This window comes from Nonomuraea aurantiaca (assembly GCF_020215705.1).
GTDB classification, from domain to species: domain Bacteria; phylum Actinomycetota; class Actinomycetes; order Streptosporangiales; family Streptosporangiaceae; genus Nonomuraea; species Nonomuraea aurantiaca.
This window is the reverse complement of sequence record NZ_JAIWNB010000029.1, coordinates 56646-112527: the sequence shown is the minus strand read 5'-3', so window position 1 is coordinate 112527 and position 55882 is coordinate 56646. Positions and strand designations below refer to the sequence as shown.

Below are 55882 nucleotides of genomic sequence, written 5' to 3'. Positions count from 1 at the left end.
CTGCTCCATGGCGCGTGCAGCGCCGACCGGTGCCTGGTGGCGGGCCAGCCCACGGCGTCTCCCACGGCGAGCCCGACGAAGGCTCCCGCGATCCTGTCCCCCGACATGCGTCCTACAGTCCTTCCGCCAGTTCGTCGGCGACGTCCAGCACGTGCCTGCCGGCCACGACGGGCAGGCATTTGCCCGTCACGGGGCCTATCCTGCTCGCCCAGCGTTCCGGTACGCCGTCCCGCCCCTGCCCGGCACCCGCGATGGCGCCGGCTATGGCGCCGATGGTGTCGGCGTCGCGGCCGAGACTCACCCCGAACGTGACGGTCGCCTCGACGTCGCCGCCGCCCGCCAGGTACGCGGCGAGGGCGAGCGCCACGGCCTCGGGCGCCACGTCGGTCCAGGGGTAGTGCTCGACCACCACGGCTTGGTGAAGCGCTTCGACGACCGGCAGCTCGACATCGCTCGAAGCGTCCGAGTCCCGCGCGAAGGCCGAGTCCCTCGCAACGTCAGCGTCGCTCGCGACGATCACGTCGCGGGCCCGGACGATGTCGCGGGCCGTCCACGAGTCCGCGGGGATCACCGACAGCGCGGCGGCCACCACTTCATGCGGCGCGGCCCCGGTCATCGCGGCGGCCACCGCCCCGGCGACCGCCCGGCCGCCCAGCACGCCCTCGCCCGACTGGCTGACCCGCCCGTCCTCCTCGACGAGCCGGGCGGCCTCCGCCGGGTCGCCGGGGCAGAACACGCCGTACGGCGCCGCCCGCATGGCCAGCCCGTCGGACCAGCCGTGCTGATGGACGAGTCCGGTCAGCGGCGGCTCCAGCCCGCGCCTGAGCGCCTCGATGGTGCCGAGCTCGGAGAACCCGGCGCCGCGCATCGGGCCGGTCACCCGGGGGATGATCTCCGTACGGTAGGCGTGGGCCACGTCGGCCGAGGTCAGCGCGTGCCCGTGCCGGACCAGCAGCGAGGCGGCGAAGATGGCGTACTCGGTGTCGTCCGTGCCCCCACCCTCGATCTCGGTGAGCCGGCCCCACCGCCGGCGGATCTCCGGCGGCGTGAGGTTCTCCGCGGGCGCCCCGAGGGCGTCGCCGGCCGCCAGGCCGAGCAGACACCCCCGGGCCCTGTCCCGATAAGTCACCGCTGGTACCGCTCCAGCACCTTGTTGCCGTCCGCCACCAGCTTCGCCGCCGCGTCGTCGATCGAGATCTTGTTGGCGAAGTACTGCTGCAGGATCGGCGTCGCGACCTTGCTCTTCCACTCGTCGAACCCGTTGACCTTGAGGAACGGCGCCACGACGAGGTTCTTGGCGGAGGCGGTGGCCACGTCCCAGCCGTTCTCCTTGGTGGTCATCGCCGGGTCGGCGGCGGCCTTGGCGGAGGTGGGCAGCAGCCAGTCGCCCTTGGCGAGCTTGGCCTGGTTGGTGCCGTTGAGGAAGAAGGAGATGAACTTCAGCGACTCCTCCGGGTGCTTGCTGTCGGCGGCGACGGACAGGGTCTGCGAGACCGCGCCCTGGTCGCTGGAGGTGCCCTTCAGCGGCGGGAGGGTGACCCAGTCGAAGCCCTTGGGGGCCTGCTCGACGACCTGCTGGCGCAGGTAGACGCCGACCGGCAGCATGGCGTACTTGCCGGCGAAGAAGCCGGGCAGCGGGTCGGCGGTGCCCATGCCGAGCGCCGAGGTGTCGGCGGACTTGTCCTTGTAGAGCTGGTCGTGGATGCGCTGGAGGACCTGCTTCTCCTCCGGGCCCACCTTGACGGTCGTCTTGCCGTCGGTGGTCTGGAAGAAGGTGCCGCCGAAGTTGAGCGCCAGGTTCAGCGTCTTGTTGACCGGCGACTTCATGGGCCAGGCCACGCCGAAGGAGCCGCTCTTGGTGAGCTTCTTGCTGACCTCGGCGAACTCGTCCCACGTCCACGGGTTGTCGGAGGTGGGGACGCGCACGCCGGCCGCGTCGAGCAGCTTCTTGTTGGCGATGATGACCTGCGACTCCTGGAGGAACGGCACGCCGTACACGCCCTGGTTGCCCTTGCCGTCGTCGAAGGTGACGGTGTCCCAGGCGGGCTGCGGGATGTCGCTCTTGAGGTCGGCGGGCACCTTGTCCTTGATGTCGAGCAGGTAGCCCTTGGAGGCGAAGCCCGACAGGGCCGGGGAGTCGTCGTGGATGACGTCCGGCGGGTCGCCGCCCTCGAAGGAGGTGACGAGCTGGTCGTTGACGTTGTCCCAGCTGCCCTGGACGTAGGTGACCTGGATGGTCGGGTTGGCCTTGTTCCACTCGTCGACGAGCTGCTTGTTGGCCGCGACCGACTCCTTCTGCCAGGCGAGGCTGAGGAAGTTGAGCTTGACGGGCTCCCCGGGCTTGGCGGACTCGCCGGAGCCGGCGTCGCCACCGCCCCCACCGCACCCGGCGGCCAGCGCGACGATCGCCGCCGCCGCCAACGCGGATTTGATACGCATAAGAGCCTCCTAGCCCTTCACAGCGCCGGCCATCAGGCCGGACCTCAGCCGTCGCTGGATGATTGCGAAAAAGATCAGGCTCGGGATCGTCGCCATGAGCGACGCCGCGGCCAGCGGGCCGAGCCTCGACACTCCCTCAGGGCCGGTGAACCTCACCAGCGTCAGCGGCAGCGTCATCACATCGGGGTCCTTGAGGACCACGAGCGCGAACAGGAATTCGTTCCACGAGGAGATGAACGAGAAGAGCAGCGTCGCCACCACGCCCGGCGCGAGCAGCGGCGCGACGATGCTGATGATCGAGCGCAGGCGGGTCGCGCCGTCCATGGCCGCGGCCTCCTCCAGCTCGCGCGGCACGGAGCGCACGTACCCCTGGAGCATCCACAGCGCGAACGGCAGCGTGAACGTCACGTGCACGACCACCAGCCCGAACAGCGTGTTGACCAGGTCGAGCTGCTTGAGCACCATGAACAGCGGAATGATGATCAGGATGAACGGGAACACCTGGCTGACCAGCACCCACCCGAGCGCCACCCGCTTGAGCACGCCCTTGTAGCGGGCCAGCGCGTAGGAGGCGGGCAGCGAGACGGCGACCGTCAGAACGGAGCTGGACAGGGCCACGATCAGGCTGCGCAGCCCGGCTCCCACCAGGTCCTGCTCACCGAAGGCGTCGCTGAAGTTGGCCAGCGTCGGCCGGTCAGGGATCCACGTCGGGTGCAGGTTGGCCATCTCCTGCGGCGTCTTGAGCGCCGTGGACAGCAGCCACACCAGCGGGAACGCCAGAAAGACCATGTAGGCCAGGAGCGCCGCGTACTGCGGGATCTTCTTCATGACGCCTCCCGCATCTGCCGCCAGAGATAGAAGCCGAGCAGGCCCAGCACGACGATCACGATGGTGACGCCCATGGTCGCCGCGTAGCCGAAGAAGCCGTAGCGGAACGCCTCCTCGTAGGCGAACAGCATCGGCAGCCTGGTCCGCCCGCCGGGACCGCCCTGCGTCAGCACGTAGACGAGGGTGAACTGGTTGACGTTCCACACGAAGTCGAGCGAGGTGATGGTGACGATCACGGGCCGCAGCTGCGGCAGCGTGATGCTCCAGAACTTCCGCCAAGTGGCCGCCCCGTCGACCTCGCCCGCCTCGTAGAGCTCTTTGGGGATGCCCTGCAGACCGGCCAGCAGGACGATCGTGGTCTGCGGCATGCCGCTCCAGACGCCCATGACGATGATGGCCGGCAGGGCCCAGGAGAAGTCGGCGAGCCAGTTGATGTCGGTGCCGAACGTGGTGTTCACAATGCCGGCGTCGGGGTGGTAGACCAGCCGCCACATCAGGCCGATGACCACGGGCGGCATCGCCCACGGCACCACGGCCAGCACCCGGGCCAGCCCCCTGAGCCACAGCTTCTGGTTGAGCAGCAGCGCCAGTCCCAGGGAGGCCAGGAACTGCAGCACGGTCACCGACACCGCCCAGATCAGGCCGATCCTGATCGACGCCCAGAACTCCTCGTCGGCCAGCAGCGTGCCGAAGTTCTCCAGGCCCACGAAGCTGGTGACGTGGTTGCGGCCCGACTCGGCGTCGGTGAACGCCAGGCCGATGCCGTAGAGCAGCGGGCCCACGCTGAACAGCAGGACCGGCACCAGCGCGGGCAGCATGAGCACCCACATCTCGCGGTTCTGCCGCGAGACGCCGCTGGGTCGCCTGCGCCGCGTCTGCGGGGGCCTGGTCGCGGTCGCCGTCATGAAGACCTTCCTCCCTCGGACCCCTCGCCCGCCGTGGACGCGCGGACCACCAGGCGGGGCAGGACGGTGACCAGGCGGGGCTCGCGATCGCCGTGTTGCAGCCGGTCGAGCAGCAGCTCGGCGGCGGCCTTGCCGCGTTCGGCGGAGCCCAGCGAGACGCTGGTGAGCGACGGCCAGGAGGCGGCGGCCAGGTCGGTGTCGTCCATGCCGACCACCGCCACGTCCTGCGGCACCCGCTTGCCCGCCGCGCGCAGCACGTCGAGCGCGCCCAGCGCGATCAGGTCGTTGGCGCACATCAGCGCGTCGATGTCGGGCACCCGCCGCAGCAGCGTCTCCACCGCGCGGCGTCCCTCCGCGCGGTAGAAGTCGCCGATCTCCACCAGCTTCTCCTCGTACGGCAGGCCGACCGCCGCCAGCGCCTCCCGGTACGCGGCGCCGCGGGCGGCTCCCGGCACGGTGTCGAGCGGGCCGTTGACCATGCCGATCCGGCGGCGGCCGAGCATGTGCAGGTGGTCGATGGCGAGCCTGACACCGGTGCGCGAGTCCGCGCGTACGTTGTCGACCGGTGTCCCGTCGGGCACCGAGCCGATGATCACGACCGGCGCCCTGGCGGTGGCGAGCATCCGCAGGTGCGTCTCGGTGACGCGCAGCGGGCTCATGATCAGCCCGTCGACGTAGCGCTCGCCGAGGCTGTGCAGCACGTCGATCTCGTCGGCGGCGACGGCGTCGGTCGAGTGCAGGACCAGCCGGTAGCCCGCCGCCTTGAGCACGGGCTGGATCTCCCGCAGCATGGCCAGGTAGGCCGGGTTGCCGATGTCGGCCATGGCGAAGGCGACCTGGTGCGTGCGGCGCGACTTGAGCGACCTGGCCACGGCGTTGCGCACGTAACCGAGCTCGTCGGCGGCGGCCATCACCTTGCGCACGGTCTCCTGCCTGGTCGGCAGGCCGTTCAGCACCCGCGAGACCGAGGCGATGGAGACGCCCGCGCGCTCGGCGATCGTGGTGATCGTGGGTCCGTCGGCCAAGGCTGTCCCTCCAGGCGCGTCAACGGTTCCGTAAAGTCACTGTAAACGTTTACGGTGTGTGGGACATGAAACATGCACGTTACGTACGGGGTCAAGTCACGATCACATAACGCGAGGTCAACGCACGCCGCCCGGCTCCGGGCGGAGCCAGGCGGCGCTCGTAGCGGGGCGAGGCCGGGACGGGGCGGGAACGGGGACGGGACCCGGGTCGGGGAAGCTCGTACCGGATCAGGTCAGCGCGAGTCCGCCGGGACGGGTACGGGGACGCGGCTCAAGGCGCGGATGGCCGGAGCGCCCGCGAGGGCGACCGCGGCGGCCAGCAGCGCCGGGACGATCAGCGCGAACCGCAACGTCCAGGACTCCGCGAGATAGCCGAGCAGCGCGGGCCCCACCAGCAGCCCGCTGTAGCCGAACGCCGTCACCAGCGCCAGCGCGCGGCCGACCCGGCTGCCCGCCGCGCCCACCGCGCTGAAGATCACCGGTACCACGGTGGCCAGCCCGACGCCCACGAGCGCCCAGCCGGACCACGCGCACACCACCTGGAGCGCGTCGGCGGTGAGCGGAGCGACGAGGACCAGCACGTAGCCGCAGGTGGCGAGCACGCCGGCGAGCTGGATCGTGCGCACCGAGCCGAGGCGCGCCCGGATCGGGTCGCCCAGCAGCCGCACCGTCGTCATGGCCACCGCGAAGATCGTGTAGGCGATCGGCGCGGCGGCCGGGTCGGTGTGCAGCACCCAGCGGGCGTGCAGGGCGGCCCAGTCGATGGCGGCGCCCTCGCTCAGGTGCCCGGCGAACGCGGCCAGGCCCAGCAGGGCCACCAGCCCCCAGCGCAGCGGGCTGCTCCCGGTCGCGCTCTCGTCCCGGGTGACGTGCCGGGGCGGGTCCGGCAGCAGCATCCGCGCCGCCGGAACGTACAGGAACGGCACCACGATCGCCGCCGCGACCAGCAGTGCCTGCGGGTCCACGCCCACCTTCAGCGCCCCGGCGGTCAGCGCGCCGCCGGCGGCGCCGCCCAGGCTCCACGTCCCGTGGAAGGCCGAGATGATCGGCCGGCCGTAGACGCGTTCGACCTCGACCGAGTGGGAGTTCATGGCCACCTCGGCCACCCCCAGGCCGATCCCGAACAACACGGCCAGGATGGCCAGCGCCAGGTAGGAGGAGGCCAGGGCGGGTCCGAGCAGGACGACCGCCGACAGCGGGCCGCCGACCCAGCAGACGACCCTGCTCGACCACCGGTCCACCAGCGGCCCCGCCACCAGCATCGACACCAGCGCGCCGCCCGAGACCAGCAGCAGGACGCTGCCGAGCCGAGCCGGGCCGAGATCCAGGCGGTCGTTGAGCGACGGCAACCCCGCCGCCCACAGGCCCATCACTAACCCGCTGAGGAAGAAGAAGGAGAAGACTGCGATACGGGCGCGCCTGGCGTCAATTTTGTTCACGGCTAGAGCATAATAACCCGGATGAGGCTTCGACAATGGTGACGAATGGGGCAACGACGAGTGCCGGGCTGCGGGCGTACAACCGGGTGCGGCTGCTGCGGGCCGTGCACGACTGCGGCGCGACGCGCACCCGATCCCGTCTGACCCAGGACTTGGCGCTGGCCCGAGGCACGGCATCGGTGCTGGTCAGCGGCCTGGCGGACGACCGGCTGCTGCACGAGGAGCCGGCCGCGGCGCACGGCAGGGGACGGCCCACGCAGGTGCCCGGCCCGCATCCCGAGGGGCCGCTGGCGCTGGCTGTGGACCTCCGGGAGGACTCGTGGGAGGTCGCGGCCTGCGAGCTGGGCGGGCGCGTCTCCGTCCTGGACGTACGGCGCCACGACGGCACGCCGGAGGGAGCCCTGAGGCCGCTCGGTGAGGTGCTGCGCGGGCAGCTCGGACGGCTCGGGTCCCGGGTGATCGGGGTGGGCCTGGCGGTGGCGGGGCCGGTGCGCGACGGCGGCCTGGTGGACGTGGCCCACCTGCGCTGGCGCTCGGTGGACGTGCCCGCCCTGCTCGGCCTCGGCGCCGCGGTGCCGGGCGGCGGGCCGCGGGTGGGCAACGACACGGCCTTCGCGGCCTTGGCCGAGGCGCGCCGGGGACGCTTGCGCGGGATCGGGGTGGGGCTGCACGTCCACGTGGACTTCGACCTCGGCGGCGTGCTCGTGGTGGACGGGCGCCCGCTGGAAGGGGCCGGCGGGATGGGCGCGGAGTTCGGCCACATGCCGCTCACGGGCGGCGACGCGCCCTGCATGTGCGGCGCGCACGGCTGCTGGGGAATGGAGGTGGGGGCGAACGCGCTCCTGCGCCACATGGGCCTGGCGTACGGCGGCGGCCAGGGCCGCGACGACGCCCGCCGCATCCTCGCCACCGCCGAAGCAGGCGCAGAAGCAGGCAGCGGAGCGAGAGGCGGGACGGGCAGCGGGACCGGCGGCGGCACAGGCGACGCGACGGGCGGCGGCCAGGTTCCGAGCCCGCATGACCACACGGGCGGCGGGGCGGCGCTGCGCGCGGTCAGGACGAACGCGCAGGCGCTGGGCCGGGGACTGGCGGCACTGGTGAACGCGCACGATCCGGCGGTCGTGACCCTGTCCGGCCTGGGCGTCGACCTGTACGACCGCGCCCTGCCCACCCTCATGGACTCGTTCGGCCGCGGTCTGATGACGATCCGCCACGAACGGCCGCCCGTGATCGCCCCCTCGGCCCTGGGCTGGCAGGGTCCGCTGGTCGGCGCCATGGAGTCGGTGTTCGACATGTTCCTCACCGTCTCCGGCGTCGAATCCTGGCGCGGCGGCACGTGACGAAGACCTGCGGATCGAGCTCGGCCCCGTGAAGCGCGGGGCAGCCTTGATCCAGCATCCTGCTCCTTCCCCCGAAGAGCACCCCCATGTCGTCATGGTACGCACGCATACCCCCTGACCTGCAACAACCCCACCTCACCGAAGCGTTGCCGGACCGATCGAGGTGCTCGCGACACGCCCGAATGCCGAATGTGACGGATACCACGCGCAAGGGCGGAAACCGCCCACCCGAGCCGTGATCTCGCGGATCCGGCGTCCCGGAAGGCGCGAGATCGCCCGCCGCCCGGCGGCCCGGCCAGGCGGGCGGTGCCCGGCCGGCGACCTCCATGACCTGGTCGGAGGCCGTTTCGCGGGCCTCAGAGGCGGTGTCGCCGGGTAGGCGGGCTACGGTGAGGAGAACCTCGTGGGCGGCGGCATGGGCGTCAGCGGAGGCACGCTCGCGCGGGAGGCGGCGGGCGCCAAGACGGCCGTTTCGGCGTGGCGCACCCGCTGAGCGGGCGCTTTTCGCAACACGAACCGCTGGTATCCGCCATGATTAGCCACTGCACTACGGGTTACAGGAATCCCCGACCCCAAACTCCCCGAGGAGAACCGAGATGGCACTTCCGACTCTCACCCCCGAGCAGCGCAAGGCGGCTCTGGAGAAGGCCGCGGAGGCACGCGCGGCCCGCACCGCCCTGCTGGGCAAGGTCAAGGCCGGTGAGCTGACCTTCGCGCAGCTGCTGGAGCGCGACGACGACATCGCCAAGAAGATCAAGGTGTCGCAGGCCCTGCGCGCCGTCAAGGGCGTCGGCCCGGCCAAGGCCACCGCGCTCATGGAGGAGGCCGGCGTCGACGAGAAGCGCCGCCTCGGCGGCCTGGGCGCCCAGCAGCGCAAGAAGCTGGTCGACGCGCTCGGCTGACCACCGGGCGGCCAGGTCCGCGCGGAACGCCGCGCGGACCGGCCGGCGCCCGAAGGTGTTCAGGGCGGGTCAGGACCGCAGATAGGCGAGGACGGCCAGCACGCGCCGATGCTGATCGCTGTCGTCGGCGTAGAGTCCGAGCTTGCTGAAGATGCTCCTGATGTGCTTCTCCACGGCCCCGTCGCTGATGACCAGCTGCCTGCCGATGGCCGGATTGGACTTGCCCTCGGCCATCAGCCCGAGCACTTCCCGCTCCCGCGGCGTCAGCTGCGCCAACGGGTCGTCCCTGCGCCTGCGCACCATCAACTGGGACACCACCTGAGGATCGAACACGGTCCCGCCCGCGGCGACCCGCCGCAGGCCCTCCATGAACTCGTCCACGTCCACGACCCGGTCCTTCAGCAGGTAGCCCACCGCGCCCCGGGCATCGGCGAGCAGGTCGTCGGCGTAGGAGACCTCGACGTACTGCGAGAGGATCAGCACCGGCGCCCCCGGAACCCGGCGGCGCGCCTCCACGGCGGCCCTGAGCCCCTCGTCGGTGAACGACGGCGGCATCCGCACGTCGACCACGGACACGTCCGGCCGATGCTCGGCCACCGCCTCGACGAGACCGTCGCCGTCACCCGCCGTCGCGACCACCTCGCAGCCGAACTCCTCCAACAATCTGACCAGGCCCTCCCTGATCAGAACCGCGTCATCGGCCACGACTACCCGCACGGCACCTCCGCCACGATCACCGTCGGCCCGCCGTCCGGTGACTGCACGGCCAGCTCCCCGTCGACCGCGCGGAGCCGGTCGGCCAGACCGGCGAGACCATGTCCCTTGGCGACGTGCGCGCCGCCGACCCCATCATCCCCGATGGTGAGCATGAGAATGTCACCGATGTGGACGAGCTGGATCGTGCAGACGGTGGCGCGGCTGTGCTTGGCGACGTTCGTGAGCGTCTCGGCGACGACGTAGTAGATGGCGTTCTCGACGGAGGCCTGGTAGCGCCGGACGGTCTGCACGTCGAGGTCGACCGGGATGGTGCAGCGTCCGGCGAGGGCGGCCAGGGCCGGGGCGAGGCCGCGGTCCGACAGGATGGGCGGCGCGATGCCGCGTGACAGGGCGCGCAGCTCGTCGAGCGTCTCGCGGGTGGCGGTGATCGCCGAGCTGATCGTGGCCTGCGCGGCGTCGGGGTCCCGCTGCATCTGCCGCTGCGCCCTGGACAGCTCCATGGCCAGCGAGACCAGCCGCTGCTGCGGCCCGTCGTGGATGTCGCGCTCCAGCTTGCGCAGCGCGTTGGCCTCGGCGGAGACGGCCGCGGCCCGGCCCTCGGCCAGGTCGTCGATGCGCTCCTGCAGCTCGGCGACCCCGGTCAGCAGCGCCCGGCCGATCCCGGCGCGCAGCAGCGCGGCGGCGCGCACCATGAACGGCAGGATGAGCAGGCCGAGCAGGCCGAGCACGAGGTAGAAGGCCGAGTTGACCCAGTAGTTCTGCTCGAACCCGAGCAGCTGGGGCAGCTCCTCGTTGCCGGGGATGCGCGAGGTGATGACGCCCCACAGCGGGTAGCTCAGCCCGGCGATCGGTATCGCCCAGAACACCATGGTCAGCACGAACGACACGATGGCGAGGGGGAAGTTGAAGATCCCGTGCAGCAGGTCGAGCCATGACTGCCCGCTGGTCAACGGGTTCACCAGCCGGCGGAACCGGCCCGCGCCCGCCGGCGCGGGCTTGTAGCGCGGGCGCACCGGCGGGCGCTTGAGCACGTCGGAGAGCCAGCCGCGCTCCGCGTCCGCGAACCCCCTGGCGATCATGAGCGTCCCCGCGAGAAGGGGCACGCCGATCCATACGACCGTCGTGCCCACGCCGACGGCCATGCCGGCGACCAGCAGCACGAAGGCGATGACGGCCGTGGGGAAGCCGACCAGCGTGTAGCGCGTGTCCAGGAGGACACGTCTCATGAGGGAGCGCATGGCGTTCACGGTACGACTGTGCCAGGCCCGGATCGACCCTGTGCGCCGGTATATGGCGGTAGGGCCTGCCCTACCTTCCATGGTGGTGCGATCTTCCCGCAAGAGGGCGGCTCACGGCACTGTGCCGGCCCGCCCGCGACGGAAGTCTTGAGGCCTCACCTCACGATGAACCATCACGATGAATCGAGGCCCCATGACCGCGTTGCTCGAGCATCCGGCGGCCCTGCCTGAGGCCGCCGCACCGGTCCGCTCCGCCCCGGCGAGGCGGGCGGCGGTCAGGGACCCGTTCATCGACCTCCTGCGGGTGTTCGGCATGGCGCTCGTGGTGCTGCAGCACTGGACGATCCCGGTGCTCGCCTTCGACGGCACCCGCCTGACCACCGGCAACGCCCTGGCGACGCCGGGTGTCTGGGTGGTGACCTGGGTCAGCCAGGTGATGCCGCTGGTGTTCTTCGCGGGCGGCGCCGCCAACGCGGTCAGCTTCGACCGGGCGGCGCACGGCGGGCCGCAGTGGCTGGCCACCCGGCTGCGCCGGCTGGCCTGGCCGCTGCTGCCGCTGGCCGCGGTCTGGATCCCGCTCCCCCAGTTGCTGCTCACGCTGGGCGTGCCCGCGCAGCCGCTGCAGGTGGGCGCGCAGCTCACCGGGCAGCTCCTGTGGTTCCTCGCCGTCTACGTGATCGCGGTCACGGCCACGCCGTACATGATGAGCCTGCACGACCGGTACGGCCTGCGCGTCCCCGCCGTGCTGGCGGCCGGAGCGGTGCTGACGGACGTGGCGCGGTTCTCGACCGGGGTCGACGCGCTCGGCTACCTCAACATCGTGTTCGTCTGGCTGGCGGTGCACCAGCTCGGCTTCCGGTACGCCGAGGGACGGCTGAGCCGCCCCGGCCTGATGGCGATCGGCGGCTTCGGGGCCGCGGCGCTGCTCGTGGCGTTCGGCCCGTACCCGGGCAGCATGATCGGCCTGCCCGGCGCCGAGGTGTCGAACATGGCCCCGCCCACGCTGGCCATGCTGGCCGTCTCGATCGGCCAGATCGGGCTGGCCACGCTGCTGCGGCCGTGGATCCTGCGGCTGCGGACCGAGAAGCTGCTCGCCTGGGCGGGGCCGCGCATCATGACCGCCTATCTGTGGCACATGCCGGCGCTGTTCGCGGTCACCGGCGTGGTGGTCGTCGGTCTCGGCATCGACACGCCGACGCCGGGCGGCCTGGCCTGGTTCGCCGGGTGGCCGATCTGGTTCGGGGCGCTCTGCCTGGTGATGTGGCCGCTGCTGAAGGGCTTCTCCCGGTTCGAGGAGCCGCCCGCCCTGCCGTACGGGAAGGCCACCTGGCGCGGCGCGCTCACCTCGGCGGGGCTGGTCGGCGGCGGGCTGCTGGGGCTGACCGCAGCGGGGTTCGCGCCCGGTAACACGCCGTTCCTGGCGGCCCTGGCGATCGTGGGCGGGCTGCTGCTCACCGGCCCGAAGGCCCGCGTGTGACGCGCGGGTGAGGATGCGGAAACATGATGGTCACACGAATCGTCTAAGAATGCGGTTCTATGACGCTCATCCAGCCTGTGTCCGAGACTGACCTGCCCGCCGTCGCCGAGATCTACGCGCACTATGTGACGGAGTCGGTGGCCACCTTCGACGAGACGCCCCTCGACGTGGCGGCGTGGCGGCTGAAGGCGGCGGCGATCGCCGAGGCGGGCCTGCCGTTCCTGGTGGCCAAGGAGGAGGGCGGCCGGGTGCTGGGGTTCGCCTACTGCGGGCGCTACCGCCCCAAGCCGGCCTACCGGCACACCGTGGAGGACACGATCTACCTCTCGCCGGAGGCGACCGGGCGCGGGCTGGGACGCCGGCTGCTCGGCGAGCTGATCGCCCGCACCGGCGAGAGCGGCGCCCGGCAGATGATCGCGGTGATCGCCGACGGCGGTGACCCGGCCTCGCTGAAGCTGCACGCGGCGTTCGGATTCGCGGAGGCGGGCCGGCTGAAGTCGGTCGGTTTCAAGCACGGGCGATGGATCGACACCATCCTTTACCAGCTCGAACTCCCGTAACCCGCGGGAATCGCGGGCCGGCGGGCCGGCTCGGGTTCGAGCATTCGGCAAACTTCGGCAGGATAGAGGGTGTGAGCCTCCTCGTTGACCGACTGCCGGAAGAGATCGACGCCGACCCGGACGCTATTTTCGACGCGTTCGTCTCCTGGAACTCCGAACGGGGGCTCACGCTCTATCCCGCCCAGGAGGAGGCGCTCATCGAAGTCGTCTCCGGGAGCAACGTGATCCTGTCCACCCCGACGGGCTCCGGAAAGAGCCTGGTCGCGGCGGGCGCCCACTTCGCCGCGCTGACCAGGGACGTACGCACCTTCTACACCGCGCCGATCAAGGCGCTGGTGTCGGAGAAGTTCTTCGACCTCGTCTCCGTCTTCGGCACCGAGAACGTCGGCATGATGACCGGCGACGCCAGCGTCAACCCGGGCGCCCCGATCATCTGCTGCACGGCCGAGATCCTGGCCAACGTCGCGCTGCGCGACGGCGCGGCGGCCGACATCGGCCAGGTCGTCATGGACGAGTTCCACTTCTACGCCGAGCCCGACCGGGGCTGGGCGTGGCAGGTGCCGCTGCTGGAGCTGCCGAACGTCCAGTTCATCCTGATGTCGGCCACACTCGGCGACGTCTCGATGTTCGAGCGCGATCTGACCCGGCGCACCGGCCGGCCCACCTCGGTCGTCAAGCACACCGAGCGGCCGGTGCCGCTGATCTACTCCTACCGGATGACGCCCCTCCACGAGACGCTGGAGGAGATGCTCCGCACCGGCCAGGCTCCGGTCTATGTCGTGCACTTCACCCAGGCCGCCGCCATGGAGCGGGCGCAGTCCCTGATGTCCATCAACATGTCGACGAAGGCCGAGAAGGAGGCCATCGCCACGCTGATCGGCGGCTTCCGCTTCACCACCCGGTTCGGCCGCGCCCTGTCCCGCCTCGTACGCCACGGCATCGGCGTCCACCACGCCGGGATGCTGCCCAAATACCGGCGGCTGGTGGAGCGGCTGGCCCAGGCCGGCCTGCTGAAGGTCATCTGCGGCACCGACACCCTCGGCGTCGGCGTCAACGTGCCGATCCGGACCGTGCTGTTCACCGCGCTGTCCAAGTACGACGGCAACAAGGTGCGCCGCCTGCGCGCCCGCGAGTTCCACCAGATCGCCGGCCGGGCCGGGAGGGCCGGCTTCGACACCATCGGCTATGTCGCCTGCCAGGCGCCCGAGCACGACATCGAGAACGCCAAGGCGCTGGCGAAGATCGGCGACGACCCGAAGCGGCGGCGCGGCTACGCCCGCAAGAAGCCGCCGGAGGGCTTCGTCGGCTGGAGCGAGGAGACGTTCGAGAAGCTGCAGACCGCCGAGCCCGAGCCGCTCAACTCCCGGTTCAAGGTCACCAACGCCATGCTGCTCGCGGTCATCAACCGGCCCGGCGACTGCTTCCAGGCGATGAAGCACCTGCTCACCGACAACCACGAGGACCGCAAGTGGCAGCGGCGGCACATCAGCCAGGCCATCGCCATCTACCGGTCGCTGCTCGCGGGCGGCATCGTGGAGCAGCTCAGGGAGGCCGACGAGCAGGGCAGGCGGGCCAGGCTGACGATCGACCTGCAAGAGGACTTCGCGCTCAATCAGGCGCTGTCCACCTTCGCGCTGGCCGCCTTCGACCTGCTCGACCACGACTCGCCGAGCTACGCCCTCGACATGGTGTCGATCGTGGAGTCCATCCTCGACGATCCGCGCCAGATCCTGTCGGCCCAGCTGAAGAAGGCCAGGGGCGAGGCGGTCGCGCAGATGAAGGCCGACGGCATCGAGTACGAGGAGCGGATGGAGCAGCTGGCCGAGGTCATGTATCCGATGCCGCTGGACGATCTGCTGCTCGGGGCCTATGAGACCTACCGGCACGGGCATCCGTGGGTGGGCGACTACACGGTCAGCCCGAAGAGCGTGGTGCGCGACATGTACGAGCGGGCGATGACGTTCGCCGACTACATCCAGTTCTACGAGCTGGCCAGGTCGGAGGGCACGGTGCTGCGCTACCTGGCCGACGCCTACCGGACGCTGTCGCGCACGGTCCCCGAGCACCTCAAGACCGAGGACCTGATCGACCTGATCGAGTGGCTGGGCGAGCTGGTCAGGCAGGTCGACTCGTCGCTGATCGACGAGTGGGAGCAGCTGGCCAACCCCGGGGAGGCGCTGGAGCGCCAGGAGCAGCTGGAGGCCAAGGTCCGCCCGGTCACCGCCAACACGCGGGCGTTCCGGGTGCTGGTGCGCAACGCGATGTTCCGCCTGGTCGAGCTCTGCGCCATCGAGAAGGAGGACGAGCTGGCGGAGCTGGCGCCCGACGTCGACTGGGGCGCGGCGCTCGACGCCTACTACGCCGAGCACGAGGAGATCTTCACCGATGCCGACGCGCGGGGTCCCGCGCTGCTGCGCATCGAGGAGGAGAGCGGGCTGTGGAAGGTGCGCCAGACCGTCAAGGACCCGGCGGGTGACGGCGACTGGGGCATCGACGCGCAGATCGACCTGGCCGCCTCCGATGAGGAGGGCCGCGCGGTGGTGCACGTACAGGGGCTCAACCGGCTCTGACGAGATAGCCGTGTGCCGGAGCGGACTGGCAAGGGCGCTCCGGCACACGCCCGTTCCTCAAGTCTCCGATAGACAAGTTCGTCATAAGGTCATGACAATGTCTCAAGATCGGGACATTCGGCGAGGGTTCCAGCGCAGGCATCGATCCGGCGATCATGGGACAAAATATCCGAATGAGCGATGAAGAGAACCGACGAGTGCTCGGTCTGCTCGCCCAGGACGACACGCTCCGGGCGTTCGCCTCGCTGGTCCTCGGTGTCACCGACGGGCTGTCGCCGAAGGTCCTCGCCCGGCTGGCCGCCGGTGGGCTGGCCGTGCGCGGCGAGGACGGCGCGTGGCGGGCGGCGCCGGAGAAGTTCCGCGAGCTGCTCCGGGCGCGGGCCGCTGAGCCCTCGGACGCGGTCGGCGCCGAGGAACGGCTGCTCCGGACGTTCCTGGTGGACGGGCGGCTGGCGACCATGCCCACGAAACGGGACAAGCGGCTCGTGGTGCTGCGCTACATCTCGCGGGTGTTCGAGCCCGGCGTGCGCTATCCGGAGAAGGACGTGAACGTGGCGCTGCGGGCCTTCCACGATGACTACGCGGCGTTGCGCCGCTACCTGGTGGACGAGGACCTGCTGTCGAGGCACGACAACGTCTACTGGCGCAGCGGCGGGCCGGTGGAGCTTTAACTCCGGAGGTTGCTCGTCCAGGCGTCGATCTTGGCCTGCCACCGCGCGTGGTCCTCCGGGCGGCCGGGGACGCCGGGCATGGTCTGCCAGGGCAGCGGCCCCGCCTCCGGCCGGTACTCCACCCCGATCGCCGACAGCCGTGGCAGGTGGGCCGCCAGCCGCAGGCGGAAGTCGGCCAGGTCCCGGCCGGGCGGGCTCCACACCGTCTCCGCGAACGCCGCCACCCTCGGGAAGGCCATGTAGTCCATGCGCCGGTTGGAGTCGATCAGCTCACTCCACAGACCGCACTGCGACCCGAGGACCCGCGCCCCGGCCGGATCGTCGCGCAACTCCTCCGGAACCGGCTCGAACGCATACACGTCCTCCAGCGTCAGCACGGTCCCGAACGGCACCGGCTCGTCCTCCCCCGGCCCCTGCCGGTAGTCGAAGTACACGGAGGTGTTGGGACAGGTGATCACGTCGTGCCCGGCGCGGGCCGCCGACACCGCCCCGAGGTCGCCGCGCCAGGAGGCCACCACGGCGCCCGGCGCGAGACCGCCTTCCAGGATCTCGTCCCAGCCCACCAGCCGGCGGCCGCGCTCGGCCAGGTAGTCGTCGAAGCGGCGGATGAACCAGCTCTGCAGCTCCTCCTCGTCCCGCAGCCCGAGCTCGCGGATGCGGCGCCGCGCGGCGGGGCTGTCGCGCCACTGGTCCTTGCGGCACTCGTCGCCGCCGACGCACACGTACGGGCTCGGGAACAGCTCCAGCACCTCGTCGAAGACGTTCTGGAAGAAGGTGATCGTGCTCTCCTCGACGTTCAGCACGTTCACCCCGACGCCCCAGGTGGTGCGCACCTCCAGCGGGGTGTCGAGGTTGCCCAGCTCGGGGTGGGCGGCGATGGCGGCCTGGGTGTGGCCGGGCAGGTCGATCTCGGGCACGACGGTGACGTGCCGGCGCGCCGCGTAGGCCACGATCTCCCGGATGTCGTCCTGCGTGTAGCAGCCGCCGTGCGGGCGGCCGTCCATGGCGCCGTTCCAGCCGGTCTGGCTCTCCTTGCGCCAGGCGCCGACCTCGGTCAGCCGGGGATAGCGCTTGATCTCGACGCGCCAGCCCTGGTCGTCGGTGAGGTGCAGGTGCAGCACGTTGAGCTTGTGCAGGGCCATCAGGTCGATGAAGCGCAGCACCTCATGCTTGACCAGGAAATGCCGGGCGACGTCGAGGATGCAGCCGCGCCACCCGAACCTCGGCTCGTCCTCGATCAGGACGGCGGGCAGCACCAGCGGCCCGCCCGCCGACGCCTTCCTGAACGCGGCGGGCGGGAGCAGCTGCCGCAGGCTCTGCGCGCCGTAGAACACCCCCGCCGGACCACCGCCCTCGATCATGACGCCGTCGTCGGCCACACTCAGCCGGTACGCCTCGGGCGGCAGGTCGTCGCGGAGCCCGAGCGTGATCGTTCCCGAGCCCGGCCCCGGCAGCAGCTCCCCGCCGACGACCGGGCTCAGCTCGCCCCGCAGCCAGGAGGCGACCTCGCCCAGCGGCGGCGGCGCCGTCACCGAGGTCTCCCGATCGAGGACGAACCGCCCCTGCCGGATCTCGTACCGGACGGGCTTGGGAACGATCATGAGCTCTCTTCCTATTGGCAGGTTATGGAGGCGTCGGCGAAGTCGGCGTGGTCGGAGGTGGCGTTGTCGCCGCCGTTGGTCGCGACCAGCCGGACGTACGTGGCGCCCGTCACGGACGCGGTGACCTTCCTGGCGGGTTGCGCGCCGGTGACGATGCCCGAGTGGGCGACCCGGCCGCCGTCGGCCCAGACTTCGAGGTCGGCCGAGCCCGCCCGGCCCACCTCGTCGTCGATCCCGGCCTGGAACTCGACGGCCGAGCAGCGGCCGGCGGTGTAGAACTCGATGTCGGCGGGCGCGTGAGCACCGAGCCCCTTGGCGTACGTGACCCCCTCGATGGTGATCGGCCTGCCGTCTCCGGCGGCCTTGTCGCCGTTGCTGGTGTCCTTCTCGACCGGGCCGAAGTAGTTGGCGACGCGGGTCCAGGGCAGGTCGCTCAGGTACGTCCGGCCGGAGCCGGGCGCCCGCGCGACCTTGACGACGGCGGTGGCGGCGGACTTGGCGGCGGTCGCCGTGATCTCGTAGTCCCTGAGCTCCGCTCCGGCGGGCGGCGTGACCGCCCACTTCACGGTGAAGCTCTCGCCGCCGTCCAGCCGCCCGGTCCTGGTGGCCGTACGCGCCCTGGCCCGCCACCCCTCGGGTACGGCCAGCGCCACCTCGACGTCGCGCAGCCGGTCCGTGCCCCCGGTGTTGGTGACCCTGGTGACGACCTCCCGTTCCACGCCCGGTTCGAGCACGGACGGATGGTCGTCGCCCGGGAAGGCGGGCGGATCCACCTCCACCAGCACGGCGGGCGGGGCCTTCTCCCGGCTCTGGCTCACCCGGTAGAGCACGGACCCGTGGGCGGGCACCTGGGCCGCCAGGTCGCCCGCCGTGGTCGTGACCGCGCCGGTCCACAGCTCCTCGACACGGTAGCGGGCGGGCTTCAGCCTGGTGGAGATCGTCGCCGCCCGGTCGCTCTCGTTGAACAGCAGGATCGCCTGATCCCCGTTCGCCAGGGGCTTGGACAGCACGTGGTACCAGCCGTCGGAGGTCACGAGCCGGCCCGGCACGCCCAGCGCGTCCTGGTCGACGGCGATCACCTTGGGGTTGGCGACGATCGCCGGCGGCGCCTTGGCCGGGTCGGCCTGGAGGATGAGCGGGGCGGCGCCGACGGCCCAGAGGCTGACCTGGGTGCGGTACTCGGCGTCGGTCATGCCGCCCCGGCCCGCCTGGAGCAGGTCGGGGTCCGCCCAGCTCCCGGGGCCCGCGTACTGGACCCTGAGCTGGTTGGTCTCCCAGACGTCGACCATGGTCGGATAGCTGTCGGGAAGGGGCTTGTTGTAGACGTTGGTCCGCCAGGTGGTGGCCTGCTCCTCCTTGCCCCACAGCCACGGCACGGTGCTGCCGTCCTCGTTGTTCATGGCGAACTCGATCGCGTCGCCGAGGGCCTGGCGCATGCGCGGGTAGAGGGTCTGGGCGATCTGCTGGACGTTCTGACCGGGGAAGTCGGCGGCGGGGACGTTGCACCAGTCGTACTTGACGTAGTCGGCGCCCCAGCCCTTGACCTGCTCGGCGTCGGCGGTCTCGCTCTTGTAGGAGCCGGCGCCGCCGCCGGAGCACGCCTTGGTGCCCGCCGACAGGCTCAGGCCGAGCTTGAGCCCCTTGCCGTGCAGATAGTCGGCCAGCGCCTTGACGCCGGAGGGGAAGCGGGTGGCGTCAGGGGCCAGGGCGCCGCCCGTACGCTGGGCGGCCAGCCAGCAGTCGTCCAGGATGACGTGGTCGTAGCCGGCCGGGGCGAGCGCGGCCAGGGCGTCGGCCGCCTGCCGTACGGACGCCTCCGAGACCGAGCAGCCGAGCGTACGGCTGCTCCAGCCCATCGGCGGCCCTTGCGGGGCGGCGTCGGCATTGCCCGGTAACGGGACGAAGGGCAGGGCGATGAGGGCCGCCGCGAGGGCGGCCGTGGTTGTGCGCATGGGGGTCCCGTCAGGCTGGGTGGAGCGCCGGGTCGCCGGGCTCGATGACGAAGGAGCCGGAGGTGTAGGCGGGGGCGTAGGGCTCGGTGACGCGGGACAGCGAGCGGAAGTCGACCTTCATCTCCCGCTCGGTGAGCTTGGCCCGCACGTAGCCGCGGCGGCCGTTGAAGAACTTGACGTGCGGATTCTCGTCGAGCAGGACCTGCGTGTTCGGGTACTCGTCCAGGCCGTTGCCGGCGCTGGTGACCGAGGTGGTGACGAGCTCGACGGCGACCGACTTGGAGGCGGGGTCCTGGTAGTCGCGCTTGATCTCCCCCGCCCAGTGGGAGTGCACGTCGCCGGTGAGCACGACACCGTTGCGTTTGTAGTCGTCGATGGCGGCGGCCAGGCGGTTGCGGGAGGCGACGTAGCCGTCCCAGCCCTCGTTGGAGTAGCCCTTGCCCTCGCCGTTGGTCCAGTCCATCTCCATGAAGAAGACCTGCTGGCCGAGCAGGTCCCAGGTGGCCTTCGAGCCGCGCAGCTCGCCGTCGAGCCAGGCTTCCTGGGCGGCGCCGAGGATGGTGCGGTTGGGGGCGAACCGCTCCTGGCAATCGGCGCCGACGGTGCCGCTCTTGCCGGTGCAGGGGTAGATGTCGCGATATTGGCGGGTGTCTAACAGGTGCAGGTTGGCGATCGCGCCCCAGCGGATGCTCCGGTACAGCTTGAGCGCCGCCCCGTCCGGCTTCTGGGCGCGGCGCAGCGGCATGTTCTCGTAGTACGCCTGGAAGGCGGCCGCCCGGCGGGCGAGGAAGGGCGGGTCGGGCTGCTCGGGCACGTCGCCGGCCCAGGCGTTCTCGATGTCGTGGTCGTCCCACACCACCACCCAGGGGGCGATGGCGTGGGCCAGCTGGGACTCCGGGTCGGCCTTGTGCTGGGCGTGCCTGAGCCGGTATCCCGCCAGGTCGAAGCACTCTCCCCCGGCCTGGTCGCGCACCGGGTACTTGTAGTCGCCGTACTCGTAGATGTAGTCGCCGAGGAAGGCGATCAGGTCGGGCTGGTCCTCGGCCATCCGGCGGTAGGGGGTGAACCAGCCGGTCTGGTAGTCGGCGCAGGAGGTGAACGACAGGTTGAGCGCGCGGCCGCGCGTGCCGCGCGGGGGGCTGGTCAGGGTGCGGCCGACCGGGGAGATCTCGCCGGCGGCCTTGAAGCGGTAGAAGTACTCGGTGCCGGGGTTCAGACCGTCGAGCTCGACGTGCACGCTGTGGGCGGCCTCGGGCCGGGCGAGGCCGGCGCCGCGCCGTACGACGTGGCGGAAGTTCTCGTCCTTGGCGAGCTGCCATTCGACGGGTACGGGACGCGACGGCATGCCGCCGAGCCCGTCGAGGGCGACGGGGTCCATGGCCAGGCGGGTCCACAGGACCACGCCGTCGGGGGCCGGCTCGCCGGAGGCGACGCCGAGCTGGAAGGGGTCGGAGATCGGGGCACGGCGGGCCGCCGCGCGCACGGGTGAGGCACCCAGTGCGGCGGTCAGTCCCAGTCCGGCGCCCCCAGCGAGGAGTGAGCGCCGGCTGATCATTTAACGGTCGCGTTCCCTTCCGTGACGGCCTGGTCCGCGGCCTGCTTGGGGTCGAGCTTGCCGAGGTACATCTCGTTGAAGATCTGGTTGAGCTTGGTCTCGAAGCCGGTGAACCCGGTGGTGACGGGCAGCGGGAACGTGGTGCCCTTCGACTCCTCGACGAACGGGGAGACGTCGATCTTCTTGGTCTTCTGCCAGTAGTCGACGTAGCCCTGGGTGAGACCGTTGAGCGCGGGGAAGACGTAGCCGTCGGCGGCCATCAGTTTCTGCGGCTCCTCGCTGCCGAGGTAGGCGGCCAGCTTCATGGCCTCCTGGGGGTGCTTGCTCTTGGCGTACACGGCCTCCGACAGGCCGTTGAGGTTGACCGCGCGGCCGGCCGGGCCCTCGGGCATGAGGGCGACGCCCATCTCGAAGTTCGCCTCCGGCGCGACGTAGGGCAGCAGCGCGTTGTTGGCGGGGAACATCGCCACCTCGCCCGCCTTGAACATGTCGGTGGCCTTGCCGGTCGGCGGGTTCGTCTGGGTCGCGGGCGGCGAGACGTGATACTTGTTCACCAGGTCGACGCCGAACCGCAGGGCCTGCACGGAGGCGTCGTCGTTGAAGGTGTACTTGCCGAACGGCTGGTCGAGCAGCTTGCCGCCGTTGGAGCCGACCCAGTTCATCCACTGGGTCTGGTAGTGGTTCCAGGACGCGAAGCCGTACGTCTTGACCTTGGCCGGGTCGAAGCCCGGGTCCTCGGGGTGCTTGCCGGCCTCGTCCACGGTCAGCTTGCGGGCGATCTCCAGGAACGTGCCGGAGCCGTCGGGCTTCCAGGTGAGGCTGGCCGGCATCTCGACACCGGCCTTCTTGAACAGATCCTTGTTGTAGAGCAGGCCGACGATGCCCCAGTCCTTGGGCACCCCATACAGCTTGTCCTGGTACGTAAACGACCCGACCACCGTTGGATGAAATTTCGTGGCATCGAGCTTGAGGGGCGACATGTCGGCCAGGACGCCCTTGGTGACGAACTCGGGGAACTGCGACGGCGTCATCCAGAACACGTCCGGCGCCGTGCCGGCCACCGCGTCGGCGGTGAGCTTGGTCCAGTATTCGTCGTACGGCATCAGCTCGATCTTGACGTCGATGGTCGGGTTGGCCTTCTCGAAGGCCGCCATGACCTTGTCGTAGCCGACCTTCTGCTGGTCGTCCCAGAGCCGGTAGGTCAACGTGACCTTGCCGTCTCCGCCGGTGTCACCGCCACCGCCTGAACCACAGGCGGTCAGGGTGAGCGTGGCTGCGGCCAGCAGTGTCACGGCATGGCGGAGCTCGCGTATGCGGGGGGATCGCATATGACCTCTCTTACTTGAGGCCGGTGAGGACCACCGACCGGACGATGTACTTCTGGAAGAAGATGAAGATCGCGACCATCGGCACCAGCGCGATCAGGCCGCCGGCCATGATCAGGTTGTGGTCCACGCCGATGCCGGAGTTGAGGGTGGCGAGGGCGACCGTCATGACCTTGGTGTCGTCCCCGCTGGTGATGATCAGCGGCCAGATGAAGCTGTTCCACGACGAGATCACCGTGATGATCGTCAGCGTGCCGATCGCGGGGCGGCAGAGCGGCAGCAGGATCCGAGTGAGGATCTTCAGCGGCCCCGCCCCGTCGATCCGCGCCGCCTCTTCGAGCCCGGCGGGCAGGCCGCGGAAGAACTGCCGCATCAGGAAGATCCCGTACGGCGTGCCCAGAATGTACGGCGCGAGCAGGCCGTACCACGTGTTGACCAGCCCGAGCTCCCGCATGATCAGGAACAGCGGGATCATCGTGACGGCGCTGGGCACCATCATCGTGGCCACGTACAGCCAGAAGAGCACCTCGCGCCCGCGAAAGCGCAGCCGCGCGAACGCGTAGGCGGCGAACGTGGTGAACACCAGCTGGCCCAGCGTGAGCAGCGTGGTCATCACCACCGTGTTGAGCAGGTAGCGGGGGAACTCGCCCCCGAGGAGCTTGGTCAGGTTGGCGGCGGTGGGCGGCAGTCCGGGCACCCACGGCTCGGTCGAGTTGAGCTGGCCCTGGGTCTTGAGTGCGGTCAGCAGCACGAGCAAGTAGGGGAAGACGGCGACGAAGGCGCCCAGGGTGAGCGTGGCGTACAGCAGGATGCGCTTGGTCATGTCGTCCTTCAGCTCATGTCGTAGGTGGTGCGCTTGCCGAAGAACCTGACCTGCACCAGCGTCACGGCCAGGATGACCGCGAACAGCAGCATCGACAGCGTCGAGGCGTAGCCGAAGTCGAACTCCCTGAACGCGGTGCCGAAGATCTTGAAGTTGATGACCTCGGTGCTCTGGCTGGGCCCGCCGTCGGTCATCACGAAGACGGTGTCGAAGACCTGGAACGCGCCGATCAGGTTCGTCACCATGACGAAGAACATCGTGGGGTTGAGCAGCGGCAGCGTGACCCGCCAGAACCGCTGGCGCGGGGTGGCGCCGTCGGTGGCGGCCGCGTCGTAGAGCTCCTGCGGGATGCCCTGCAGCCCGGCCAGGAAGAACAGCATGTTGTAGCCGGTGTACTGCCAGACATTGACCAGCGCGACGGCGGGCAGTGCCCAGGCGGCGTCCGACAGCCAGTCGGGGCCGGTGACGCCGATCACGGCCAGGGCGCTGTTGATCGCGCCGTCACGCGGGTCGAAGATCCAGTTCCAGACCAGGCCCATGACGATCGGGGTGGCCATCCACGGCACCACGAACAGCGAGCGGAACACCTTGACGCCCTTGATCCGCTGGTTGAGCAGCAGGGCCAGCACCAGCGCCAGGACCGTCTGCAGCGGGATGCAGAGCAGTACGTAGACGACGGTGATCCCGAGGGAGTGCCAGGAGTCTCCGTCGCCGGCCAGGCGGCGGTAGTTGTCCAGTCCGGCGAAGGCCGGGGGCGACAGGAGCTCCCAGTGGAAGAAGCTCAGCACGAAGACGATGACCATCGGCAGCAGCAGGAAGGCGAGCACGCCCAGCAGGCTCGGGCCGATGAACAGGTAGGCGTGCCAGTCGCGCCCTCTCCTCCTCACGATGGCTCCGTCGTGGTGGGGATCATCAGGCGGCGGGTGGTCTCCAGGCCCCAGTCGTCGAGCGCCGCGATCGGGTCGCTGGAGCCGCGCAGGCCGCCGGTCGCCTCGATGTGGGCGGCCCACTCCTGCCTGGCCTCCACCTCGGGGCGCAGGATGATGCAGTCGGGGTCGTTCACCCACCAGCGGGCGTGCAGGAACTCGCGGGCCGCGCCGGTGAGCCGGGCGCCCAGCTGGGACGGCTGGCTGATGTCGCCCGACTTCGGGTGCAGCGTGGGCGCGATGTCCGGGCTGACCCGCATGATGTCGACCAGGCCGAGGCTGGGCAGCATGGGCGCGCCGCAGCCGTGCAGGGTGGCGTCCGGGCCGGCGCCCTCGCGGATCAGCTCCAGCCCGCGCCGGTAGGCGGCGATCGGGGCGAGGTCCTCGTGCCTGCCGCCCGCCAGCGCCCCGGCATAGACGAAGTCGAGCTTGAAGTGGCTGATCCCGTACGCGGCGAAGGTCCTGAACACCTCGACCAGGTGGGCGGCGGCATCCGGGTGGGTGACGTCGAGCACCGCCAGGTCCTGGTCCCACATGCGCCCCGCGTGGGCGCCGCCGACCAGCCAGTCGGGGTGCTCGCGGAAGATCCGGCTGCGATGGCCGACCAGGAAGGGGGCGGTCCAGACGCCGGTACGCCGGCCCGCCTCTCCCAGGGCTTCCGCCACTTTTCGCAGCGAGCCGAAGCCGGGGCGCGGGTCCAGCCAGTCGCCGATCTCGGCCTCGTAGCCGTCGTCGACGAGGAACATGTCGGCGCCCAGCCCGTGCCGCTCCGACAGGCGGAGATTGTCCAGGACGTCGTCCTCGGTGACCTTGCCCCAGTAGCCGTACCAGGTGCACCACATGGGGGGTACGGCCGGGAACGTCCTGGGCGCGTAACCCTCGGCCATGCCCTCCGCCCAGGCTTCCAGCGACTCGCCTGTCAGGTGGCGTACGGGGCCGTTCGCGCTCACGACCAGGCGGCCGCCCTCCTCGCGTGCCCGGATGGAGGGCACCTCCACGGGGCTCGGCGCGGACCACAGCTCCAGCGGCGCGCCACCGCCGGGGTCGATCGCGAGCAGCCCCTCACCCTGGAACACCCCGGCGGGCACCGGCGTCTCGGGGCGGTAGCAGAGGATCTGGATGTTGTCGTCCGCGGGTCGGGGCGGGGTCTGGCCGAGGCGGTAGGCGCCGGTGGGGCTCCACGACTGCCACCCGTGCTCGAAGACCCGGGCCTGCCCCGGCTGATGGACGACCTCGCCCACGTCTGCGAACGACATCCGACCCTCTATTCCTGTTGATCTACTTACGAAGGAGCGCTTCATTAGTAGCACCGGGACTTGTGGAGGGTCAATGCCCGATTCTGTGCGGAATCGCCGGTGTTGAAGCAGAAGCGAACGCTGGCATAATGGCGAGTTACAGAGGACACCTACGTTAGGGGCGGCGATGGCGGACCTGCGCGGCGGCGACCTGTCCCGGCTCAGGCAGCTCAACTCGCTGACCGCGATACGGGCGCTGCGCGGGGCCGGGCCGCTCACCCTCTCGGCGCTGGCCGAGCGGACGGGGTTGTCGCGGCCCTCCATGAAGGAGGTCGCCGACGAGCTCATGGAGCTGGGCTGGGTGGAGGAAGTGCCGCCTTCGCCGGGCACGATGGGCCGGCCGGCCCGCCGTTACCGCTTCCGCGCCGACAGCGGCTGCCTGGTCGGGGTGGACATAGGCGGGCACAACGTACGGGCCGCGCTGTCGGACCTCGACGGCGAGATCCTGGCCGAGACCCGGCAGCCCGTCCTGCCGGACGCGCCCCTTGAGGAGCGCCTGGCCGCCATAGACCGCGCGGTCTCCGGCTGCCTGGCGCTCAGCGGCAGGTCGGCCGCGGACCTCTGGACGGTGGCCGCCGGCACCACGGGCGTGCTCACGCCGGAGGGCCGCATCGCGTTCTCGGCCGCGATCCCCGCCTGGACGGGCCTCGACCTGGCGGCCAAGCTGCGCGAGATGTTCCCGTGCCAGGTGCTGATCGAGAACGACAGCCGCCTGGCCGCACTCGCCGAAGCCCGCCGGGGTGCCGCGCAGGGCGCTCGGGACGTGGTGTTCCTGCACGTCGGGCGGCGCATGGGCACCGGCCTCATCATCGACGGCAAGGTGCACCGGGGCTTCGGCGCCGCCGCCGGCGAGATCGTCATGCTGCCGGAGGCCCGCTGGTACGACGCCCCCGAGCACCTCAACGGCTGCGAGGTCGTGCCGGAGGGCACCGCGCCCGAGGACGCGGCGGGCTACACGCTGGCGGCGGCCCGCGACGGTCACCCCGTCGCCCTGGCCGCCGTCGACCGCTACGTGGACGACCTCGCGGTGGGGACGGCGGCCATGGTGCTGGTGCTGGACCCGCAGATGGTGGTGCTGGGCGGCGGCTTCTCCCGCTCGGCCGACGTCCTGCTGGCGCCGCTGCGGGAGCGGCTGGAGCGGGCCTGCATGCGGATGCCGGAGGTACGGGCGTCCACGCTGGGGGACGAATGCGTGGTGATGGGGGCCATCGACTATGCCGCCGACCACCTGGACCGCGAACTGTTCACCTCCGACGCGCCCCTGACGCCGCTGCGCTGACGGTTCGTCAGGGGGTCGGCCGGAGACGGGAGCGGAAGTCGCGGGGCGGCATGCCGTACTCGTGGCTGAACGCCCGGCTGAAGTGGAACGGGCTGACGAAGCCCGACGCCGCCGCGACCTGGCCGACGTCCATGTCCGTCACCTCCAGCAGCCGGGCCGCGTGCCGGATCCGCGCCCTCCGTACGGCCCGCATGGGCGGGTGGCCCGTCTCGGCCGTGAAGAGGTGCGCGAACCGGGAGGGCGACAGGGCGACGGCCCTGGCCAGGGAGGCGACCGAGTGGGGCGCGCCCGGTTCGGCGGCGATGAGGGCCAGCGCCCGGTGGACGCGCGCGTCACCGGGCTCCTCTGCGCGCAGGGCGTCGCCGACCAGCCGCGCGGAGGCGGTGGCCAGCACGATCACCTCCTCGACAGCGTTCAGCACCAGCTCCCGGGCGGGTCCGGAGACGGCGACCGCGGGCGCGTACTCGCGCGCGGGGCGCTCGGCGGGCGAGGGGCGCTCGGCGGACGCGTCGGCTGGGCGGGGCCCAGGCGCATGCGCGGGGCGGGTGGGGGGCGGGTGTTCACCCAGGGAACGGGCGGCGGGCGGGAGCCAGCGGGCGTTTCTGGCGGCGCGGCCGAAGGCCTCGTCGATCTGGGCGCGGGTCGGCTCGGGCACGCCTTCGACCAGGTGGCAGCCCGGCGCCCGGGCGTGCTCCGCGAGCCAGCCGAGCCATGCCGGGCGCGGCTGGAAGTGCGCCCACCAGAAGCGCCACCGCTCCGCCCCCGGCGCGACCCGGTAATGCTGCGCGGCGTCGGCCCCGAGCACCACCAGGTCCCCCGGCCCGGCCGTGAACGACACCCCCGCCTGCTCGACCAGTCCCGCCCCGTCCTGGGTCCACATGAGCAGCCAGCTCGGCGAGCCGCTGACGCGCCGCGTGGCGTACCCGGGCCGGTTGTCGAAGTGGCCCACGATCGTCAGCTCGGCAGCAGGAACAGACATCTCCTCAGCGGTCACAGGCATACCGTTCACCGGTCCGGCTCCTTAGCGTGAAGGTATGAGGCTGACAGATTTCCATGATCGAGGATTCGTCCTGGTGCCCGGTCTTCTGGCCGCGGATGAGGTGGTGGAGCTGCGGGAGGAGTTCATGGCGTTGCACGCCCGGGGTCCGATCCCAGGCCACTTCTCCCCCAAGCCGCAGGACCCCGGCCAACCGTACGACATCCTGCGCGACTACCCGCGCGTCATGCACCCCCACCAGGTGAATGACGTCGCGCTACGGTACCTCCTCGACGCCCGGATCGCCGCCGTCCTCCGCGACCTGCTCGGGGAGGAGCCGATAGCAGCCCAGAGCATGTTCTACTTCAAGCCGCCCGGCGCGCGCGGGCAGGCGCTGCATCAGGACAACTTCTACTTGCGGGTCGAGCCGGGCACGTGTGTGGCCGCCTGGGTGGCGCTGGACCGCGTCGACCGGGCCAACGGCGGCCTGGAGGTGGTGCCCGGCACTCACCTGATGGACCTGTTCTGTCCAGAGGAGGCCGACAACGACGTCTCCTTCACCAAGGACTACGTCCCGCCGCCGCCGGGCCTGGAGCGGGTGCCGGTGGACATGGATCCGGGCGACGTGCTGTTCTTCAACGGCAGCCTGGTCCACGGCTCCGAGCCGAACAGCACGGCCGACCGGTTCAGGCGCAGCTTCATCTGCCATTACGCGGGCCGTTCGGCCGAACGCATCTCCGCCTACTACCCGACGCTCACGATGTCGGGCGACCCGGTCCAGCTCCAGCCCGCCATCGGCGGCGGCCCCTGCGGCACGGAGGCCGCCGGCCCGCACTAGAAACAGCCTTAGGTCCGCCCGAGCCGGACGACGACCGACCCGCGCTGGACGGCGAGATGCCTTGAGCCGGGTGGTCAGCCGCCGGATATACCGCATATAGCGGTCATCCGCCGGATATATCCGACTCGGCGTCCGAAGGCACGACACAATCCCATGGGTCGTCCAGCCAGCCGTCCGGCAGCAGTACCTTGCCGCGTTCGCCCGACTTGCCGCGCGGGGTGTCGGTGTTGGGCGGCCACGGCTGGTCGTGCTCCAGCTTGGCCAGCCCCTCGCGCAGCCCGTCGAGCGACTCGGCGGTGGCCAGCTCGCGGCGCAGCTCGCCGCCGACCGTGAACCCCTTCAGATACCAGCCGACGTGCTTGCGGAAGTCGGCGATCGCGTAACGCTCGATGTCGAAGCACTCGGTGAGCCCTTCGGCGTGCCTGGCCATCATCCCGGCCACCTCGCCGAGGCTCGGCCGTACCCGCTCCGGACTGCCGTTGAACGCGTTCTCCAGATCCCTGAACAGCCACGGCCGCCCCAGGCACCCGCGCCCGACGACCACCCCGTCGCAGCCGGTCTCCGCCACCATGCGCAGCGCGTCGTCGGCGCACCAGATGTCGCCGTTGCCCAGCACCGGAACCTCCGGCACCGCCTCCTTCAGCCTGGCGATCGCGTCCCAGTCGGCCACGCCGCCGTAGTGCTGCTTGGCCGTACGCGCGTGCAGGGCGATCGCCGAAACCCCCTCCTCGACGGCGATCCGGCCGGCGTCGAGGTAGGTGAGGTGGTCGTCGTCGATGCCCTTGCGCATCTTCATCGTGACGGGCAGCGGGCCGGCGTTCGTCACCGCCTCACGCAGGATCCGCCGCAGCAGGTTCCTCTTGTACGGCAGCGCGGAGCCGCCGCCGCGCCTGGTGACCTTGGGCACGGGGCAGCCGAAGTTCAGGTCGATGTGGTCGGCCAGATCCTCTTCGGCGATCATCTTGGCCGCGCGCCCCACGGTGCCGGGGTCGACGCCGTACAGCTGGATGCTCCTGGGCCGCTCCGACTCCGCGAACCTGATCATCCTGAACGTCTTGGGGTTGCGCTCCACCAGCGCCCGCGTGGTGATCATCTCGCACACGAACAACCCGGCGCCCTGCTCGCGGCAGAGCACCCTGAACGCCGCGTTGGTGATGCCCGCCATCGGCGCGAGCACGACCGGCGGCCACACCCCTATCGGTCCAATCTTCACTCAGTCAGTTGTAGCGCAGGTCAGGCTGTGACGGGTATTCGCAGATAGGCTGTCAACTGGCATCTAGTGGGGAGGGGACGGATGCTTCTGCGAGTACGCATCGCACTGCCCGACCGGCCGGGTTCGCTGGCACAGATCACCCGAGTCCTCGGCACGGTCGGAGCCGACATCACCCAGTTCACCGTTCTCGACAGGGGCGCCGGCCGCGCCGTGGACGACATCACGGTCTTCTGCCCCGACGGCACCCCCAAGCAGACCCTGCTCAAGAGCCTGCAGAGCGTCGCCGACGTGGCGGTCGAAGGCATCTGGACCACCCGAGAGGCCCCGGGCACCTACCCGGAGCTGGAGATCCTCAAATACATCACCACGGCGGGCGACAGGGCGCTGACCACCCTGGTCGACTCACTGCCGGTGCTGTTCAGCGCCGACTGGGCCGCCACCGCCGCCGAGCGCGGCGTAATCTACGCCAGCTGGCGCGCGCCGCAGCAGGTGACGCTGCCGAAGGACGTACCGTCTCGCCCCACGGCCCTCACACTCGACGACGGCCTGCACGTCATCCACGCCCCGCTGCCACCCCTGGCCCTCACCCTGCTGCTGGCCAGGAGCGACGGCCCGGCCTTCCACCGCATCGAGGTGCACCGCCTCACCCGCATCCTGGAGATCTTCCTCAGCCTGCCCGCGACGGAGCGCAGCGTGGCCCGCCAGCTCCGCAAGTAAGCATCCGGTCGGAAAACCCGCTAGAGTTATGGGGCAACGCGGAAGTGGCTCAGTGGTAGAGCATCACCTTGCCAAGGTGAGGGTCGCGGGTTCGAATCCCGTCTTCCGCTCGGATGGGCGACTCGGTGGAGTGGCCGAGAGGCGAGGCAGCGGCCTGCAAAGCCGTCCACACGGGTTCAAATCCCGTCTCCACCTCCAAGGACGATTAGCTCAGCGGGAGAGCACTTCCCTGACACGGAAGGGGTCACTGGTTCAATCCCAGTATCGTCCACCACAGATCAGGTCTGGCCTGTTATAGCCCCAGCTCACGGCGGATGCCGAGAGTCTGGGGCTTTCTGTTGCCCCGGGGTGGGTGGCCCTCACTCGATTGCGGTCCGCACCTCAAGGGAGTCGCGGCCCAGGCGACCAGCTCGGTGGCGAACCGAAAGGCGTTGACGCGACGCGGTCGTCCCGGGCGGGGTATGGGGGTATGTGTAACATACCGTTCGTGCTCGCGTCCCTGGCCCACGCGCTCACCGATCCCAGCGACCCGCCTATTCGCCCTCTCCCTCTTCGGGTCGCCGCTCTTCTGGAATCTCTGGACGCTCCGCCGCGCCTCGCGGCCCGTTTGCGAGCGGTTCACGACGTGGCCCGCGCGATCCTCGATTGGCTCGACGCACAGCACCCCGCGGTGCGAATCGACCGCGAAGCCGTCCTGTTCGGTGCCGCATCACACGACATCGGCAAGATCCGGCACCTCGAAGAGCTGTCTGGACCGGGCTCTGTCCACGAGCCCGATGGCTACGAGCTTCTGCGTGCCCACGGTGTCGAAGCACGACTCGCTCGCTTCGCCCGTACCCACGCCTCATGGACCGCCTCCGATGCCAACCTCGAGGACCATCTCGTCAGCCTCGCCGACAAGATCTGGAAGGCGAAACGAGTGGTCGACCTCGAGCAACTCATCGTCGACCGGCTCGCCGCCGCGAGCGGGCGGCCGGCCTGGCAAATGGTGGTGGCGTTCTCACGCGCCAGCAGCCGGGTCGCCACCACGCCCACCGCAGCGGTACGGATGTCGGTCAGGTGGTGCTCGTCCAGCAGCAGGGCACGCAGGTCACCGTCACCGCGAGGTCGGTGAAGCCGATGGCCCGCCGGATGACTTCAGGCCCGTAGACCTTCACGGCGCCTCGGGGAGCGCGCGCAGGGTGCCGGTGGCGACCATCGACACTCCTCCCCCGACGGTGACCCGTTCCACGGCGTCGGGCCTACCGTAGGCGGTGATGGCGATCCTGCTGGGCCGTCCGGTGAAGCGGCCCTGCGCCAGCGACAGTTCCTGCCCATCGCGGGCCCGGCCGTGCCGCATCAGGTAGGCGGCCACGCAGCCGGCCGCGCTTCCGGTGGCGACGTCTTCGAGCACACCGTCGTTGTTCCAGTGCCGGCCCTCGATGGCGCCCGCGTCGAGGACGTAGACGTACTGTGCGCCGAGCCCGCCGAGGAAGCCCTCGAAGTCCGGGTGCGTGATGCGGGCTCGGGCGAGCACGTCAGCGTCGCGCACCGGTACGACGAGATAGCGCAGGCCCGTGGAGATGATCTCCGGCGGCAAGGCGTCGTCGAGGTCGGCGGCGGTGAGGCCCAGCGCCGCGGCGACCGGCTCGCGAGGGACGGTCGGCGGCAGGATTTCGGGTCGTCCCTGGTCCAGCAAGGCCGAGACCTGGCCGGCGGTGTCGCCGCGCGTGGTGACGTCGACCTTCCTGGCGCCAAGCGCGAAACTCCAGTGCCGCTCCTCGCCGTACGCGACCCCTGCGCGTTCGTGGAGTACGGCCGCCGCGCCCAGCACCGGATGCCCGGCGAAGTCGAGCTCCCCCATCAGGTCCAAGACCCGCGCGTGGACGACATCCGGCGCATCGGTGGTCCGAACGAAGATCGTCTCGAAGTGCCGAAGCTCCTGCGTCAGCCTCGCCATCTGGTTCTCGCCGAGCGGCGGGGGGTCGACGAAGACGGCGAGGCTGTTGCCGGTGAAGGGGCGATCGGAGAAAACGTCCACGTGGTGGTAGCCGGTAGCCATGCGACCAGCCTAGAAGCGGCTCCTTCTATTGAGAATAGCGATATTAGTGTGGCAGGCATAATGAAGGCTTATGGAGAAGGATTTCCACATGGCCGATCTGCGGTCGTTCGCGGCGACCGTACGCGCCGGGAGCATCACGCGAGCCGCGGCGGCGCTGCGGGTGAGTCAGCCCGCCGTGAGCCAGCGGATCCAGCGCCTGGAGCAGACCGCCGGCGAGCGCATCCTCATCAGGGATCCGCAGGGTGCCCGGCTCACGCCCGCGGGTGAGACGCTCCTGGCCTACGCCGAACGCATGCTGGCCCTGCACGACGAGGCCCGCGTCTCGATCGCCGGGCCTCGCGCCACACCGTCGGGCAGGCGCACGATCGGGCTGCTCGAGGATCTGGCGATCACCACCTTTCCCGCGGCCCTGGCCGACTTCGCCGTACTCCATCCGCGAGTCGACCTCGAGGTGATCGTCGGCTCGGCGGCGCCCCTGCGCAAGCTCGCCGACCGAGGCCGCCTTGACCTGGCGTTCGGGGATCCGTCGGTCATGCCCGAAGCGTCCGTGCGCTGGCAGCATCAGGTCCCGCTGACCTGGGCCTGCGCGCCGGTCTTCGACCCACTCGCCGACCCGCTGCCGCTGGTGCTGTTCTCGCTTCCCTGCCAATGGCGCCAGCCCGTCCTGGACGCGCTCAGCCGGCACGGGCGTCAATGGCGGATCGCCTTCCAGAGCACCAGTGTGCATGCCGTACAGGCGGCCATCGCAGCCGGAATCGGCGTCGGCGCGCTACTCGTGGGCAATGTCCCGGCGGGTGCCGTGCGCCCATCAGAGCAGCAGGGGTTGCCGCTGCTGCCGATGGTCGACGTCGCGATCTCCCGGCGTGCCGGCACCGACACCGATCAGGCCCTCAACAGCCTGGAACGCCTCCTGCGGCGGGCGGCCGCCACAGATACGCCAGTGAGCCCTACATGATGTGCGGCCTGCCGTGACAGGAGGTGATGCGCCGTAGGCGGGCCGTCCTTCCGCTGCCACACTAGGGGCATGGCACGTGGGACGGTGAAGTTCTGGAAGGCCGAGAAAGGCTGGGGGGCGATCTCCTCCGACGATCTCCCCGCCGGGCGTGGTGACGCGTTCGCGCACTTCAGCGAGGTCGTCGGCGACGGGTTCCGTGAGCTCCAACAGGGCGATGTCGTGGAGTTCGACATCGAGGAAGGGAAGCAGGACAGCTTCCAGTTCCGCGCCCTCAACGTCCGCAGGGTGTGACGTCTGCCGGTGCTCGCCAGGATGGGCGCCCAGGGGTGCGTCTTCGCGGCCACGGCCGCCGTCTGCCTTGCGCTGGTCACCGTACGGACGCCGAGACGGCTCCCCCGAACAAGGTGAGCACGTCGCGGACGAAGCGGGTCCGGGACAGGCCCAGGCAGCGCAGGGCCAGGCCGTGATCGACGGCGACCACGGTCACCGTGCCGAGCATCAGGCACCACCAGCCGCCCGCCAATACGGCGCGGCGCGCGATGGGCAGGTGGCGGAGCGATCGGCTGAGGCGATCGCAGTGAAACGGAACATGGCGCTCCTCGTCGGCCAGGATGCGGGCGGCGACGTCGGCGGCGAGTGGATCGCCCACGCCGTCGCGCAGGGCCCGGTAGTAGCGCAGCGCGATCACCTCGGCGATCATCAGGACCATCAGCTCCAGGCGTAGGCCCAGCATCCGGCGCAGTCGTACGAAGGCGGTGTCGCTCCAGTGCCCGGCCAGAGTCGGTGCGCCCGCCGCGGCCAGCAGGCGGGCGAGCATGCGGGCGTGGTTCCGCTCCTCCGCGACGAAGAGGCGGACTGCCGCGCCGTATGCGTCGTCCCCGGCTCCGTCCGCTTCGCCGATCAGGCCAGCGGCCTTCTCAGCTTTGTCCGCCTTGCCGATCAGACCGGCGCCGTCGCCGCTCTCGCCGACCTGGAAGCGCTGGATGCTCGCCATCACCGCCCGGTGAAGGCACGCGCCCCGCCCCCAGTCGGGGTCGCCGTCGGTGCGTCGTTGCTCGGCCGCCGCTTCGAATTCCGCCACCCAGCCGGTGACGTCGGCACCCTTTTCATGGCATTCACCGTACGAACGGATTGTGGATAAAACCTGCGGGTGATCGTCGAGATTTCGTGCAGATTGTCCGGCAGCGACCGCAGAGCCGTGGACTGGAATGTCAAGATTCCCGTCACCTGGGTAGAGGGGGCCGCATGAGCGGCGACGGATCACATCAGGCGACTCTCGCGGCGCTGGCCGCCAACGTGGGAGTCGCGGCCACCAAGTTCGTGGCCTTCTTCTTCACCGGCTCCTCGGCGATGCTGGCCGAGGGCATCCATTCCATCGCCGACACGGGTAACCAGGGGCTGCTCATGCTCGGCCGACGGCGGGCCAAGCGGGAGCCGAGCGCCGACCACCCCTTCGGCTACGGGCGCGAGCGCTACTTCTACGGCTTCCTGGTGTCGCTCGTGCTGTTCTTCGGGGGCGGGCTGTTCGCCCTGTACGAGGGGTACGAGAAGATCGCCCATCCGCATCCGCTGGAGAGCTGGCCGTGGGCGGTCGGGGTTCTGGTGGCGGCGATCGTCATGGAGTCGCTCTCCTTGCGCACCGCCGTACGTAACTCCAACCGGGTACGCGGTGGCCGGTCGTGGGCCGGATTCATCCGCGACGCGAAGGCGCCCGAACTACCGGTGGTGCTGCTGGAGGACACGGCGGCGCTGGCCGGGCTGGTGTTCGCGCTCGTCGGCGTCGGGTTGACGGTGCTCACCGGCAACTCCGCCTTCGACGGCCTCGGCTCGATCGCCATCGGGTTACTGCTGGTGGCGGTGGCGGTGACCCTGGCCAGGGAGACCAAGAGCATGATCATCGGTGAGGCGGCCACGCCCGCCGTCCAGGACGCCATCGAGAAGGTCCTGGACGGCGACCCGTCCATCCAGGCGTTCGCCCAGGTACGGACCCTGCACCTGGGGCCGGAGGACCTGCTGATCGCCGCCCGGGTGACGATGCACTCGTCGGGCGACGTGGACGGGGCCGCGCAGGCGCTGGCGGAGACGGAGCGGCGGATCAGGGAGCAGGTCTCGATCGCGTCGGCGGTGTATCTGCAGCCGACCCCGCCGGAGCGCGTGTCGTAGCTCGGCGCGTGTCGTAAAAGCAGGCAGCCCAGCGCGTCTCCTGAAAGCAGGTCGGCGCGTCCTGAAACCAGGTCAGCGTGCTGCCAGCAGGCTCTCGGCGCAGTCGACGACGGTCGTGGCGGCGGGTCGTGGGCGCCACCCAGCAGGCGCTGAACCTTTTCCGAGGTGTGGAGGTATTTCCGTCCCAGATTCGGCAGCACCGCCCGTACTCCGGGATCGTGGCCAGATCGCGCCCTACCTGCGGGCCCACATCAGCCGCTTCGGCGCGTAGCCCACTCCGAGGGGTCGCACAGCCGCTCCCGGCGCGGTGGACCGGGTCAGTTCTCCGCGGAGACGGACTCCCTCGGATCCCGCTCCTGGCTCACCCGGTCCCTGGCCGGCTCCTTGACGGACTTCTCCTTGATGAACAGCGCCAGTACCGCGGGCACGAGCGCGAGCAGGCCCGCGATCAGGAACACGTTGGTCACCGCTTCGATGAACGTGGTGACCGCGGCGACCTGCTGGGCGGGTGGCAGCGTCGCGAGGACGGCGGTGTTCAGCTCGCCGCCGTTGTTGGCCGCGCCCGCCGTCCCGGTCAGGTGTGAGGCCAGGAACCGGGTCATGATCAGGCCGAACATCGCGAAGCCGACCGACGTCCCGAGCTGCTGGCAAAAGCGCTGTGTCGTCGTCGCGATCCCGATGTCCTGGATGTCGACGGCGTTTTGCAGGTACTGCAGCGCGAGGCCGAGCGACTGCCCCATACCGAGGCCGAGCACGAACATGCCCACTGCGACCCACGCCAGGTTCGTGTGCGCGTCCATCCGGCTGAACAGGATCAGCACGGCGGCCTGGAGCACCCCGGCCGAGGTCAGCAGGTACTTGAACTTGCCGAGCACGGCGACGATCGAGCGTGCCACCAGCACTGACACCATCATGCCCGCGGCCATCGGCAGGTTCATGAAGCTCGCGTGCGTCAGACCGAGCCCGCGGCCGACCTGGAGGTAGCCGCCGATGTAGAGCACCTCGCCCGCCAGGCCCATGCCCGCGGTGATGCCGATCGGCATCATGATCCGAAACACCGGGTTGCGCAGTAGCCGCAGAGAGATCAGCGGCTCCTCGGTCGTCATGATCCGCCAGAGGAAGCCGGCGAAGAGCACGGCCCCGGTGACGAGGGTGACGATCATCGTCGTGGATGTCCAGGCGTACCGCGTCCCGCCCCACTCGGCGGCGAGCAGCAGCGCGGCGGCGGCGCCCGCGATCAGGGCTGCGCCGAGGAAGTCGACCTTACGCCGTTCGGAGAACTTCGGCAGCTTCAGCACGAAGAGCGCGATGGCCAGCGCGATGAGCACGAGTGGCAGGTTGAGGTAGAACACCCAGCGCCAGTTGAGGTTGTCGGCCACCGCGGCGCCGAGCAGCGGGCCGAGCGCGATGCCGACGCCGACCATGACCCCGCCCATCGCGACCCGCATGGAGCCGTCGCGTGGGGCGGCTTCCTGGGTGCCGGAACGGAAGATGGTGCCGAGGATGACCATGGTCACCGACATCAGCCCGCCGCCGCCGACGCCTTGGACGGCGCGGAATGCGATCAGCTCGGTCATGTTCTGGGCGATGCCGCACAGCGACGAGCCGACGAGAAAGATCACGAGCGCGGCGATGTAGATCCGCCGGGCGCCGTAGACGTCGGCGAGCTTGCCATACAGCGGCACGACGATGCAGTCCGCCAGCGCGTACGACGTGACCATCCAGGGCAGCAGCGAGACCCCGTGCACCGGGTCGAGGCTCTGGGCCATCTTCCAGGACACCGAACTGACGATGTTGATGTCGAGCAGGGCCAGCAGCAGGGTCGTGAAGCAGCCGAGGGCGGCCACCACCGCCGTGCCCTTGCTCATGAGCTGGCCGGCGACCACGGCCCGAACCGGTCCGTCCTGGCCGTGTTGGTCGTCCATCGATCTCCTCCAGCACCACCTGTAACGGTCTGTTTCTAGACTAGGAACAAAGCCCACCTGCTCCCCCGACTGCTTCGCCTCCCGGACGGCGGCACCCGTACGCATGGCCCGCTGTTCCTGTCCGGCCGCCGTCCCGTCCCGTCCTGGCCGCCGGCCGTCGGCGACATCTGCCCGCACACCGCCCGCGCCCGCCTCGGGTACGACCGTGCTCGCGTCCTGCTGGAGAAGTACGCCGGACTGGGCCTGCACCAGCTGCGTCACAGCGCTGCCACTCACCTCGGCGAGGCCGGGGTCCCGCTGCAGCTCATCATGGGCAAGACCCGGCACAAGAACCCCGCACCGCCATGCGTTACATCAAACCCGGCGCCGAAGCCATCGCCAAGGCCACCGAGGTCCTGGCGCCCCGCCGCCGTACCCACTGATCAGCGATTTCTCAGGTAGGGCAGGACACCGCCCCTTTCTCTCGCACTTGGTCTGGCCCCCAGAACGGTCTCTGTCCTTGCTCTCCCCTCCCGCCATCCATTTCATTAGCCGATCGGCCAATGAAATGGCAACAAAGAGCGGCACGGCCGTCAACCGGTGGGCTACCATCGCCGCATGTCGCCGACCCGGGCCGAGCAGGCCGAGAAGACCAGGAAGGCGGTCCTCGACACCGCTCGGCGGCTGTTCGTCGAGCACGGGTTCGACGCGACGTCGTTGCAGCTGATCGCGGACACGATGGGTGTGACGAAGGCCAACGTCTACTACTACTTCCGCACCAAGATCGAGATTCTGGAAGCGCTCCTCGACGTCAGCATCGCCGCGTTCGACGCGATGCTGGACACGGCCGAGACGATCCGCGGCAAGCGGGCCCGGATGGAGTACCTGGTCGACGGGTTCGTCGACCAGGTCATCGCCAACCGCGCGATCGCGCCGCTGAGCCACACCGATCCGGGCCTGCGCCGGCACGACCGGATCAGGCGCACACTCGACGCTCAGGCCGAACGCGGCCTCCACCTGCTGTTCGGCGACCAGCCGACAGCGGAGGAGCAGGCGGCGTACTTCATGGCCAACGACCTGGGTCCGGCGATCCGCCGCCTCTCCCACCGGGGCGACGACGAGTTGCGCGAGACCCTCAAGCGGCTCTGCCTGCGCCTGCTGCGCGTCTGAGGTCCAAGCTGCTCAGTGAATAAATGCGTTGCCCGAGGATGATCTGTCCGGCATGCTTCACGACATGAAGAACCTCAGCAGCGACGCGATGCGCCACGGTCATATGGTCCGCCATGGCCGTATGCCCTGGGGTCTTCGTCACTGACGTCACAGTCAGCGAGCCGCCGCCCAGGACCACACGGTCTGGGCGGTTTTTGTTTCCCCAATGATTTCCCGATGGCGGGTGAGGGTGCTGGTGTGCCCGGCGGTTTCATAAACCGCTTCAGGCGGGTTCGATTCCCGCACCCGCTACCGGGCCTTCGTGGCGCAGTGGAGAGCGCGCCTGCTTGCGGAGCAGGAGGACGCCGGTTCGAATCCGGCCGAAGGCACTGCGGCCGATCCCGAAGCGAACGAGGGACCAAGTTGTGATCTTGGTGAAAGCGGGTTCAAGTCCCGTCGGCCGCCCCACGTCGGTGTCATCGCGAGCGTCAGTGTCATCGAGAGGGTGTGGCGACCTGCACAGGCCCTCCGCTCTCCGTACGGAAGGCGAAGAGGGTCGCCGCGCAGGCGCCCGCCACGACCAGGATGACGACGAGTACGGACACCAGCACCAGCGCGAGCGTGCCCGGCGACCTCCGGGACCGGACCGCGGAGGGGCGGAGCGTGGTCGCGGCATGAGGAGAGGCATGCGGAGAGGCATGTGGAGAGGTGTGCGGGGAGGCGTACGGGGAGGCGCCGGTCGAAGCGGCGGGGGCCGGTTCGCCCAGGCGGGCCTCCTCCGCGATGGCGGCGGGGTCGCCGAGCCGGTCGAGGATCGTGCGGATCCCGGCCTCGGTCGGTGGGTCCAGCTCGGCGCTGGCCACCGTGATGTGCTCGCGCAGGTCGGCGAGGAGGTCCTCCCGGCGCGCGGCGGGCAGGCCGCCGATCGCGTACGCGACCTCGGCCAGATAGTCCTCGACGAGCCGGTCCAAGGGATCCGTTGAGCGGTTCATGAATTCTCCGTTCCGACGATGTGGTCCACGGCGTCGCGGAAGGCGGCCCATTCGGAGCGGAAGTGCGCCAGTGCCGCCTTGCCGTTACTGGTCAGCCCGTAGTAGCGCCGGGGTGGACCGGTGGGTGACTCCTGCCATGTGGTGGCCACCCAGCCGGTTCTGCGTAGCCGGGACAGCAGGGGATAGAGCGTTCCTTCGCTGGTCGTCAGGGCCGTCTCGGCGCCGAGCCGGCTGACCAGCTCCACGCCGTAGCGTTCCTCGTCTTCGAGCAGGGCCAGCACGCAGAACTCCAGGGTTCCGCGGCGAAGCGCCGTGGCGAGACCAGTCTGGCTTTCCATGCTGTGCATGCTACCTTGCGAAGCAAGGATCCATGCGCGGAATACCTCTACGGTGAGGTTCTGTGCCCACACCCTCTGGCCCCTTCACCGGGCGTACGATCGACGGCCTCGCACGGGACCTGCGCGAAGGCCGGACCACCTCGACGGCGCTCGTCCAGCTGGCGCTCGACGCCATCGCCGAGCTCGACCCGCTGCTCAACGCGTTCGTCACCGTGGACGCCGCCGGGGCGCGGGCCGCGGCCCGGCGCGCGGACGACGAGTTGGCCGGCGGCGCCGACCGGGGTCCGCTGCACGGCGTGCCGGTCGGCGTGAAGGACCTCATCATGGTCGCCGGGCTGCCCGCGAGCATGGGCTCGCGGCACTTCGCCGGCGTGGCGGTCGCCGACGCCGCCTGTGTGGCGCGCCTGCGCCAGGCCGGGGCCGTCGTCATCGGCAAGACGAACACCCACGAGTTCGCGTACGGCCCCACCGGCGATCGCTCCGCCGCCGGCCCGTCGCGCAATCCGTGGGAGCCCGCGCGCATGTCGGGCGGCTCCAGCGGCGGCAGCGCGGTCGCCGTGGCGGCGGGCATGGTGCCGCTGGCCCTCGGCACCGATACCGGTGGCTCGGTCCGCATTCCGGCGGCGTTATGCGGGGTCGCCGGATTCAAGCCCGCGTACGGGGCGATCCCGGTCGATGGCGTCTTCCCCCTGGCGCAGACCTTCGACACCGTCGGCCTCCTGGCGGGCCACGAGCGGGACTGCCTGATCGCCTACCGGTCCCTCGTCCCCGCCGGAGCCCTAAAAGACGACGGCCGTCCGGGGCGGGTCGCCTGGCTCGATCCCACCGGCGTGTTCGCCTGCGACCCGCAGGTGGCCCGTACGGTACGCCGGGCCGTGGAGGCGGGCACCGGCCCGCTGGAGGAGCTCGCGTTCCCCGCGCACGAAGCGGACGAGCTGCGCGAGACCTTCACCGCCATTCAGAGCAGCGAGACGGCGGCGGTGCACGCCGACCGGCTGGCCGAGGCGCCCGAGCTGTTCGACCCCGAGGTGCTCGAACGCGTGCGCGGCGCCGCCGAGATGCCGGGCTGGCGGTACGTGCGGGCGATGCGGGCCCGCCCGCGACTCGCCGAGAGCGTCGGCGCGCTGTTCGGGCGGCATGACGTGCTCGCGCTGCCGACCGTACCGCTCACCGCGCCGTTTCTCGGGCAGCGCGCGACCGAGCTGGACGGCGGGCCCGTCGCCGTGCGAGCCGCCCTGCTCGCCCTGACGAGCATGTGGAACGTGGTCGGATTTCCCGCACTGAGTGTCCCGGCCGGAACGGTGCGCGGCCTGCCGGTCGGGCTGCAGCTCGTCTGCCGTCCGGGGTGGGAGCACCTGCTGTTCGAGACGGCCGCGCTCGGCCGGGCGAGGCATGGAACGCCGCCCGCCGGGTAGCCGACTGCGAATGCGGATCCAGGACTGGTTCCTCACGGACCAGGAGAGAGGCAATCCGGCGACCGAGCTCGACGCCTGGTCCTCGGGCAACGACGTACGCCCGTTGATCCACGGCGCGACCTACTTCGCCGAGCTGAAGACCTGCGTCGAGGCGCTGCGCAAGGACGACCTGCTGCTGTTCGCCGACTGGCGCGGCGATCCCGACGAGCGGCTCACCGAGAACGGGCCCTCCGTGGGCGACGCGATGGCCGCCGCCGCGCACCGAGGCGCGCTGGTCAGAGGGCTCATCTGGCGTTCGCACCTGGACCGGTTACGCTTCAGCTCGGCCGAGAACCGGCACCTGGGCGAGGCGATCGAGGCCGCGGGCGGGCAGGCCGTCCTCGACACGCGGACCAAGCCGGGCGGCTCGCACCACCAGAAGTTCGTCATCCTCCGTCATGACGGCGACCCGGTCGCCGACGTGGCCTTCCTCGGCGGCATCGACCTGTGTCACAGCCGCCGTGACGACGCCGACCACCTCGGCGATCCGCAGGCGTGCCCGATGCCGGGCGAGTACGGCCGGCGGCCGCCGTGGCACGACGTCCAGGTCGCCATCCACGGCCCCGCCGTGGCGGAGGTGGAGAAGGTGTTCTGCGAGCGGTGGGAGGACCCCGCGCCGGAGACCAGGGATCCGATCAGGCGGCTGCGCGACCACTTCGCCCGGATGGACGACGTTCCTCCGCTGCCCGAGCCGGGGCCGCCGCCGCCCCCGGCGGGCACGCACACCGTGCAGATCCTGCGCACCTATCCCGCCCGGCGCAGCAGCTACCCGTTCGCGCCGGACGGCGAGCGGAGCGTGGCGCACGCCTACCAGAAGGTGCTCCGCCGGGCCCGTTCGCTGGTCTACCTGGAAGATCAGTATCTGTGGTCCACGGACGTGATCGAGCCGTTCGCCGAGGCGCTGGAACGCGAGCCCGGCCTGCGGATGGTCATCGTGGTCCCCCGCCACCCCGACCAGGACGGCTGGCTGGCCGGGCCGGCGAGCCTGATCGGCCGGGTCCACGCGCTGAAGCGGCTGCTGCGGGCCGGCGGCGACCGGGTCGCCCTGTACGACCTGGAGAACCATGAGGGCACCCCCGTCTACGTGCACGCCAAGGTCTGCGTGGTCGACGACGTGTGGGCCTCGGTCGGGTCCGACAACGTCAACCTGCGTTCCTGGAGCTACGACTCGGAGCTGAGCTGTGCCGTACTCGATGAGCAGGAGGATCCGCGCGAGCCGTACGGCGCCCGGCGGTTCGCCCGCGAGCTGCGCCTGTCGCTGATGGGCGAGCACCTGGACCGGGCCGAGGACGGCGCGGATCGCGACGAGCTGTGCGATCCCGTGGCCGCGTTCGACGCCTTCGCCGACGCGGCGGCGCGGCTCGAAGCCTGGCACGCCGGCGGCCGGAAGGGTCCGCGGCCGCCGGGGCGGCTGCGGCCGCATTCCTACCCCGAGCTGCCCCGGGTGCGCGGGCTGCTCGCCACGCCGCTCTACCGCCTGGCGGTCGATCCCGACGGGCGGCCTCCCGCGCTCCGGAGATCCAGGACTTTCTAGCGCTCGCTGCTGTCTTGAGGCCACCCTCCGTGATCACTCGGCGGTGATCTGCCCTATCCTGTACGGCTCTGTGGAGCTGAGGAAGGGAACCCGAGTGAACGTGAGCCTGCGCCCGGTCCGTGAGGCGGACCTGGATATGTTCGAGGAGAATCTGGGCAGCCCGAAAGGGACCGGCGAGCTGCAGTGGTTCGGCCACCGCACCCTGCACGTGATGCGCGAGCAGTTCGCGGCGACCGGTCTGCTGAGCACCGAGGGCGGCTATTTCACCATTGACGCCCGTGGTGAGGTGGCCGGATGGATGCGCTGGTCCCAGCGGCTCTGGGGTCCGTCCCACACCTCCTGGTGCTGGACGCTGTCCATCGTGATCTTCCCGCGCCACCGGGGCAAGGGCGTCGGCAGCCGGGCGCACCGCGAGCTGGTGACGTACCTGTTCGACCACACCCGGGCCGAACGGATCGAGGCCATCACCGATGTCACCAACCTCGCCGAGCAGGGGGCGCTGGCCAACGCCGGGTTCGAACGTGAAGGCGTGATCCGCCGGGCCCAGTGGCGCGGCGGGAGCTGGCACGACCAGCTCTTGTATTCGGTGCTGCGGCCGGAGAAGTAGTCATCCGAGCTCCCCGCCCGCGCAGGCCACGAGGTGGTCCCGATCGTCCGCCGGGCCTGTCTCGTGGTAGTGGCAATCAACCGCTCTGAGCTGAGGGGACGCCAGTCCGCCTGGCGCCGTCCCCGCTCTCAGCGGACGCCGCGCGGCCTGAACTGGATGCTGATGCGCGGCCCGGTGGGCCGGGAGGTCTTGGGGATCGCGTGCTCCCACGTGCGCTGGCAACTGCCGCCCATCACGATGAGGTCGCCGTGCCCCAGGTCGTGACGGATCGACGCGCCGCCGCCCCGGGGGCGCAGCAGCAGCGGGCGCGGGGCGCCGACCGAGATGATCGCGACCATGGTGTCCTCGCTGCCACCCCTGCCCAGGGTGTCGCCGTGCCAGGCCACGCTGTCGCGGCCGTCGCGGTAGAAACAGAGCCCGGCCGTGCGGAACGGCTCCCCGAGCTCCTCGGCGTAGCGCTCGTTGAGCACGCGCAGGGCGTCGTCGAGCGCCGGGTCGGGCAGCGGCTCGTCCTCGTCGTAGAAGGCGAGCAGCCGCGGCACGTCGACTACTTTGTCGTACATGCGGCGCCGTTCGGCCCGCCACGGCACCACCTCGGCCAGCCGGGAGAACAGCGCGTCGGCCTGCGCCAGCCAGCCGGGCCCGACGTCGATCCACGCCCCGCGCTCCAGACGCGTCCGGCGGATCGCCGAGCCGACGAGCTCGTCGGCCTCCAGCAGAGAAGCTTGGAAAACAGCCTTCATGACATCGAGTGTAGGTGATCGTTCAAACATTCATTCGATTAGGTCCGCAGACCGGCTGCGCCCGGCCGTCACGGCCGGGCGCACGGCTCGTCGTCCCACCCGCCCGGTCTGTACGGCACGCAGCCCGTACAGACCGGGGCGGCCACGCAGGCCGCCGATCCCCACGGGTCCAGTATCGGGCATCCCCGCCCATCACGCCTGTTACCGCGCTGCCCTTTTGTGGCGCTTGCTACCGTGTCGGTCAGGTGGGGCCGCGTGGGCAATGCCGCTGAGAGCGGTCAGGTACGGCCGCGTGGGCAGTGCCCGCTGAGGGCGGTCAGGTGCGGCCGCGGTGGGCCGCGACGCGTTCGCGGGTGGCGCAGCGGGTGCTGCAGTAGCGCCGCGGGCTGCCGCCCCCCAGGTCCAGGTACGGCCGGCGGCAGGTGGCCGAGGCGCACAGCCCGCCCGGCACGCGCTGGTGATCGGCCAGCAGGACGGCCAGCGCCAGGGCCGACGAGGCCAGGAACCACTCCCCCCACGGCGCGTAGTCGTCGCCGTCCACGTGCAGGTGCCATGGAGTCGTGGCCCCGTGGTTCGTCAGGCGGGGCGCCCGCGCGGCCGTCGCCAGAAGATCGTTCAGCCGGGCGGCCGCCACGTCGGGGCCGGCGGCGGCGAAGACGGCGACCAGCCGCTCCGCCGCGGCCCGCATCGCCGCCACATCGGCCTCGCCCAGATCCAGGTCGCCGGTTTCGCCGTGGTCGCGCAGCACCCGCGCGACCGACTCCACCGACGGCTCCTCGTGCAGCAGCGCGACGCACAGATCCACGGCCCGAGCCGCCATCGCTTTGGTCGAGTGAACCGCCACGCCAGCAGCGTATGCCCGCAGACACGGAAACGGCGGGGCTCCCCCAGCCCCGCCGTACCGCGTCGAACCTGACGAGAGCTCAGCCGCCGCAGGCCGCGAAGACGTAGCTGTCCTTCAGGAGCGAGTAGTGGTCCCGGACCTTGACGGCCCCGGTTTCGGTGTCGACCTGGACGATCGTCATCTTGTTCGCCTTGCCGTCGGGATACCGCACGAGGTGCAGCGTCACCTGCCGCTCGCCGGTCCAGTCGATCATGAGCAGGTCGCCGGTCGGCAGCTTGAGCCTCCGCTTGGCGATGACCTGGTCGGCCTGCATGTCGTACAGGACGAGCTGGGGCTTGGCGCTCATCACGACGTTCGCGGTCGTCCGGCCGTCGGCCGCGAGGGCCGACGGGGCGTTCGAGGCGACGATCTGCGGCGGCGTGACGCGGTACAGCTGCTCGCCGGACTCGCTGTAGGCGATCAGGTCCGTGACCGACTCGTCGCCGCCGACGTCGGTGAGCACCTCGCCGCCGTCGGCGCTGAAGCCCCGCAGCGTCTGGCCGCCGGGCGTCGAGCCGAGCAGGGCGCCGGTGGCGGTGTCGAAGATCCGCGTCTTCACCGGCTTGTCGGTGGTGAACACGGCCGCGAGCCGGGCGCCGTCGTCGGAGAGCTGGAGCGTCACGTTGTACTGGGCCACGCGCGGCAGCGCGGACTTGGCGAAGACCTTGACGCCGCCCCCCATGGTCCGTACAGCCAGCTGCCCGGACTTGTTGAAGTACGCGACGCGCCGGCCATCGCCGCTGACGGCGATGGGCGCGACCTGGGTGCGCGACGACTTGCCGTTCGCCTCGCGGGCGACGGTCTCGGCGTCGGGCAGGGAGCCCCTCTCCCCGCTGTGCATCACCAGCCGCCACTTGCCGCACGGCCGCTGCTCGCCGCCCTTGACCGTGCAGCCCTTGACCGAGGCGTAGCGGATGCCGTCGTGTTCGTGATGTGGCGCGGCCTGGGCAGCCGTCGGCGCGGTCATCAGGGCGGCCAGCCCTGCCGCGATCGCCACGGCGATCTTGATCTTCATGGCCGTCACTCCCCTGCCGCGATGAAGGTGTACCGGGTCTTGCTGATCGTGTACGTGTCCGCCCGCGTGACGGCGCCGGTCTCCTTGTCGACGGTGAACTCCCGTACCACCGCCGTCGAGCCGTCGTCACCGGACTGCACGAGTGCCGTGAGCCGTCCGTCCGCCGTCCACTGGGTGAGGTACGGCGTCTGTCCCGGCTTCAGAACGAGATCCACGCCCGAGGAGAGGTCCCCGGTCTCCAGGTCGTAGATCCGCAGCCGCGGGGGCTTCTTGGTGTCCTCGTTCCCGCCGGCGATGACCGCGAGCGTCTTGCCGTCCGCGGCCAGCGCGGTGACGGCGGCGTTCACGACGACCTGCGGCGGCGTCCGCTTGACCGAGGTGCCGTCGGCCCGGTACGCCACCAGCGTGGTGGTGTTGTCGCCCTCGTCGCGCCGGCCCAGCACCTCGTCCCCGTCGGCGCTGAAGCTCCTGGCCGTGTCCTCGGCGGGCAGCTGGACGATCTTGCCGGTGGCGATCGTGACCAGCTTGCCGGGGACGCGCTGGGCGTCCTCGAAGGAGTCGACCAGCAGCCTGTCCCCCTTGGGCGACAGGGACAGGGTGAGCGGGCTCGTCCCCAACCGCTTGGGCACCAGGGACGCGGCCAGTACCTTGACCGGGCCGCCCGTCGCCTGCCGGACGACGATGCGATGGTCACGGGCCCGCTCATAGGCGATGACGCGGCCATCGGCGCTGATGGCGAACACGCCGAGCTCCTCGGCCTTCTTGCCCTTGCCGTCGACCCCGTTGGCGGCGGCGTCCTTGACGGTGATCTTCCCGCCGTCACGCGTGATCAGCCGCCAGGGGCCGCAAGGGCGGGTGCTGTCGGTCTTCTTGTCGGTGCAGGACTTGATCCACGCTGCCTGGACTCCGGGTGGACCCGTCTGGGCGTGGGCGGCGGTGGGACTGATCCCCAGCCCGCCGATGACCGCCGCCGCGAGGAGCGCGGTGGTCGCTGAGGTGTGCCTCATGGTGGTGTTCCTTTCACTCGTCCGGTTAGATACCGACCGAGCGAAACGGGTTGATCACAGGTGAGACACATTCATGTGCCCGCCAGGACAGGGAGTCAGCGCAGCGGGCGACGGCCCGCGAATCCCAGATCCGTGCGGTGATACCAGGCCAGCTCGCTCTCGCCCTCGATCCAGCAGAGCCGTACGGACACCCCGTCGAGCACGGCGGGAAAGTCGACGAGGACCGGCGCGATCCCCTTCACCTCGATGCCCTGCTCGGTCCAGGTGCTCAGGATCTCCTCGATGCGCGCCTCGATCGCCTTCATCTCGGGGATGCCGCCCAGCGCGGACACGCCGGCGCTCTGGCGGTCAAAGGCGATCTCGGCCAGGTCGGCACGGGCAGTGATCAGCTCGCCGGCTGCGTCGATGATCGACGGCATGAGCGAGCGCGCCTCGTCGAGGGTGAACGTCCTGGCCATGCCCGAACGCTATCGGGTGCGCTCGTGGGCGCGCATCATTGTCACCGGTTGGGCTCGTAGGCGCGCACGAGCAGCTGCTCGGCGTCGTCGAGGTAGGCGTCGAGGAAGGCGGCGGCCTCGTCCGGCCGGTCGGCTTCGAGCAGCTCGAGGAGCTTGCGATTGCGGGTGACGAACGGCTCGTGGAAGGCGCGCGGATTCTTCATGACGTGGAAGACGAGCCGCAGCTCGGCCAGGAGCTGGCGCATGGCCTCGTCGAGCCGGGGACTCTGGTTGAGCGTCACCAGCGCCTGGTGGAAGCGGATGTTGGCGGTGCCCACGCCGCGCCAGTCGTCGTCGGCGGCGGCCCGCTCGGCGTCGGCCACGGCCTCCCTGATCACGGCCAGCTCCTGGCCGCTCGGGCGGCGCCGGACGGCCGCGCCCTCGATCACCCGGCGTACGCGGTAGAGGTCCGCGACGTCCTCGGCCGACAAGATCCGCACGAACACGCCCCTGTTGAGCCGGTGGTCCAGCAGCCCCTCGTGGCCGAGCAGCCGGAACGCCTCGCGCAACGTGTTGCGCGACACGCCCAGCGCGTCCGCGATGGCCTCCTCGGACAGACGCTGGCCCGGCTCGAAGAAGCCCTCGGTGACACGGTCGCGCAAGATGTCGGCCACCCGCTCGGCCGTGCTGCTGCGGCCCAGCCTGGACCGGTCATGTTCGAGATCCGCAAGAGGGCTGTCCGCCGCGTCGTCCACAGACAACAGGGAATCATCCAACAAAACTCTTGTCGAATTGTTCAACGATCCTTATGTTGATAAGAGCCCCCTGATCGAAGGAGCGACGATGACAGGCTCCACGCGGCAGACCCGGCGGGTGATCCTCGCCAGCCTGATCGGCACCTCTCTGGAGTGGTACGACTTCTTCCTCTACACCACCGCGGCGACGCTGGTCTTCGGCAAGCTGTTCTTTCCCACCTTCGACCCGCTCAACGCGACCCTGCTGGCCCTGACGACCAACGCCGTCGCGTTCGTGGCCAGGCCGCTCGGCGGGATCGTGTTCGGCCATTTCGGCGACCGGGCGGGCCGCAAGACCGTGCTGGTCGTGACGCTGCTGGTGATGGGCGTCTCGACGTTCCTCATCGGCGTGCTGCCCGGCTATGAGAGCGTCGGCGCGCTCGCGCCGGTCCTGCTGGCCACGCTCAGGTTCATACAGGGGCTGGGCCTGGGCGGCGAGTGGGGCGGCGCGGTCATCATGTCGCTGGAGCACGGCGACGACCGCCGTCGCGGCTTCAACGCCAGCTGGCCGCAGGTGGGCGTGCCCGCCGGATACGTGCTGGCCACCGGGACGCTGGCGATCCTGTCGTTCACGCTGTCGGACGCGGCGTTCCTGTCGTGGGGCTGGCGGGTGCCGTTCCTGCTGTCGGGCGTGCTGGTGCTCGTCGGGCTCTGGGTCCGGCTGAAGGTCACGGAGTCGCCGCTGTTCACGGAGCTGGCCCAGCAGGGCGCCAAGGCGAAGATGCCGCTGCTGGAGGTGCTGCGTACGCACCCGCGCGCGCTGCTGTCGGCGTTCACCGCGCGCATCGGCGTGGACGTGGCCTTCTACACCTTCACCGCCTACATCCTGGTCTACCTCACCGGCCCGCTGAAGCTGGAGCGCTCGGTGGGGCTGAACGCGGTGCTGATCGGCTCCGCGCTGCAACTGGCGCTGATCCCGCTGTTCGGCGCGCTGTCGGACCGGATCGGCAGGCGGCCCGTCTACTTCGCGGGCGTGCTCGGCGCCGCGGTCTGGGTGTTCGTCTTCTTCCCGCTGCTCGACACCAAGTCGTTCCCGCTGATCGCCCTGGCCGCGATCGTCGCGCTCGTCACCCACGCGGCGATGTACGGACCACAGGCCGCCTTCATCGCCGAGCTGTTCAGCACCAGGCTCCGCTACAGCGGCGCGTCCATGGGATACCAGGTCGCCGGGATCGTCGGGGGCGCGCTGGCCCCGATCATCGCGCTGAAGCTGTTCGCCGCGTACGGCACCACGACGGCGGTCTCCCTCTACGTGGTGGCCGCGCTGGCCGTCACGGCCGTCGGCCTGGCCATCGCGCCGGAGACCCGCGACCGGGACATCGCCGCCAGCCCCGGCGCCGACCCCGGGGACGTCCCGCAACGAGCCTGAGCGCTCTGCCTTCGGCCGGGCACCGTCCACGTGATCGGCCGTACCTCCGCAAGTCCGCCGCGAAATGCGCGGGCGGCGGCTGCCACCGCCGCCCGCGCGGGAGGTCTCCGTGCGCATCACCCTGTCGGTCATCCTGGTCCTCGCCGCGCTGCTCGCGATCCCCACCGCCATCGGGGCGGTCGGCGGTCTGGAGAGCACCGAAGGCGGCCAGGTCGCCGTCGTCCGCGACGGCGGCTGGTTCGACGACAACCAGGTACGCCAGGTCATCGACCCGGGCTCCGGCCTGACCTGGACGGGCATGTGGTCCTCCGTCCACGCCTACCCCGCGCAGCAGCGCTTCTACACGATCACCGCCGACGCCAAGCGCGCCACCATGCTCGGCGTGGACGTCGTGACGGTGCCGAGCAGCGACGGCGTGAACCTGGGCATCGAGGGGACCCTGTACTTCACGCTCAACCTCGACCACGACGCGCTGAAGAGGTTCGACGACAAGTACGGCACGCGCACGTACCGCGCCCAGAACGACGAGTCGCTGGCCGCGTGGGACGGCGACGACGGCTGGACGGCGTTCTTCGGCCAGGCCGTCCGGCCCGTGGTGGACAACGCGCTGCGCGGGCAGCTGGGCAACCTGCGCTGCGCCGAGCTCGTCCCCTCGTGCTCGCTGCTGGCGAACACCGCGCTCAAGGACCAGGGCGGCGGCACCAAGGCCCAGGACAGCAACACGAACATCACCAGGGTCCAGAACGCCGTCAACGCCACCCTGGCCCGGGACCTGCCCGAGGCGCTGGGCGGCGAGTTCTTCACCGGCCTGCGGTTCACCCTGGCCAAGGTGACGCTGCCGGCCGAGGTGCAGCAGGCCGTGGACAGATCGCTGGCCGCCAACGCCGCGGTCTCCGAGGCCCAGGCCCGGGTGGCCCAGGCCAAGGCCGAGTCGGCCGCGAACCAGGCCCGCCAGGAGGGCTACGACAAGTGCCCGGCCTGCGCCGAGATCGACAAGCTCAAGTCACTCCCCCAGGGCATCACCGTCTACGCCCCGGGGAACCCGCAGTCCATCGTGGTTCCGGCCCGCTGAGTGATCCCGGCCCGGGCCGCCGTGGCCGGGCGGCTCGTTCTGGCGCCGGGCACGATCCTGCTGCCGTACCTGTGGCCGGCGGTGTCAGGCCGGGACCTTCGGTGACTCGCCGGCGCGGGGGCGGCGCCAGGAGCCCTTGAAGGCGGCGATCGAGAGCAGGAAGACCACCTGGCCGGCCAGCGCCACCCACAGCCAGGTCCCCCATCCGCTGGCCGCCACCACCATCGGCGAGATCACCAGCAGCGCCACGATCATGACCCGGACGACCATGCCCCACAGGCCCAGCGCCGCGCCCTGGAGCCGGGGGTCGACGTCCTCGGCGTCCTCGGAGAAGTTCGCCATCCAGGGGACGTAGGCGACGCCCAGGACCAGGAACAGGATCGCGTAGACCAGAGTGACCGTGCCGGCCGTGGCGCCCGTGCCGATGAGGCTGATGAAGTAGGCGAGCGTCGCGATCGTCAGCACGATGCCCACGGCCGTGAACGGCTTGCGCAGTTGCAGCCGGTCGGAGATGCGGCCGACCACGATGACGGCCAGCGCGTTGAGCAGGATGCCCAGGGCGACGACGCGGTTGGCCTCGGCGGGCTCCATCCGGAACGCGGTGCTGGCCAGGATCGTCTGGCCGAAGATCGCGAAAGTCCAGTAGAGCACCTGCCAGCCGGTGTTGCCGAGCACGTGGGCCCAGAGGTGGCGGTGCCGGAGCAGCTCCTTCACCTTGCCCGGATCGATCTTCTCCTCGGTGGCCACCGCCTCCTCGTACCGCATCACCTGGGCTCGCAGGGCCGCCGACGGCTCGGCGATCTGCCAGATGATGACCCCGCACAGGATCAGCGAGACGACGCCCATGATGATCGCCTGCGACTGCCAGGCGTTGCCGAACATCGGCAGCGTGAAGCCGGCGATGAACGAGGCGAGGAAGGAGGCGCCGACCGGCCCCCAGGTCCAGAACGCGAACGCCTGCGCGCGGCCCAGGCGCGGCGAGAAGTCGCGGACGAGCGAGGCGGTGATCGTGATGCCCGCGCCCTCGATGAACAGCATCAGGCAGCGGACCGCGAACAGCTCGCCGACCGAGTCCACGGTGGCCAGCAGGAAGTTGCAGGCCGCGGTGACGGTCAGCGTGGGCACCAGGATCGTGACCCGGCCCCACCGGTCGGACAGGATGCCGCCGAACCCGGCCGACAATCCGCCCACCAGCACCGAGACGGCCGCGATCTGCCCGTAGACCGTCAGGGACATCTTCAGGTCGTCCAGCAGCAAGGGCAGGATGGTGGCGATCGTCGTCTCGAAATTGGCCACCAGACTCGCCAGCACGGCTATCGCCAGGAGCCAGACCCGTCGGCGGCCGACGGGGTACACGCTCAACTCGCGGACATAGAACGGCTTCATTCCCAGTCCTTCGGGGGACGGTGCGTGACTGTCGCTCTAGAACGCGTTTCTAGTTGCTGTTGAGTTTGCCGCTTTATCCAGATAAGTCAAGATTTGTGGCTATCACGATGTGATCTCGGTCACACGGCCGGCGTTGTGATTGAATCGCGGCCATTTCGCAGAACACAGGTCCCTTTATAGGCATAAACTGCGCGCCTGTGAGCCTGCCTGTACGTGAACGTTCCCCCCGGCCGGGAGGCGGTCGACACCGCCGTCCCGTGCCCACGTCCCTGCCGCCGGACGCCCCTGTCCTCGTCCTCGCGGTGCCGGGCAGCACCTCGGGCGTGGCAGCGGAGATCGCGGCCGTGGTACGCGTCGACAACCCGCAGATCGAGGTACGCCTCACCAGCGTTACAGATCTTGCCGACTCGCTCCCCTCGGGGCGCGAGTCGATCGTGGTGCCCCTGCTGACCTGGGACGATCCGATCGTCCTCGCCGAGATCGGCAAGGCCGTCGCGGCGGCCGGGTCGCACGCGGTCGTGACGGAGGCTCTCGGCCCGCACCCGCTGCTGGCCGAGGCGCTGCACATCAGGCTGGCCGAGCGCGGCCTGGCCAGGGCCGACCGGGTCCGGCTGCTGAACGTCTCCAGCCCCGTCGACGCCATCATCCTCGGCACGGTCGGCGGGGAGCGGGCCGTGCACGCCGTCCAGGCGACCGCGGTGCTGCTCGCCTCGCGGCTCACGCTCCCCGTGGTCGCCGCCTCTCTCGACAGCGATCCTGGCGTGCCGGTGGCGGCCGAACGGCTGCGGGCCGCCGGCGCGACGCGCCTGGCCATCGCCCCGTGCCTGATCGGTCACGAGGCTCCGGCGGAGGTGGTCGAGCAGGCCGCCGCGGCGGTCCGCGCGGGTCACTCCGAGCCGCTCGGCGCGCACAGCGCGATAGCCGAGCTCGTCGCGCGGGCTTACGGAAGCCAGCTCGCGACCTGACAACGCTGTCGACCTGACAACGCTGTCCAGGCCGCCGCGGACGAACCGCGGCGGCCCAAGCGTATGACCTGATCCGCGCGATGCGGTCGCTCGTCAAGCCTCGGGCTCGACCAGCGCCGCCGTGCTCTCGCGGACGATGAGATCCGTGGCCAGCTCCACCCGCCGGCTCTCCGGGGCCTCCCCGCGCTTCATCGCCAGAACCGTGCGCGTCGCCAGGGCGGCCATCTCCTGCAGCGGCTGGCGGACCGTGGTGAGCGGAGGCCAGGCCGACTTCGACAGGGGCAGGTCGTCGAAGCCGACGACGCTCAGGTCTTCGGGTACGCGCAGGCCGCGCTGGCGGGCCGCCTCGAAGACGCCGAAAGCCATGAGGTCGCTGCCCGCGAAGATCGCCGTCGGCGGGTCGGGCAGGGAGAGCAGGGCATGGCCCTGGTCGTGGCCGGAATCGACCAGGAAGGTGCCTCTGCGGATCAGCGTGGGGTCCACCTCGACGCCCGCCGTCTCCAGCGCCGCCCGGTAGCCGTCGATGCGCGCCTGGCTGCAGAGCATGTCACCCGGCCCGCTGATCATGCCGACCCTGCGGTGGCCCAGCTCCAGGAGGTGGCGGGTGGCCGCCAGGCCGCCGTGCCAGTTGGTGGCGCCCACCGAGACCACGCCCGGCGCCGGCTCGCCCTCCGGATCGACCACCACGAACGGCAGTGAACGGGCGCTCAGCTGCGCCTGGACCCCGGTCGAGAGCTTGGAGGCCACGACGACCACGCCGTCCGTCCGCCGCGAGGCCAGCCGGTCCAGCCAGTCCCTTCCGGGACCCGCGTGGGTGTGCAGGACCGACATGACGACGCTCGCTCCCGCCTCGCGGGCCGCGGACTCGGCCCCGCGGACGATCTCCATCGCCCACGGCGACTCGATCTCGGCGAACACCAGGTCCACCAGGCCCGAGGGCGTGTCGTCCTGGCTGGTGCGCCGCTGGTAGCCGTGCTCGTGCAGCAGCCGTTCGACGCGGTGGCGAGTCTCCGGGGCCACTTCGGGACGGCCGTTGATGACCTTGGACACCGTGGGGATCGAGACCCCGGCCTCCTCGGCTATCAGGGCGATCGTCACCCGCCTCTTAGCTGGCATGAGCCGGAGTCTAACCGAAACTTTCGGTCCTGAGTCGGGATCACCTCCACGATGCCTATTGACGCATTACAGAGAGGCTACTTATGCTCCGGGCAAAGAAAATATCGGGGGTTTTACGAAACTTTCAGCAGCGGAGAAGGGAACCCCTATGAGGCGCAGTCTCGTACTGGTCGCCACGGCCTTACTCCTCGCCGGCTGCGGCGGTGGCGGGACCCCGGAGCCCGCGCGGAGCGGCAAGCCGGCCTCGGCCGCGAAGGTGACGCTCGAGTGGTGGCACTTGTCGACCTCCGAGCCGTTGAAGACGATGTGGGCGACCAGGGCCAAGGAGTTCGAGGCCGCGCATCCCAACGTCACCATGAAGCTCACCGTCCTGGAGAACGACGCCTACAAGGCCAAGCTGACCACGCTCACGCAGTCGGGCAAGGCGCCCGACCTGTTCGCCACGTGGGGCGGCGGCGTCCTGAGGCAACAGATCGACGCGGGCCTGGTCAAGGACATCACCACCGACGTCGCTCCGGTCATGGACGGTTTCACCAAGGCGTCGCTGGCGGCCTACCAGTTCGACGGCAAGACGTACGCGCTGCCGACCGACATCGGGATGGTCGGTTTCTGGTACAACAAGCAGCTCTTCGCCAAGGCGGGCATCACCGCGCCGCCCGCCACGTGGACGGAGTTCCTGGAGGCCGTCAAGAAGCTGAAGGCGTCGGGGACCACCCCGATCGCGCTGGCCGGCAAGGAGAAGTGGCCCGGCCACTACTACTGGGCCTACCTGGCCATGCGCATCGGCGGGCTGCCCGCCCTGCGGCAGGCCGGGGTGGACCACGACTTCACCAAGCCCGACTTCGTCGCCGCCGGCCAGCAGCTCAAGGCGCTGGTCGACCTGCAACCGTTCCAGAAGGGCTTCCTCGGAGCCGGCTACGGCACCCCTGACGGCCAGGCCGCGACCATGTCCAACGGCAAGGCCGCGATGGAGCTGATGGGCCAGTGGGCGCCGACCGTCCAGGCGTCGTCGGGCAAGGGACTCCGCGACAACCTGGGCTTCTTCCCCTTCCCGACGGTCGACGGCGGCAAGGGCGCGATCACCGAGGCGTTCGGCGGCGGCGGTGGCATCGCGGTGGGCGCCGACGCGCCCGCGGAGGCGGTGGAGTTCGTGAAGTTCATGACCGAGAAGGGCAATCACGCCAAGGCCGTCGAGTCCGGCGGGGTGCTTCCCGTGCTGAAGGGCGAGGAGAGCGCGGTCAAGGACGCCAACCTGAAGGTGGTGGCCCAGTCGCTGGCCTCCGCCACCGGCTTCCAGCTCTTCCTCGACCAGGCGTACCCGCCCGCGGTCGGCCAGGAGGTCAACGA

52 protein-coding genes, 6 tRNA genes and 1 pseudogene (2 of these 59 only partly in view) are annotated in these 55882 nt (G+C 70.5%); 27 read left to right on the top strand and 32 right to left on the bottom strand.

Going from position 1 to position 55882, the window contains the following annotated elements:
- The 7 genes from LDL49_RS45135 to LDL49_RS45105 form a co-directional block, all read right to left on the bottom strand.
- Positions 1 to 107: the start of an ADP-ribosylglycohydrolase family protein gene (locus tag LDL49_RS45135; protein ID WP_225301087.1), read on the bottom strand. It extends 862 nt beyond the left edge of the window; the window shows 107 of its 969 coding nt (coding positions 1-107); its start codon is at positions 105 to 107; the stop codon falls past the left edge of the window.
- A gap of 5 nt (positions 108 to 112) precedes the next feature.
- Positions 113 to 1129, bottom strand: a complete 1017-nt coding sequence (locus LDL49_RS45130) for an ADP-ribosylglycohydrolase family protein (RefSeq protein WP_225301086.1) — start codon at positions 1127 to 1129, stop codon at positions 113 to 115.
- Complete coding sequence (locus LDL49_RS45125) at positions 1126 to 2439, bottom strand: ABC transporter substrate-binding protein (protein ID WP_225301085.1); 1314 nt, start codon at positions 2437 to 2439, stop codon at positions 1126 to 1128. The genes LDL49_RS45130 and LDL49_RS45125 overlap by 4 nt, the downstream gene beginning before the upstream one ends.
- 9 nt (positions 2440 to 2448) lie before the next feature.
- Positions 2449 to 3267: a carbohydrate ABC transporter permease gene (locus tag LDL49_RS45120; protein WP_225301084.1), complete on the bottom strand. Its 819-nt coding sequence runs from the start codon at positions 3265 to 3267 to the stop codon at positions 2449 to 2451.
- On the bottom strand, positions 3264 to 4172 hold the full coding sequence (locus LDL49_RS45115; RefSeq protein ID WP_225301083.1) for a carbohydrate ABC transporter permease: 909 nt from the start codon (positions 4170 to 4172) through the stop codon (positions 3264 to 3266). The genes LDL49_RS45120 and LDL49_RS45115 overlap by 4 nt, the downstream gene beginning before the upstream one ends.
- A complete protein-coding gene (locus LDL49_RS45110; protein ID WP_225301082.1) occupies positions 4169 to 5197 on the bottom strand; it encodes a LacI family DNA-binding transcriptional regulator in 1029 nt (342 codons plus the stop codon). Before LDL49_RS45110 ends, LDL49_RS45115 begins: the two co-directional genes overlap by 4 nt.
- A 233-nt stretch (positions 5198 to 5430) precedes the next feature.
- Positions 5431 to 6636, bottom strand: a complete 1206-nt coding sequence (locus LDL49_RS45105; protein WP_225301081.1) for an MFS transporter — start codon at positions 6634 to 6636, stop codon at positions 5431 to 5433.
- 35 nt (positions 6637 to 6671) lie between these two features.
- Here LDL49_RS45105 and LDL49_RS45100 point away from each other — a divergent pair, with 35 nt between their 5' ends.
- Entirely contained in the window at positions 6672 to 7976 is a 1305-nt protein-coding gene (locus LDL49_RS45100; protein WP_225301080.1) for an ROK family protein, read from the top strand.
- Positions 7977 to 8572: 596 nt separating this feature from the next.
- Positions 8573 to 8878, top strand: a complete 306-nt coding sequence (gene mihF, locus LDL49_RS45095; protein WP_225301079.1) for an integration host factor, actinobacterial type — start codon at positions 8573 to 8575, stop codon at positions 8876 to 8878.
- Between the two features lie 69 nt (positions 8879 to 8947).
- Here the strand turns inward: mihF and LDL49_RS45090 are convergent, their stop codons facing one another.
- Positions 8948 to 9595, bottom strand: coding sequence for a response regulator transcription factor (locus LDL49_RS45090; protein WP_225301078.1), 648 nt, complete (start codon positions 9593 to 9595; stop codon positions 8948 to 8950).
- Positions 9586 to 10821 carry a sensor histidine kinase gene (locus LDL49_RS45085; protein ID WP_225301077.1) on the bottom strand — a complete coding sequence of 412 codons (1236 nt, stop codon included), beginning with the start codon at positions 10819 to 10821 and terminating at the stop codon, positions 9586 to 9588. The genes LDL49_RS45090 and LDL49_RS45085 overlap by 10 nt, the downstream gene beginning before the upstream one ends.
- A 205-nt stretch (positions 10822 to 11026) precedes the next feature.
- Here LDL49_RS45085 and LDL49_RS45080 point away from each other — a divergent pair, with 205 nt between their 5' ends.
- The 4 genes from LDL49_RS45080 to LDL49_RS45065 all read left to right on the top strand — a co-directional run bounded on the left by LDL49_RS45080 (position 11027) and on the right by LDL49_RS45065 (position 16111).
- Entirely contained in the window at positions 11027 to 12310 is a 1284-nt protein-coding gene (locus LDL49_RS45080; RefSeq protein WP_225301076.1) for an acyltransferase family protein, read from the top strand.
- A 77-nt stretch (positions 12311 to 12387) separates the two neighbouring features.
- Positions 12388 to 12870, top strand: coding sequence for a GNAT family N-acetyltransferase (locus LDL49_RS45075; protein WP_308016271.1), 483 nt, complete (start codon positions 12388 to 12390; stop codon positions 12868 to 12870).
- Between the two features lie 62 nt (positions 12871 to 12932).
- Positions 12933 to 15440: a DEAD/DEAH box helicase gene (locus LDL49_RS45070; RefSeq protein ID WP_225301105.1), complete on the top strand. Its 2508-nt coding sequence runs from the start codon at positions 12933 to 12935 to the stop codon at positions 15438 to 15440.
- A 173-nt stretch (positions 15441 to 15613) separates the two neighbouring features.
- Positions 15614 to 16111 (top strand): DUF2087 domain-containing protein, encoded by a 498-nt coding sequence (locus LDL49_RS45065; protein ID WP_225301074.1) that lies wholly within the window; start codon positions 15614 to 15616, stop codon positions 16109 to 16111.
- On the opposite strand, the gene LDL49_RS45060 is transcribed toward LDL49_RS45065, so the two are convergent.
- Genes LDL49_RS45060 through LDL49_RS45030 form a run of 7 tightly spaced genes read right to left on the bottom strand, consistent with a single transcriptional unit; the run spans position 16108 to position 25549 of the window.
- Positions 16108 to 17712, bottom strand: a complete 1605-nt coding sequence (locus LDL49_RS45060) for a beta-N-acetylhexosaminidase (RefSeq protein WP_225301073.1) — start codon at positions 17710 to 17712, stop codon at positions 16108 to 16110. The two genes, LDL49_RS45065 and LDL49_RS45060, sit on opposite strands and share 4 nt — an antisense overlap.
- 11 nt (positions 17713 to 17723) lie before the next feature.
- Positions 17724 to 19664, bottom strand: a complete 1941-nt coding sequence (locus LDL49_RS45055) for an NPCBM/NEW2 domain-containing protein (RefSeq protein WP_225301072.1) — start codon at positions 19662 to 19664, stop codon at positions 17724 to 17726.
- A gap of 10 nt (positions 19665 to 19674) precedes the next feature.
- Entirely contained in the window at positions 19675 to 21219 is a 1545-nt protein-coding gene (locus LDL49_RS45050; RefSeq protein ID WP_225301071.1) for an alkaline phosphatase D family protein, read from the bottom strand.
- Positions 21216 to 22547: an ABC transporter substrate-binding protein gene (locus LDL49_RS45045; RefSeq protein ID WP_225301070.1), complete on the bottom strand. Its 1332-nt coding sequence runs from the start codon at positions 22545 to 22547 to the stop codon at positions 21216 to 21218. Before LDL49_RS45045 ends, LDL49_RS45050 begins: the two co-directional genes overlap by 4 nt.
- 10 nt (positions 22548 to 22557) lie before the next feature.
- Positions 22558 to 23367 (bottom strand): carbohydrate ABC transporter permease, encoded by an 810-nt coding sequence (locus LDL49_RS45040; protein WP_225301069.1) that lies wholly within the window; start codon positions 23365 to 23367, stop codon positions 22558 to 22560.
- An 8-nt stretch (positions 23368 to 23375) separates the two neighbouring features.
- A complete protein-coding gene (locus LDL49_RS45035) occupies positions 23376 to 24254 on the bottom strand; it encodes a carbohydrate ABC transporter permease (RefSeq protein ID WP_225301068.1) in 879 nt (292 codons plus the stop codon).
- A complete protein-coding gene (locus LDL49_RS45030) occupies positions 24251 to 25549 on the bottom strand; it encodes a glycoside hydrolase family 36 protein (protein WP_225301067.1) in 1299 nt (432 codons plus the stop codon). Before LDL49_RS45030 ends, LDL49_RS45035 begins: the two co-directional genes overlap by 4 nt.
- A gap of 166 nt (positions 25550 to 25715) precedes the next feature.
- Between LDL49_RS45030 and LDL49_RS45025 the strand changes: the two genes are divergently transcribed.
- On the top strand, positions 25716 to 26867 hold the full coding sequence (locus LDL49_RS45025) for an ROK family transcriptional regulator (RefSeq protein ID WP_225301066.1): 1152 nt from the start codon (positions 25716 to 25718) through the stop codon (positions 26865 to 26867).
- A gap of 7 nt (positions 26868 to 26874) precedes the next feature.
- Here LDL49_RS45025 and LDL49_RS45020 read toward each other — a convergent pair whose 3' ends face one another.
- Complete coding sequence (locus LDL49_RS45020; protein WP_225301104.1) at positions 26875 to 27867, bottom strand: helix-turn-helix domain-containing protein; 993 nt, start codon at positions 27865 to 27867, stop codon at positions 26875 to 26877.
- A gap of 34 nt (positions 27868 to 27901) precedes the next feature.
- On the opposite strand from LDL49_RS45020, the gene LDL49_RS45015 reads away from it, so the two are divergent.
- Positions 27902 to 28681, top strand: coding sequence for a phytanoyl-CoA dioxygenase family protein (locus tag LDL49_RS45015; RefSeq protein WP_225301065.1), 780 nt, complete (start codon positions 27902 to 27904; stop codon positions 28679 to 28681).
- Between the two features lie 103 nt (positions 28682 to 28784).
- On the opposite strand, the gene dusB is transcribed toward LDL49_RS45015, so the two are convergent.
- On the bottom strand, positions 28785 to 29894 hold the full coding sequence (gene dusB, locus LDL49_RS45010; protein ID WP_225301064.1) for a tRNA dihydrouridine synthase DusB: 1110 nt from the start codon (positions 29892 to 29894) through the stop codon (positions 28785 to 28787).
- An 81-nt stretch (positions 29895 to 29975) separates the two neighbouring features.
- On the opposite strand from dusB, the gene LDL49_RS45005 reads away from it, so the two are divergent.
- The 5 genes and pseudogenes from LDL49_RS45005 to LDL49_RS59460 form a co-directional block, all read left to right on the top strand.
- Positions 29976 to 30611 (top strand): ACT domain-containing protein, encoded by a 636-nt coding sequence (locus LDL49_RS45005; protein ID WP_225301063.1) that lies wholly within the window; start codon positions 29976 to 29978, stop codon positions 30609 to 30611.
- 38 nt (positions 30612 to 30649) lie between these two features.
- A tRNA-Gly gene (locus tag LDL49_RS45000) sits at positions 30650 to 30721 on the top strand.
- Positions 30722 to 30735: 14 nt separating this feature from the next.
- Positions 30736 to 30809 (top strand) — tRNA-Cys (locus tag LDL49_RS44995).
- 1 nt (position 30810) lies between these two features.
- Positions 30811 to 30885 (top strand) — tRNA-Val (locus tag LDL49_RS44990).
- 195 nt (positions 30886 to 31080) lie between these two features.
- Positions 31081 to 31503, top strand: a pseudogene (locus LDL49_RS59460) (HD domain-containing protein); the annotation flags it as partial.
- Here the strand turns inward: LDL49_RS59460 and LDL49_RS59455 are convergent.
- Both LDL49_RS59455 and LDL49_RS44975 read right to left on the bottom strand, forming a co-directional pair.
- Positions 31392 to 31637 carry a hypothetical protein gene (locus tag LDL49_RS59455; protein ID WP_372470654.1) on the bottom strand — a complete coding sequence of 82 codons (246 nt, stop codon included), beginning with the start codon at positions 31635 to 31637 and terminating at the stop codon, positions 31392 to 31394. The pseudogene LDL49_RS59460 and the gene LDL49_RS59455 overlap by 112 nt on opposite strands.
- A 127-nt stretch (positions 31638 to 31764) precedes the next feature.
- Entirely contained in the window at positions 31765 to 32652 is an 888-nt protein-coding gene (locus LDL49_RS44975) for a PhzF family phenazine biosynthesis protein (protein WP_225301062.1), read from the bottom strand.
- A gap of 88 nt (positions 32653 to 32740) precedes the next feature.
- On the opposite strand from LDL49_RS44975, the gene LDL49_RS44970 reads away from it, so the two are divergent.
- A complete protein-coding gene (locus tag LDL49_RS44970) occupies positions 32741 to 33607 on the top strand; it encodes a LysR family transcriptional regulator (RefSeq protein ID WP_225301061.1) in 867 nt (288 codons plus the stop codon).
- 69 nt (positions 33608 to 33676) lie between these two features.
- Positions 33677 to 33898, top strand: a complete 222-nt coding sequence (locus LDL49_RS44965; protein ID WP_225301060.1) for a cold-shock protein — start codon at positions 33677 to 33679, stop codon at positions 33896 to 33898.
- A gap of 76 nt (positions 33899 to 33974) precedes the next feature.
- Here LDL49_RS44965 and LDL49_RS44960 read toward each other — a convergent pair whose 3' ends face one another.
- On the bottom strand, positions 33975 to 34688 hold the full coding sequence (locus tag LDL49_RS44960; RefSeq protein ID WP_225301059.1) for a ferritin-like domain-containing protein: 714 nt from the start codon (positions 34686 to 34688) through the stop codon (positions 33975 to 33977).
- 164 nt (positions 34689 to 34852) lie between these two features.
- Here LDL49_RS44960 and LDL49_RS44955 point away from each other — a divergent pair, with 164 nt between their 5' ends.
- Complete coding sequence (locus tag LDL49_RS44955; protein WP_225301058.1) at positions 34853 to 35770, top strand: cation diffusion facilitator family transporter; 918 nt, start codon at positions 34853 to 34855, stop codon at positions 35768 to 35770.
- Positions 35771 to 36087: 317 nt separating this feature from the next.
- On the opposite strand, the gene LDL49_RS44950 is transcribed toward LDL49_RS44955, so the two are convergent.
- A complete protein-coding gene (locus LDL49_RS44950; RefSeq protein WP_225301057.1) occupies positions 36088 to 37956 on the bottom strand; it encodes an MFS transporter in 1869 nt (622 codons plus the stop codon).
- Between the two features lie 336 nt (positions 37957 to 38292).
- Between LDL49_RS44950 and LDL49_RS44945 the strand changes: the two genes are divergently transcribed.
- From LDL49_RS44945 to LDL49_RS44930, 4 genes are all read left to right on the top strand, one after another.
- The gene (locus tag LDL49_RS44945) at positions 38293 to 38844 is read left to right on the top strand and encodes a TetR/AcrR family transcriptional regulator (RefSeq protein WP_225301056.1); all 552 of its coding nucleotides are present in this window, start codon (positions 38293 to 38295) and stop codon (positions 38842 to 38844) included.
- 218 nt (positions 38845 to 39062) lie between these two features.
- Positions 39063 to 39135: transfer RNA gene (locus tag LDL49_RS44940), tRNA-Met, on the top strand.
- 4 nt (positions 39136 to 39139) lie between these two features.
- Positions 39140 to 39212, top strand: a tRNA-Arg gene (locus tag LDL49_RS44935).
- Positions 39213 to 39214: 2 nt separating this feature from the next.
- A tRNA-His gene (locus LDL49_RS44930) sits at positions 39215 to 39291 on the top strand.
- A gap of 26 nt (positions 39292 to 39317) precedes the next feature.
- Here the strand turns inward: LDL49_RS44930 and LDL49_RS44925 are convergent.
- Entirely contained in the window at positions 39318 to 39815 is a 498-nt protein-coding gene (locus LDL49_RS44925; protein ID WP_225301055.1) for an HAAS signaling domain-containing protein, read from the bottom strand.
- Positions 39812 to 40153: a PadR family transcriptional regulator gene (locus LDL49_RS44920; RefSeq protein WP_225301054.1), complete on the bottom strand. Its 342-nt coding sequence runs from the start codon at positions 40151 to 40153 to the stop codon at positions 39812 to 39814. The genes LDL49_RS44925 and LDL49_RS44920 overlap by 4 nt, the downstream gene beginning before the upstream one ends.
- Positions 40154 to 40215: 62 nt before the next feature.
- Between LDL49_RS44920 and LDL49_RS44915 the strand changes: the two genes are divergently transcribed.
- The 3 genes from LDL49_RS44915 (at position 40216) to LDL49_RS44905 (ending at position 43748) form a co-directional block, all read left to right on the top strand.
- A complete protein-coding gene (locus LDL49_RS44915) occupies positions 40216 to 41568 on the top strand; it encodes an amidase (RefSeq protein ID WP_225301053.1) in 1353 nt (450 codons plus the stop codon).
- 10 nt (positions 41569 to 41578) lie between these two features.
- The gene (locus LDL49_RS44910; RefSeq protein ID WP_225301052.1) at positions 41579 to 43141 is read left to right on the top strand and encodes a phospholipase D family protein; all 1563 of its coding nucleotides are present in this window, start codon (positions 41579 to 41581) and stop codon (positions 43139 to 43141) included.
- A 94-nt stretch (positions 43142 to 43235) separates the two neighbouring features.
- Positions 43236 to 43748: a GNAT family N-acetyltransferase gene (locus LDL49_RS44905; protein WP_225301051.1), complete on the top strand. Its 513-nt coding sequence runs from the start codon at positions 43236 to 43238 to the stop codon at positions 43746 to 43748.
- Positions 43749 to 43876: 128 nt separating this feature from the next.
- Here LDL49_RS44905 and LDL49_RS44900 read toward each other — a convergent pair whose 3' ends face one another.
- From LDL49_RS44900 to LDL49_RS44875, 6 genes are all read right to left on the bottom strand, one after another.
- Positions 43877 to 44491 carry an alpha-ketoglutarate-dependent dioxygenase AlkB gene (locus LDL49_RS44900; RefSeq protein WP_225301050.1) on the bottom strand — a complete coding sequence of 205 codons (615 nt, stop codon included), beginning with the start codon at positions 44489 to 44491 and terminating at the stop codon, positions 43877 to 43879.
- 316 nt (positions 44492 to 44807) lie between these two features.
- Positions 44808 to 45335 carry a CGNR zinc finger domain-containing protein gene (locus tag LDL49_RS44895; protein WP_225301049.1) on the bottom strand — a complete coding sequence of 176 codons (528 nt, stop codon included), beginning with the start codon at positions 45333 to 45335 and terminating at the stop codon, positions 44808 to 44810.
- Positions 45336 to 45414: 79 nt separating this feature from the next.
- On the bottom strand, positions 45415 to 46389 hold the full coding sequence (locus LDL49_RS44890; protein WP_225301048.1) for a hypothetical protein: 975 nt from the start codon (positions 46387 to 46389) through the stop codon (positions 45415 to 45417).
- Positions 46390 to 46394: 5 nt separating this feature from the next.
- Positions 46395 to 47396 carry a hypothetical protein gene (locus LDL49_RS44885; protein ID WP_225301047.1) on the bottom strand — a complete coding sequence of 334 codons (1002 nt, stop codon included), beginning with the start codon at positions 47394 to 47396 and terminating at the stop codon, positions 46395 to 46397.
- A 95-nt stretch (positions 47397 to 47491) separates the two neighbouring features.
- Complete coding sequence (locus LDL49_RS44880; RefSeq protein ID WP_225301046.1) at positions 47492 to 47854, bottom strand: DUF2203 domain-containing protein; 363 nt, start codon at positions 47852 to 47854, stop codon at positions 47492 to 47494.
- Between the two features lie 41 nt (positions 47855 to 47895).
- Positions 47896 to 48588, bottom strand: coding sequence for a GntR family transcriptional regulator (locus tag LDL49_RS44875; RefSeq protein ID WP_308016272.1), 693 nt, complete (start codon positions 48586 to 48588; stop codon positions 47896 to 47898).
- Between the two features lie 88 nt (positions 48589 to 48676).
- On the opposite strand from LDL49_RS44875, the gene LDL49_RS44870 reads away from it, so the two are divergent.
- Positions 48677 to 49996 carry an MFS transporter gene (locus tag LDL49_RS44870; protein ID WP_225301044.1) on the top strand — a complete coding sequence of 440 codons (1320 nt, stop codon included), beginning with the start codon at positions 48677 to 48679 and terminating at the stop codon, positions 49994 to 49996.
- Positions 49997 to 50105: 109 nt separating this feature from the next.
- Positions 50106 to 51068, top strand: coding sequence for an SPFH domain-containing protein (locus tag LDL49_RS44865; protein ID WP_225301043.1), 963 nt, complete (start codon positions 50106 to 50108; stop codon positions 51066 to 51068).
- 84 nt (positions 51069 to 51152) lie between these two features.
- On the opposite strand, the gene LDL49_RS44860 is transcribed toward LDL49_RS44865, so the two are convergent.
- Positions 51153 to 52454 carry an MFS transporter gene (locus tag LDL49_RS44860; RefSeq protein ID WP_225301042.1) on the bottom strand — a complete coding sequence of 434 codons (1302 nt, stop codon included), beginning with the start codon at positions 52452 to 52454 and terminating at the stop codon, positions 51153 to 51155.
- Between the two features lie 257 nt (positions 52455 to 52711).
- Here LDL49_RS44860 and LDL49_RS44855 point away from each other — a divergent pair, with 257 nt between their 5' ends.
- Positions 52712 to 53419, top strand: coding sequence for a sirohydrochlorin chelatase (locus LDL49_RS44855; protein ID WP_225301041.1), 708 nt, complete (start codon positions 52712 to 52714; stop codon positions 53417 to 53419).
- A 93-nt stretch (positions 53420 to 53512) separates the two neighbouring features.
- Here LDL49_RS44855 and LDL49_RS44850 read toward each other — a convergent pair whose 3' ends face one another.
- The gene (locus tag LDL49_RS44850) at positions 53513 to 54535 is read right to left on the bottom strand and encodes a LacI family DNA-binding transcriptional regulator (RefSeq protein ID WP_225301040.1); all 1023 of its coding nucleotides are present in this window, start codon (positions 54533 to 54535) and stop codon (positions 53513 to 53515) included.
- Positions 54536 to 54683: 148 nt separating this feature from the next.
- Here LDL49_RS44850 and LDL49_RS44845 point away from each other — a divergent pair, with 148 nt between their 5' ends.
- Positions 54684 to 55882 carry the 5' portion of an extracellular solute-binding protein gene (locus LDL49_RS44845; protein WP_225301039.1) on the top strand. Its footprint extends 82 nt past the window's final position, so only the first 1199 of its 1281 coding nucleotides appear in the window; it begins with the start codon at positions 54684 to 54686; its stop codon lies beyond the right edge, outside the window.

Coding starts and splice junctions, on each gene's coding strand:
- LDL49_RS45065 (WP_225301074.1), top strand. CDS start 15,614: ATGAGCGATGAAGAGAACCGACGAGTGCTCGGTCTGCTCGCCCAGGAC.
- LDL49_RS44890 (WP_225301048.1), bottom strand. CDS start 46,389: ATGAAGATCAAGATCGCCGTGGCGATCGCGGCAGGGCTGGCCGCCCTG.
- LDL49_RS45005 (WP_225301063.1), top strand. CDS start 29,976: ATGCTTCTGCGAGTACGCATCGCACTGCCCGACCGGCCGGGTTCGCTG.
- mihF (WP_225301079.1), top strand. CDS start 8,573: ATGGCACTTCCGACTCTCACCCCCGAGCAGCGCAAGGCGGCTCTGGAG.
- LDL49_RS44920 (WP_225301054.1), bottom strand. CDS start 40,153: ATGGAAAGCCAGACTGGTCTCGCCACGGCGCTTCGCCGCGGAACCCTG.
- LDL49_RS44955 (WP_225301058.1), top strand. CDS start 34,853: ATGAGCGGCGACGGATCACATCAGGCGACTCTCGCGGCGCTGGCCGCC.
- LDL49_RS45060 (WP_225301073.1), bottom strand. CDS start 17,712: ATGATCGTTCCCAAGCCCGTCCGGTACGAGATCCGGCAGGGGCGGTTC.
- LDL49_RS44975 (WP_225301062.1), bottom strand. CDS start 32,652: ATGGCTACCGGCTACCACCACGTGGACGTTTTCTCCGATCGCCCCTTC.
- LDL49_RS44910 (WP_225301052.1), top strand. CDS start 41,579: ATGCGGATCCAGGACTGGTTCCTCACGGACCAGGAGAGAGGCAATCCG.
- LDL49_RS44860 (WP_225301042.1), bottom strand. CDS start 52,454: ATGAAGCCGTTCTATGTCCGCGAGTTGAGCGTGTACCCCGTCGGCCGC.
- LDL49_RS44850 (WP_225301040.1), bottom strand. CDS start 54,535: ATGCCAGCTAAGAGGCGGGTGACGATCGCCCTGATAGCCGAGGAGGCC.
- LDL49_RS45045 (WP_225301070.1), bottom strand. CDS start 22,547: ATGCGATCCCCCCGCATACGCGAGCTCCGCCATGCCGTGACACTGCTG.
- LDL49_RS45015 (WP_225301065.1), top strand. CDS start 27,902: ATGAGGCTGACAGATTTCCATGATCGAGGATTCGTCCTGGTGCCCGGT.
- LDL49_RS44965 (WP_225301060.1), top strand. CDS start 33,677: ATGGCACGTGGGACGGTGAAGTTCTGGAAGGCCGAGAAAGGCTGGGGG.
- LDL49_RS44880 (WP_225301046.1), bottom strand. CDS start 47,854: ATGGCCAGGACGTTCACCCTCGACGAGGCGCGCTCGCTCATGCCGTCG.
- LDL49_RS44945 (WP_225301056.1), top strand. CDS start 38,293: ATGTCGCCGACCCGGGCCGAGCAGGCCGAGAAGACCAGGAAGGCGGTC.
- LDL49_RS45125 (WP_225301085.1), bottom strand. CDS start 2,439: ATGCGTATCAAATCCGCGTTGGCGGCGGCGGCGATCGTCGCGCTGGCC.
- LDL49_RS45020 (WP_225301104.1), bottom strand. CDS start 27,867: ATGCCTGTGACCGCTGAGGAGATGTCTGTTCCTGCTGCCGAGCTGACG.
- LDL49_RS45120 (WP_225301084.1), bottom strand. CDS start 3,267: ATGAAGAAGATCCCGCAGTACGCGGCGCTCCTGGCCTACATGGTCTTT.
- LDL49_RS45040 (WP_225301069.1), bottom strand. CDS start 23,367: ATGACCAAGCGCATCCTGCTGTACGCCACGCTCACCCTGGGCGCCTTC.
- LDL49_RS45055 (WP_225301072.1), bottom strand. CDS start 19,664: ATGCGCACAACCACGGCCGCCCTCGCGGCGGCCCTCATCGCCCTGCCC.
- LDL49_RS45115 (WP_225301083.1), bottom strand. CDS start 4,172: ATGACGGCGACCGCGACCAGGCCCCCGCAGACGCGGCGCAGGCGACCC.
- LDL49_RS45025 (WP_225301066.1), top strand. CDS start 25,716: ATGGCGGACCTGCGCGGCGGCGACCTGTCCCGGCTCAGGCAGCTCAAC.
- LDL49_RS44970 (WP_225301061.1), top strand. CDS start 32,741: ATGGCCGATCTGCGGTCGTTCGCGGCGACCGTACGCGCCGGGAGCATC.
- LDL49_RS45050 (WP_225301071.1), bottom strand. CDS start 21,219: ATGATCAGCCGGCGCTCACTCCTCGCTGGGGGCGCCGGACTGGGACTG.
- LDL49_RS45085 (WP_225301077.1), bottom strand. CDS start 10,821: ATGAGACGTGTCCTCCTGGACACGCGCTACACGCTGGTCGGCTTCCCC.
- LDL49_RS44925 (WP_225301055.1), bottom strand. CDS start 39,815: ATGAACCGCTCAACGGATCCCTTGGACCGGCTCGTCGAGGACTATCTG.
- LDL49_RS44900 (WP_225301050.1), bottom strand. CDS start 44,491: ATGAAGGCTGTTTTCCAAGCTTCTCTGCTGGAGGCCGACGAGCTCGTC.
- LDL49_RS44885 (WP_225301047.1), bottom strand. CDS start 47,396: ATGAGGCACACCTCAGCGACCACCGCGCTCCTCGCGGCGGCGGTCATC.
- LDL49_RS45030 (WP_225301067.1), bottom strand. CDS start 25,549: ATGTCGTTCGCAGACGTGGGCGAGGTCGTCCATCAGCCGGGGCAGGCC.
- LDL49_RS45080 (WP_225301076.1), top strand. CDS start 11,027: ATGACCGCGTTGCTCGAGCATCCGGCGGCCCTGCCTGAGGCCGCCGCA.
- LDL49_RS44870 (WP_225301044.1), top strand. CDS start 48,677: ATGACAGGCTCCACGCGGCAGACCCGGCGGGTGATCCTCGCCAGCCTG.
- LDL49_RS45100 (WP_225301080.1), top strand. CDS start 6,672: ATGGTGACGAATGGGGCAACGACGAGTGCCGGGCTGCGGGCGTACAAC.